Source organism: Actibacterium sp. D185-2, from assembly GCF_054954595.1.
This window is the reverse complement of the sequence record NZ_JBPWNX010000003.1, coordinates 227,505-283,512: the sequence shown is the minus strand read 5'-3', so window position 1 is coordinate 283,512 and position 56,008 is coordinate 227,505. Positions and strand designations below refer to the sequence as shown.

General features: G+C 64.8%; 57 protein-coding genes (2 of these 57 only partly in view). 25 read left to right on the top strand and 32 right to left on the bottom strand.

Features of this window, described 5'->3' with window-relative positions; all coding sequences use genetic code 11:
- Together ACSR1C_RS08025 and ptsP are read left to right on the top strand one after the other, a co-directional pair.
- Positions 1 to 1,078, top strand: partial view of an aspartate kinase gene (locus tag ACSR1C_RS08025; RefSeq protein WP_460258695.1) — the 3' portion only. The gene continues 161 nt to the left of window position 1, outside the view; only the last 1,078 of its 1,239 coding nucleotides appear in the window; its start codon lies off the left edge, out of view; its stop codon occupies positions 1,076 to 1,078.
- A 13-nt stretch (positions 1,079 to 1,091) separates the two neighbouring features.
- Complete coding sequence (ptsP, locus tag ACSR1C_RS08020; RefSeq protein ID WP_460258696.1) at positions 1,092 to 3,344, top strand: phosphoenolpyruvate--protein phosphotransferase; 2,253 nt, start codon at positions 1,092 to 1,094, stop codon at positions 3,342 to 3,344.
- 4 nt (positions 3,345 to 3,348) lie between these two features.
- Here the strand turns inward: ptsP and ACSR1C_RS08015 are convergent, their stop codons facing one another.
- Positions 3,349 to 4,143 carry an EcsC family protein gene (locus tag ACSR1C_RS08015; protein ID WP_460258697.1) on the bottom strand — a complete coding sequence of 265 codons (795 nt, stop codon included), beginning with the start codon at positions 4,141 to 4,143 and terminating at the stop codon, positions 3,349 to 3,351.
- A gap of 60 nt (positions 4,144 to 4,203) precedes the next feature.
- Positions 4,204 to 4,692 (bottom strand): GNAT family N-acetyltransferase, encoded by a 489-nt coding sequence (locus ACSR1C_RS08010; protein WP_460258698.1) that lies wholly within the window; start codon positions 4,690 to 4,692, stop codon positions 4,204 to 4,206.
- Between the two features lie 80 nt (positions 4,693 to 4,772).
- On the opposite strand from ACSR1C_RS08010, the gene ACSR1C_RS08005 reads away from it, so the two are divergent.
- Entirely contained in the window at positions 4,773 to 5,378 is a 606-nt protein-coding gene (locus ACSR1C_RS08005) for a flavin reductase family protein (protein WP_460258699.1), read from the top strand.
- A gap of 39 nt (positions 5,379 to 5,417) precedes the next feature.
- Here ACSR1C_RS08005 and ACSR1C_RS08000 read toward each other — a convergent pair whose 3' ends face one another.
- Both ACSR1C_RS08000 and ACSR1C_RS07995 read right to left on the bottom strand, forming a co-directional pair.
- Positions 5,418 to 6,191 carry a glycosyltransferase family 25 protein gene (locus ACSR1C_RS08000; protein ID WP_460258700.1) on the bottom strand — a complete coding sequence of 258 codons (774 nt, stop codon included), beginning with the start codon at positions 6,189 to 6,191 and terminating at the stop codon, positions 5,418 to 5,420.
- A gap of 195 nt (positions 6,192 to 6,386) precedes the next feature.
- Positions 6,387 to 7,922 (bottom strand): SulP family inorganic anion transporter, encoded by a 1,536-nt coding sequence (locus ACSR1C_RS07995; protein WP_460258942.1) that lies wholly within the window; start codon positions 7,920 to 7,922, stop codon positions 6,387 to 6,389.
- Positions 7,923 to 8,164: 242 nt separating this feature from the next.
- Here ACSR1C_RS07995 and ACSR1C_RS07990 point away from each other — a divergent pair, with 242 nt between their 5' ends.
- Together ACSR1C_RS07990 and ACSR1C_RS07985 are read left to right on the top strand one after the other, a co-directional pair.
- Positions 8,165 to 9,037 carry an S-methyl-5'-thioadenosine phosphorylase gene (locus ACSR1C_RS07990; protein WP_460258701.1) on the top strand — a complete coding sequence of 291 codons (873 nt, stop codon included), beginning with the start codon at positions 8,165 to 8,167 and terminating at the stop codon, positions 9,035 to 9,037.
- The gene (locus ACSR1C_RS07985) at positions 9,034 to 9,573 is read left to right on the top strand and encodes an adenine phosphoribosyltransferase (protein WP_460258702.1); all 540 of its coding nucleotides are present in this window, start codon (positions 9,034 to 9,036) and stop codon (positions 9,571 to 9,573) included. The genes ACSR1C_RS07990 and ACSR1C_RS07985 overlap by 4 nt, the downstream gene beginning before the upstream one ends.
- A 69-nt stretch (positions 9,574 to 9,642) precedes the next feature.
- Here the strand turns inward: ACSR1C_RS07985 and ACSR1C_RS07980 are convergent, their stop codons facing one another.
- The 12 genes from ACSR1C_RS07980 to coxB form a co-directional block, all read right to left on the bottom strand.
- The gene (locus ACSR1C_RS07980; RefSeq protein ID WP_460258943.1) at positions 9,643 to 11,061 is read right to left on the bottom strand and encodes an FAD-binding oxidoreductase; all 1,419 of its coding nucleotides are present in this window, start codon (positions 11,059 to 11,061) and stop codon (positions 9,643 to 9,645) included.
- A 43-nt stretch (positions 11,062 to 11,104) separates the two neighbouring features.
- Positions 11,105 to 11,644, bottom strand: a complete 540-nt coding sequence (locus ACSR1C_RS07975) for a DUF1697 domain-containing protein (RefSeq protein ID WP_460258703.1) — start codon at positions 11,642 to 11,644, stop codon at positions 11,105 to 11,107.
- On the bottom strand, positions 11,641 to 12,465 hold the full coding sequence (locus ACSR1C_RS07970; RefSeq protein WP_460258704.1) for an MBL fold metallo-hydrolase: 825 nt from the start codon (positions 12,463 to 12,465) through the stop codon (positions 11,641 to 11,643). The genes ACSR1C_RS07975 and ACSR1C_RS07970 overlap by 4 nt, the downstream gene beginning before the upstream one ends.
- Before the next feature lie 56 nt (positions 12,466 to 12,521).
- Entirely contained in the window at positions 12,522 to 13,106 is a 585-nt protein-coding gene (locus ACSR1C_RS07965) for a GNAT family N-acetyltransferase (protein ID WP_460258705.1), read from the bottom strand.
- On the bottom strand, positions 13,106 to 14,371 hold the full coding sequence (locus ACSR1C_RS07960; RefSeq protein WP_460258706.1) for a M16 family metallopeptidase: 1,266 nt from the start codon (positions 14,369 to 14,371) through the stop codon (positions 13,106 to 13,108). Before ACSR1C_RS07960 ends, ACSR1C_RS07965 begins: the two co-directional genes overlap by 1 nt.
- Complete coding sequence (gene thrC, locus ACSR1C_RS07955) at positions 14,368 to 15,759, bottom strand: threonine synthase (protein WP_460258707.1); 1,392 nt, start codon at positions 15,757 to 15,759, stop codon at positions 14,368 to 14,370. Before thrC ends, ACSR1C_RS07960 begins: the two co-directional genes overlap by 4 nt.
- A gap of 11 nt (positions 15,760 to 15,770) precedes the next feature.
- The gene (locus tag ACSR1C_RS07950; RefSeq protein WP_460258708.1) at positions 15,771 to 16,442 is read right to left on the bottom strand and encodes an SURF1 family protein; all 672 of its coding nucleotides are present in this window, start codon (positions 16,440 to 16,442) and stop codon (positions 15,771 to 15,773) included.
- Positions 16,443 to 16,531: 89 nt separating this feature from the next.
- A complete protein-coding gene (locus ACSR1C_RS07945) occupies positions 16,532 to 17,332 on the bottom strand; it encodes a cytochrome c oxidase subunit 3 (RefSeq protein ID WP_460258709.1) in 801 nt (266 codons plus the stop codon).
- A 30-nt stretch (positions 17,333 to 17,362) separates the two neighbouring features.
- Positions 17,363 to 17,953: a cytochrome c oxidase assembly protein gene (locus ACSR1C_RS07940; RefSeq protein ID WP_460258710.1), complete on the bottom strand. Its 591-nt coding sequence runs from the start codon at positions 17,951 to 17,953 to the stop codon at positions 17,363 to 17,365.
- A complete protein-coding gene (locus tag ACSR1C_RS07935; RefSeq protein ID WP_460258711.1) occupies positions 17,950 to 18,144 on the bottom strand; it encodes a hypothetical protein in 195 nt (64 codons plus the stop codon). The genes ACSR1C_RS07940 and ACSR1C_RS07935 overlap by 4 nt, the downstream gene beginning before the upstream one ends.
- On the bottom strand, positions 18,144 to 19,079 hold the full coding sequence (gene cyoE, locus ACSR1C_RS07930) for a heme o synthase (RefSeq protein WP_460258712.1): 936 nt from the start codon (positions 19,077 to 19,079) through the stop codon (positions 18,144 to 18,146). Before cyoE ends, ACSR1C_RS07935 begins: the two co-directional genes overlap by 1 nt.
- A 57-nt stretch (positions 19,080 to 19,136) precedes the next feature.
- Positions 19,137 to 20,036, bottom strand: coding sequence for a cytochrome c oxidase subunit II (gene coxB / locus ACSR1C_RS07925; protein WP_460258713.1), 900 nt, complete (start codon positions 20,034 to 20,036; stop codon positions 19,137 to 19,139).
- Positions 20,037 to 20,213: 177 nt separating this feature from the next.
- On the opposite strand from coxB, the gene tldD reads away from it, so the two are divergent.
- The 3 genes from tldD (at position 20,214) to dprA (ending at position 23,389) form a co-directional block, all read left to right on the top strand.
- Positions 20,214 to 21,635, top strand: coding sequence for a metalloprotease TldD (gene tldD / locus ACSR1C_RS07920; RefSeq protein WP_460258714.1), 1,422 nt, complete (start codon positions 20,214 to 20,216; stop codon positions 21,633 to 21,635).
- Positions 21,632 to 22,123: a GNAT family N-acetyltransferase gene (locus tag ACSR1C_RS07915; RefSeq protein WP_460258715.1), complete on the top strand. Its 492-nt coding sequence runs from the start codon at positions 21,632 to 21,634 to the stop codon at positions 22,121 to 22,123. The genes tldD and ACSR1C_RS07915 overlap by 4 nt, the downstream gene beginning before the upstream one ends.
- A gap of 105 nt (positions 22,124 to 22,228) precedes the next feature.
- Positions 22,229 to 23,389 (top strand): DNA-processing protein DprA, encoded by a 1,161-nt coding sequence (gene dprA / locus ACSR1C_RS07910; protein WP_460258716.1) that lies wholly within the window; start codon positions 22,229 to 22,231, stop codon positions 23,387 to 23,389.
- A gap of 20 nt (positions 23,390 to 23,409) precedes the next feature.
- On the opposite strand, the gene ACSR1C_RS07905 is transcribed toward dprA, so the two are convergent.
- Positions 23,410 to 23,847 (bottom strand): hypothetical protein, encoded by a 438-nt coding sequence (locus ACSR1C_RS07905; RefSeq protein WP_460258717.1) that lies wholly within the window; start codon positions 23,845 to 23,847, stop codon positions 23,410 to 23,412.
- A gap of 142 nt (positions 23,848 to 23,989) precedes the next feature.
- Here ACSR1C_RS07905 and topA point away from each other — a divergent pair, with 142 nt between their 5' ends.
- The 4 genes from topA to ACSR1C_RS07885 all read left to right on the top strand — a co-directional run bounded on the left by topA (position 23,990) and on the right by ACSR1C_RS07885 (position 28,181).
- Positions 23,990 to 26,500: a type I DNA topoisomerase gene (gene topA / locus ACSR1C_RS07900; protein ID WP_460258718.1), complete on the top strand. Its 2,511-nt coding sequence runs from the start codon at positions 23,990 to 23,992 to the stop codon at positions 26,498 to 26,500.
- A 95-nt stretch (positions 26,501 to 26,595) separates the two neighbouring features.
- The gene (locus ACSR1C_RS07895; RefSeq protein ID WP_460258719.1) at positions 26,596 to 27,294 is read left to right on the top strand and encodes a CoA transferase subunit A; all 699 of its coding nucleotides are present in this window, start codon (positions 26,596 to 26,598) and stop codon (positions 27,292 to 27,294) included.
- A gap of 1 nt (position 27,295) precedes the next feature.
- Positions 27,296 to 27,544 (top strand): hypothetical protein, encoded by a 249-nt coding sequence (locus ACSR1C_RS07890; protein WP_460258720.1) that lies wholly within the window; start codon positions 27,296 to 27,298, stop codon positions 27,542 to 27,544.
- A gap of 7 nt (positions 27,545 to 27,551) precedes the next feature.
- A complete protein-coding gene (locus tag ACSR1C_RS07885; protein WP_460258944.1) occupies positions 27,552 to 28,181 on the top strand; it encodes a 3-oxoacid CoA-transferase subunit B in 630 nt (209 codons plus the stop codon).
- A 73-nt stretch (positions 28,182 to 28,254) separates the two neighbouring features.
- Here ACSR1C_RS07885 and ACSR1C_RS07880 read toward each other — a convergent pair whose 3' ends face one another.
- Positions 28,255 to 28,662, bottom strand: a complete 408-nt coding sequence (locus tag ACSR1C_RS07880; protein ID WP_460258721.1) for a hypothetical protein — start codon at positions 28,660 to 28,662, stop codon at positions 28,255 to 28,257.
- Positions 28,663 to 28,841: 179 nt separating this feature from the next.
- A complete protein-coding gene (locus tag ACSR1C_RS07875; RefSeq protein WP_460258722.1) occupies positions 28,842 to 29,654 on the bottom strand; it encodes a lytic transglycosylase domain-containing protein in 813 nt (270 codons plus the stop codon).
- Between the two features lie 366 nt (positions 29,655 to 30,020).
- On the opposite strand from ACSR1C_RS07875, the gene ACSR1C_RS07870 reads away from it, so the two are divergent.
- The 13 genes from ACSR1C_RS07870 (at position 30,021) to ACSR1C_RS07810 (ending at position 42,243) form a co-directional block, all read left to right on the top strand.
- Positions 30,021 to 30,233, top strand: coding sequence for a pilus assembly protein (locus tag ACSR1C_RS07870; protein ID WP_460258723.1), 213 nt, complete (start codon positions 30,021 to 30,023; stop codon positions 30,231 to 30,233).
- 232 nt (positions 30,234 to 30,465) lie between these two features.
- The gene (locus ACSR1C_RS07865; RefSeq protein WP_460258724.1) at positions 30,466 to 30,654 is read left to right on the top strand and encodes a hypothetical protein; all 189 of its coding nucleotides are present in this window, start codon (positions 30,466 to 30,468) and stop codon (positions 30,652 to 30,654) included.
- A 164-nt stretch (positions 30,655 to 30,818) separates the two neighbouring features.
- Positions 30,819 to 31,670 carry a Flp pilus assembly protein CpaB gene (gene cpaB / locus ACSR1C_RS07860; RefSeq protein WP_460258725.1) on the top strand — a complete coding sequence of 284 codons (852 nt, stop codon included), beginning with the start codon at positions 30,819 to 30,821 and terminating at the stop codon, positions 31,668 to 31,670.
- A gap of 207 nt (positions 31,671 to 31,877) precedes the next feature.
- Positions 31,878 to 33,302: a type II and III secretion system protein family protein gene (locus ACSR1C_RS07855; RefSeq protein WP_460258726.1), complete on the top strand. Its 1,425-nt coding sequence runs from the start codon at positions 31,878 to 31,880 to the stop codon at positions 33,300 to 33,302.
- 4 nt (positions 33,303 to 33,306) lie between these two features.
- Positions 33,307 to 33,969 carry an OmpA family protein gene (locus ACSR1C_RS07850; RefSeq protein ID WP_460258727.1) on the top strand — a complete coding sequence of 221 codons (663 nt, stop codon included), beginning with the start codon at positions 33,307 to 33,309 and terminating at the stop codon, positions 33,967 to 33,969.
- Between the two features lie 230 nt (positions 33,970 to 34,199).
- A complete protein-coding gene (locus ACSR1C_RS07845; protein WP_460258728.1) occupies positions 34,200 to 35,465 on the top strand; it encodes an AAA family ATPase in 1,266 nt (421 codons plus the stop codon).
- Positions 35,466 to 35,493: 28 nt separating this feature from the next.
- A complete protein-coding gene (locus ACSR1C_RS07840; RefSeq protein WP_460258729.1) occupies positions 35,494 to 36,921 on the top strand; it encodes a CpaF family protein in 1,428 nt (475 codons plus the stop codon).
- Between the two features lie 6 nt (positions 36,922 to 36,927).
- A complete protein-coding gene (locus ACSR1C_RS07835) occupies positions 36,928 to 37,896 on the top strand; it encodes a type II secretion system F family protein (RefSeq protein WP_460258730.1) in 969 nt (322 codons plus the stop codon).
- Positions 37,897 to 37,909: 13 nt separating this feature from the next.
- Entirely contained in the window at positions 37,910 to 38,899 is a 990-nt protein-coding gene (locus tag ACSR1C_RS07830; RefSeq protein ID WP_460258731.1) for a type II secretion system F family protein, read from the top strand.
- Positions 38,900 to 38,912: 13 nt separating this feature from the next.
- Positions 38,913 to 39,473 carry a tetratricopeptide repeat protein gene (locus ACSR1C_RS07825; protein WP_460258945.1) on the top strand — a complete coding sequence of 187 codons (561 nt, stop codon included), beginning with the start codon at positions 38,913 to 38,915 and terminating at the stop codon, positions 39,471 to 39,473.
- Positions 39,474 to 39,500: 27 nt separating this feature from the next.
- The gene (locus ACSR1C_RS07820; RefSeq protein ID WP_460258732.1) at positions 39,501 to 40,361 is read left to right on the top strand and encodes a tetratricopeptide repeat protein; all 861 of its coding nucleotides are present in this window, start codon (positions 39,501 to 39,503) and stop codon (positions 40,359 to 40,361) included.
- Between the two features lie 7 nt (positions 40,362 to 40,368).
- Positions 40,369 to 40,854 (top strand): A24 family peptidase, encoded by a 486-nt coding sequence (locus ACSR1C_RS07815; protein ID WP_460258733.1) that lies wholly within the window; start codon positions 40,369 to 40,371, stop codon positions 40,852 to 40,854.
- Positions 40,855 to 40,932: 78 nt separating this feature from the next.
- Entirely contained in the window at positions 40,933 to 42,243 is a 1,311-nt protein-coding gene (locus ACSR1C_RS07810) for an ATPase (protein ID WP_460258734.1), read from the top strand.
- Positions 42,244 to 42,258: 15 nt separating this feature from the next.
- Here ACSR1C_RS07810 and ACSR1C_RS07805 read toward each other — a convergent pair whose 3' ends face one another.
- From ACSR1C_RS07805 to ACSR1C_RS07745, 13 genes are all read right to left on the bottom strand, one after another.
- Positions 42,259 to 43,209: a hypothetical protein gene (locus tag ACSR1C_RS07805; RefSeq protein ID WP_460258735.1), complete on the bottom strand. Its 951-nt coding sequence runs from the start codon at positions 43,207 to 43,209 to the stop codon at positions 42,259 to 42,261.
- 159 nt (positions 43,210 to 43,368) lie between these two features.
- The gene (locus tag ACSR1C_RS07800; RefSeq protein WP_460258736.1) at positions 43,369 to 44,112 is read right to left on the bottom strand and encodes a LytTR family DNA-binding domain-containing protein; all 744 of its coding nucleotides are present in this window, start codon (positions 44,110 to 44,112) and stop codon (positions 43,369 to 43,371) included.
- 247 nt (positions 44,113 to 44,359) lie between these two features.
- On the bottom strand, positions 44,360 to 45,262 hold the full coding sequence (folD, locus tag ACSR1C_RS07795; RefSeq protein ID WP_460258737.1) for a bifunctional methylenetetrahydrofolate dehydrogenase/methenyltetrahydrofolate cyclohydrolase FolD: 903 nt from the start codon (positions 45,260 to 45,262) through the stop codon (positions 44,360 to 44,362).
- The gene (locus tag ACSR1C_RS07790) at positions 45,259 to 45,585 is read right to left on the bottom strand and encodes a chorismate mutase (RefSeq protein WP_460258738.1); all 327 of its coding nucleotides are present in this window, start codon (positions 45,583 to 45,585) and stop codon (positions 45,259 to 45,261) included. Before ACSR1C_RS07790 ends, folD begins: the two co-directional genes overlap by 4 nt.
- 65 nt (positions 45,586 to 45,650) lie before the next feature.
- Positions 45,651 to 47,327 carry a formate--tetrahydrofolate ligase gene (locus tag ACSR1C_RS07785; protein WP_460258739.1) on the bottom strand — a complete coding sequence of 559 codons (1,677 nt, stop codon included), beginning with the start codon at positions 47,325 to 47,327 and terminating at the stop codon, positions 45,651 to 45,653.
- 253 nt (positions 47,328 to 47,580) lie between these two features.
- On the bottom strand, positions 47,581 to 48,180 hold the full coding sequence (locus tag ACSR1C_RS07780) for an MOSC domain-containing protein (protein WP_460258740.1): 600 nt from the start codon (positions 48,178 to 48,180) through the stop codon (positions 47,581 to 47,583).
- Positions 48,181 to 48,253: 73 nt separating this feature from the next.
- The gene (locus tag ACSR1C_RS07775) at positions 48,254 to 48,976 is read right to left on the bottom strand and encodes a methyltransferase domain-containing protein (protein WP_460258741.1); all 723 of its coding nucleotides are present in this window, start codon (positions 48,974 to 48,976) and stop codon (positions 48,254 to 48,256) included.
- 59 nt (positions 48,977 to 49,035) lie between these two features.
- Entirely contained in the window at positions 49,036 to 50,949 is a 1,914-nt protein-coding gene (gene ftsH, locus ACSR1C_RS07770; protein WP_460258742.1) for an ATP-dependent zinc metalloprotease FtsH, read from the bottom strand.
- A 72-nt stretch (positions 50,950 to 51,021) separates the two neighbouring features.
- On the bottom strand, positions 51,022 to 52,221 hold the full coding sequence (gene tilS / locus ACSR1C_RS07765) for a tRNA lysidine(34) synthetase TilS (protein WP_460258946.1): 1,200 nt from the start codon (positions 52,219 to 52,221) through the stop codon (positions 51,022 to 51,024).
- 50 nt (positions 52,222 to 52,271) lie between these two features.
- Positions 52,272 to 53,117 (bottom strand): tol-pal system protein YbgF, encoded by an 846-nt coding sequence (gene ybgF, locus ACSR1C_RS07760; protein ID WP_460258947.1) that lies wholly within the window; start codon positions 53,115 to 53,117, stop codon positions 52,272 to 52,274.
- Positions 53,118 to 53,133: 16 nt separating this feature from the next.
- A complete protein-coding gene (gene pal, locus ACSR1C_RS07755; protein ID WP_460258743.1) occupies positions 53,134 to 53,640 on the bottom strand; it encodes a peptidoglycan-associated lipoprotein Pal in 507 nt (168 codons plus the stop codon).
- A 77-nt stretch (positions 53,641 to 53,717) separates the two neighbouring features.
- On the bottom strand, positions 53,718 to 55,040 hold the full coding sequence (gene tolB, locus ACSR1C_RS07750; protein ID WP_460258948.1) for a Tol-Pal system beta propeller repeat protein TolB: 1,323 nt from the start codon (positions 55,038 to 55,040) through the stop codon (positions 53,718 to 53,720).
- Positions 55,040 to 56,008 carry the 3' portion of an energy transducer TonB gene (locus ACSR1C_RS07745; protein WP_460258744.1) on the bottom strand. Its footprint extends 198 nt past the window's final position, so the window shows 969 of its 1,167 coding nt (coding positions 199-1,167); its start codon lies beyond the right edge, outside the window; its stop codon occupies positions 55,040 to 55,042. Before ACSR1C_RS07745 ends, tolB begins: the two co-directional genes overlap by 1 nt.

Sequence of the window (56,008 nt, the reverse complement as noted above, 5' to 3'; positions counted from 1 at the left end):
CGAGCAGACCTCGCCGCTGTTCGACGCGCGCGAATATGACGCCGTGGTCAGCTCGGGCGAGAATGTGACCGCCGGGCTGATGGCGCTGACGCTGCAGGAAATGGACGTACCGGCGCGCAGTTGGCAGGGCTGGCAGGTGCCGCTGAAGACCACCAGCGCCCACTCCTCGGCCCGGATCGAGGAAATCCCGCGCGCCAATATCGACGCCAAATTCGCCGAAGGCATGCGCGTGGCCGTGGTTGCGGGCTTTCAGGGTATCAGCCCCGAGGGCCGGATCACCACGCTGGGCCGGGGCGGCAGCGATACCACCGCCGTGGCCTTTGCCGCCGCGTTCGGGGCGGAACGCTGCGACATCTATACCGATGTCGACGGCGTCTATACCACCGATCCCCGGATCGAGGACAAGGCCCGCAAGCTTGACAAGATCGCGTTCGAGGAAATGCTGGAACTGGCCAGCCTTGGCGCGAAGGTCCTGCAAACCCGTTCCGTCGAACTGGCGATGCGCTATAAGGTGCGCCTGCGGGTGCTGTCCAGTTTCGAGGAAAACACCGAAAATTCCGGTACACTTGTCTGCGACGAGGAAGAGATCATGGAAAAGAATGTCGTCTCCGGTATCGCCTATGTGCGTGACGAGGCCAAAATGACCCTGCTTTCGGTGGCCGACCGCCCCGGTATCGCCGCCGCCATTTTCGGCCCGCTGGCCGAGGCGGGGGTGAATGTGGACATGATCGTGCAGAACATCAGTGAAGAGGGGCGCACCGACATGACCTTTTCCTGCCCGGTCAATCAGGTCGCCCGCGCCGAGGCCGCGATGAACGCCGCCAAGGACCGGGGCGAAATCAACTTTCACAACCTGGTCGCCGATACCGACGTGGCGAAGGTTTCCGTGGTGGGCATCGGCATGCGCAGTCATGCCGGCGTGGCCAGCCAGATGTTCAACGCGCTCTCCTCCGAGGGGATCAACATCAAGGTCATCACAACCTCCGAGATCAAGATTTCGGTACTGATCGACCGGAAATATATGGAACTTGCGGTGCAAGCCCTCCATGATGCGTTCGGACTGGAAAACGCAGCCTGAATGACGGGGGCAAATGCCCGACCATAGCGAAAGCGAAAGCCGTAAACTGCTGCGCCGATTGCGCGACACCCTTGCCGAGCCCGGCAAGGGGCAGGAACGGCTGGACCGCATCACCCATATCATCGCGGATTCGATGCGCACCGAAGTGTGCTCTATCTATCTGTTCCGCGACCCCGAAACGCTGGAACTGTGCGCGACCGAAGGCCTGAAAGCCGAAGCTGTGCACATCACCCGGATGCGTATCGGCGAAGGCCTGGTCGGCCGCGTCGCCCGCACCGCAAGCCCGGTGAACACCGGCAACGCCCCGGCCGAAAAGGGCTTTCGCTATATGCCCGAAACCGGCGAGGAGATTTATTCCTCGTTCCTGGGGGTTCCGATTCAGCGGCTGGGCGAACGCCTGGGCGTTCTGGTCGTACAGTCCAAGACCGCGCGACAGTTTTCCGACGACGAGGTATACGCGCTGGAAGTGGTTGCCATGGTTCTGGCCGAGATGACCGAACTCGGCGCCTTCATCGGCGAAGAGGCCGCCATGTCGGCGCTGCACCAGCGGCCGGTCACCTTTCGCGGCGGCGTCGGGCAGGAAGGCGTGGCCGCGGGCCGGGTCTGGCTGCACGAACCGCGCGTGGTGGTGACCAACCCGGTGGCCGACGATCCGCAGTTCGAAAAAGAGCGGCTGGACGCCGCCGTGGATCAGTTGCGCCTGTCGGTCGACGATATGCTCAATCTGGCGGGGACCGGCGACAGCGAGCAGCTTCAGGTGCTCGAAGCCTACCGCATGTTTGCCAATTCGCGCGGCTGGAAGCGCCGGATGGAAGAGGATATCGACCGCGGCCTGTCGGCCGAGGCGGCGGTGGAAAAGGAACAGTCGGTCGCCCGCGCCCGGATGGAAACCGTGCCCGACGCCTATCTGCGCGAACGGCTGCAGGATCTGGACGATCTGTCGAACCGGCTGTTGCGGATCCTGACCGGACAAGGCCAGGAAACCGGGGCCGAGATGCCGCATGACCCGATCCTGGTGGCCCGCAACATCGGCCCGGGCGAGTTGCTGGCCTATGGCCGCAAGCTGAAGGGGATCGTGCTGGAGGAGGGTTCGGTCGGCAGTCATGCGGCGGTCGTGGCGCGCGCGCTGGCGATCCCGCTGGTCATCAATGCCGAACGCATCACCACCGAGGCGCTGAATCGCGACGCGATCCTGGTCGATGGCGGTCAGGGCGTGGCCCATCTGCGCCCCGAAGAAACGGTCGCCGCCGCCTTTCGCGACAAGATCGCGATGCAGGCCAAGGCGCTGGAACGCTACGATTCAATCCGCGACAAGCCCGCCGAAACCCTGTGCGGCACCCATATCGCGCTGCATATGAATGCCGGGCTGATGGCCGATCTGCCCTCGCTCGAAGGATCGGGGGCCGAAGGCGTGGGCCTGTTCCGAACCGAACTGCAATTCCTGATCCGCAGCAAGGTGCCGCGCCGGGGCGAGCTGGCGGCGCTGTATTCGCGGGTGCTGGATGCGGCCGGCGGGCGGCGCGTGGTGTTCCGCACCCTGGATATCGGGTCGGACAAGGTGCTGCCCTACATGAAGCCGCAGGACGAACCGAACCCGGCGCTTGGCTGGCGCGCGATACGGGTCGGGCTGGACAAGCCCGGCGTGATGCGGATGCAGTTGCAGGCGCTGATCCGCGCCGCCGCCGGACGCCCGCTGTCGGTGATGTTTCCCTTCGTCGCCCAGATGGAGGAATTCACCGAAGCGCGCGACCATCTGATGCGGGTGCTGGAGCAGGAGGCCCTGCTGGGCCGCCCCGTGCCCGAAAAGGTCGAGGTGGGCGCAATGCTGGAAACCCCCAGCCTGGCCTTTGCCCCCCGCAAATTCTTTGAAATGGCCGATTTCATCTCGATCGGCGGCAACGACCTGAAGCAGTTCTTCTTTGCCGCCGACCGTGAGAACGAGCGCGTGCGCCGCCGCTATGACACGCTGAATGTCAGCTTCCTGACCTTTCTGGAACAGATCGTTGCCCGCTGCGCGGAAACCGGCACGCCGCTGTCGTTCTGCGGCGAGGATGCCGGCCGCCCGATCGAGGCGCTGTGCTTTGCCGCCATCGGGCTGCGCATCCTGTCGATGCGCCCGGCCTCGGTCGGGCCGGTCAAGCATGTACTGCGCAAGACCGATCTGGACGAGGCCCGCGCGGTGATCGAAGCGGCCCGCGACAGCGGTGCGCAATCGGTGCGCCCGGCGATCCTGGACTGGATGCGCAGCCGCGACTGGGCCGTATAGGTTCCTAGCGCAGCCGCCCGGACCGCGTCATCCGCGCGCGCAGCTCGCCCACCAGCAATGCCTCGTCCACGCCGCTGTCGCGGCTCAGTTGTTTCAGCCCGAACCGCACATGGGCGATTTCCTGATAATAGCGGCTGAAGGCGAAATTGATCCCCGCCCCGGCCACCGCGCCGACCACCGGCACGGTCTGCGCCGCCAGTTTCTGGCCCATCGCCACGGCCAGCCGGGGGGCGACCTTGGCGATCAGCCCGTGAACCGATGCGCCGGTCAGCGTGACCCGCGCCGCCAGAAAGCCCAGATCGGCACCGTCATCATCGGCCAGCGGCCCCGCCGCCGCGAAGACCTGAATACAGGCCGCCCGGATCTGCGGATCGTTGGTGTCGAACCCATAGCTTTCGGCGATGCTCTGAATCGCGCGCAACAGCACCGTGGTGGTCGCCGGCAGCTCGGCCAGCGCCGTCGGCAGCCCGCCAAAGCCCCCCGCCGCCCCCATCACCGTGGTCACGGCGGTGTTGGCCCAGGCGCCGCCATCGGGCAGCGCCCCGCCGCGCGAGCGCCCGGCCGCCTTCGCGGCCACCTCAAGCGCGCGCAGGGTGGCGCCGTCCAGTCGGTCCTTGACCGGATCGGGCAACCGTTCCAGCAGGTTTTCCGCCCGCCCGCCGATCAAGGTCAGCACATGCATGCCGATTCCGCCCGCCGCGCGATAGCGCCGCGCCAGCGCGTCAAGCGCCACCGCGGTTTCGGGCGTCGGGATCAGAACGGCGTTGTCGGTTACGGTATCGGTCACGGCTTCGGTCACGGGGCAACTCCCTCATCTGCCTGGCAAAGATGGGGGCGCGGCGGGGTCTGTGCAAGCGGTTCAGGGCGCGGCACGCTCGACCGGGCCGGTCACGCCCGCCCAGGCACCATCCTGCAGCGCGATGCCCAGCACCCGGTCGGGATTGGTCGGCGGCGGCATCTCGACCCCGTCCAGCCGGGTGAATCCGAACCGGCCGTAATAGGGCGCGTCGCCTACCAGAATCACCCGGGCCCAGCCCATGGCCGTGGCGCGCTGCAGCGCCTCTTGGATCAACAGCGCGCCCAACCCTTCGCCCTGATGGGTCGGGTGCACCGCGACCGGCCCCAGCAGCAACGCCGCGTGGCCGCCCACGCGCACCGGCCAGAACCGGATCGCGCCAGCCACGATATTGTCAGGGTCGCGCGCCACAAGGCACAGCCCCGCCACCGGCGCCACCCCGTCGCGCAGACGGTAGGACGACAGCGCCTCGCGCCCCGGCGCGAAACACAGATCATAAAGCGCCTCGACCTCCCACCAGTCGGCGGCCTGCTCTTCTTCCAGACGGATCACGCCCTGCCCCTCGAATTCCTGCTGGAAACGCCCCTAGCACGGGGCTAGGTCTGGGGCAAACCCGAGCAAAGGAAGCGCCCATGTTCTATCGCCCCGAAGATGGCCACGGTCTGCCGCACAACCCGTTCAACGCCATCGTCACCCCGCGCCCGATCGGCTGGGTTTCCAGCCGCAGCGCGGACGGGCAGGACAATCTGGCACCCTATTCGTTTTTCAACGCCGTGGCCTATGTACCGCCACAGGTGATGTTCGCCTCGACCTCGGCCAAGCCGGACCGGGGCGACACCAAGGACAGCGTCGCCAATATCCGCGACACCGGCGTGTTTTGCGTCAATATCGTCGAATATGCGATGCGCGACGTGATGAATCAGACCTCAGGCCCGTGGCCGCGCGAGGTGGACGAGTTCGGCAAGGCCGGGATCGAGAAGGCCGCCTGCGAAACCATCGCCTGTTCGCGCGTCGCCGGGGCGCCGGCCAGTCTGGAATGCAAACTGACCCAGATCGTGCAATTGCCCGGCGCTGCGAATTTCGCGGTGTTCGGCGAGGTCACCGGCGTGCATATGCGCGACGATTGTCTGGTCGCGGGCGCCTTCGACGTGACCCGGTTTCAGCCGCTCGCGCGGCTGGGCTATCGCGATTACGCGCGGGTGACCGAAGTGTTCACGCTGAAACGGCCCGGCGAATAAGACGGCCCGCAAGCCCATTCCACCGCAGTGCGGGGCCGGTCAGGATGTGCCGACCGGCCTGAACCGCGACTTGTTGCGCAGGGCGGTGAACTTGTATTTCTGGTGCTGCAACTTGCGGGCGATATGCTTGCGCCATTGCCTGCGCCGATCCTGTTTGTGCGCCTTGGCCAGCGCATAATCTATGGTGCTTTCGGCCCCGGTAGTGGAAATCGGCGGCACGTCGAAGGCCAGGCCGCGATCCGACCGGGTGCACCGATTGCGCAAGAACTGATCGATCGGCGCATAGATTACCGCAGTGTCGCGCAGGAACCATTCGGCCCCCTCACGCGACCACAGGATCGCCGTGCAGGTCAGAGGAAAGATATGCGCCGCGCAAAGCTGCGTCTCGCCGCCCGAAAAAGTCATCCGCTCCAGCGGGGTCAGGACCTTGCGCGCCGCCGCGCCGAAATTCACCGCGTCCCAGCGCCCGGCATAATGCGCCGCCAGCCAGTCCAGCGTGTGATCCAGTACCGAGGCGAAGTCGGCTGGCATGACCAGATCGTCCTCCAGCGCCAGCGCGTAATCGGCATCCGAGTCCAGAAACATCTGCGCGCATTTGCGGTGGCTCAGAAAGCAGCCGATCTCGCTGGCGGCCAGATCCCGCCCGTACCACCGGCGCGCCAGCGCTGCGTCATATTCCGGGCGCGCGGTCAGATCGGTCTTGTGCCCATCGACCGCATCGACGCGCTGTGCCGCGAGCCCGGCCGCGTCAAGAAAGCCGGTTGCACTGTGCAGCCGGTCAACACTGTCAGCTAGATTGATCAATAGTATCATCGGCGGCTGCCGGGGTATCTGTTCAGCGGTCATGACAGAACCAAAAGTCCCTTTTTGTGGGAGATATCATACGAACCGGGCAACAGGGCGACCGCCTGTTTCACCTGCCCGCATCGGCGGGGGTCGTAGCAGGAGGCACCCATGTTGTAAATCGCTGGGCCAAAGGCCACGCCGAAAACCGCTTACAAAGCCTGCTCAGTGCCCGCCGCCCAGGACCCCGGTGCGCACCGAATAGTTGGTCGCGACCTGATAATCGGGGTCGTCATCGGAATCGACCATCAACTGGCCCGCCTTCGTCAGCAACTGGTGACAGTCGCGCGACAGATGGCGCAGCTGGATCGTCTTGCCGGCGGTCTCGTATTTCGCGGCCACCGTTTCAATCGCGGTCAGCGCCGACTGATCCGCCACCCGGCTGTCGGCAAAGTCGATCACCACGCGCGACGGGTCGGTTTCGGGGCTGAACAGCTCTGAAAACCCTGCGGCCGATCCGAAAAACAGCGGCCCCTGAATCTGATAGACCTTGGCCCCTTCGGGCGTCTCATAGGTCTTGGCGTGGATCCGGCTGGCATTGGCCCAGGCATATTCCAGCGCCGAGACGATGACCCCGACCACAACCGCAATCGCCAGATCATAGGCCACGGTCGTGACCGTCACCAGCACGATCACCAGCGCATCGGCCTTGGGCACCTTGCGCATGATCTTGAAGGATTGCCAGGCGAAGGTGCCGATCACCACCATGAACATCACGCCCACAAGGGCGGCCAGCGGGATCTGCTCGATCAGCGGGCTGGCGACCACGATGAAGACCAGCAGGAACAGCGCCGCGGAAATCCCCGACAGCCGCATCCGCCCGCCCGATTTCACATTGATCATAGACTGGCCGATCATCGCGCAGCCGCCCATGCCGCCGAAAAAGCCGGTGACCACGTTGGCCGTGCCCTGGGCCACGCATTCCTGACTGGCGCCGCCACGCTCGCCGGTGATTTCGCCCACCAGGTTCAGGGTCAGCAGACTTTCGATCAGCCCGATTGCGGCCAGGATCAGCGCATAGGGAAAGATGATCTGCAGCGTGTCCAGGTTCAGCGGCACGCCCGGCAGGTGGAACACCGGCAACCCGCCCTCGATCGAGGCCAGATCGCCGACCCGCGGCACGTCGATCCCGAACGCGATGACCAGACCGGCGACAATGCCGATCCCGGCCAGCGGCGCGGGGATCGCCCGGGTCAGCCTTGGCATCACCCAGATGATCGCCATGGTCGCGGCCACCAGCGCCAGCATCGTCACCAGCGGCCAGCCGGTCATCCATGCGCCGTCCACCTTGAACTGCGTCAGCTGCGCCAGGAAAATCACGATCGCCAGCCCGTTCACGAAGCCCAGCATCACCGGATGCGGCACCAGCCGGATGAACTTGCCCAGCCGGAAGATCCCCGCGAGGATCTGCAGGATCCCCATCAGCACCACGGTAGCGAACAGATATTCCACCCCATGTTCGGCCACCAGGCTGACCATCACCACCGCCAGCGCGCCGGTTGCGCCCGAAATCATGCCCGGCCGCCCGCCGATCAGCGCGGTGATCAGCCCGACGATGAAGGCGGCATAAAGCCCGACCAGCGGATGCACCCCCGCGACGAAGGCAAAGGCCACCGCCTCGGGAACCAGCGCCAGCGCCACGGTCAGGCCGGCCAGGATTTCGGTCTTCACCCGTGCCGGCGTCAGGCCGCGGGGCGACATCGAAAGATTGGCGGGCGAATAACGCTCCGCAAAGGCGGCAAGAAGGGATCGGGCCAAAGGGTCTGTCCTGCAATTCGGGATCGGGTGTTCGCGTCGGTGCATACCGGAAGCGGCCCGCGGTGGAAACCTTTGCGTGAACGAATAACCGGTATGCCCTATGCACATAACCGCGTCAGGGCGGTTTCCCCCGCCGCGCCGCCGCCGTAAAACGGATTCGACAGCATAAAACGGGGTGAGTCTGAATGACACGGATGATCGGGGTAATCGGCGGCTCGGGCGTGTATGAGATCGACGGGCTGGAAAACGCGCGCTGGCAGGCGGTGGAAACGCCGTGGGGCGATCCGTCGGACGCGGTGCTGACCGGCACGCTGAACGGGGTCGCGATGGCATTTCTGCCGCGTCACGGGCGCGGCCATGTCCATGCGCCCTCGACCGTGCCCTACCGCGCCAATATCGATGCGCTGAAACGGATCGGCGTCACAGATGTGGTGTCGGTCTCGGCCTGCGGGTCGTTCCGTGAAGACATGGCGCCGGGCGATTTCGTGGTGGTCGATCAGTTCATCGACCGCACCTTCGCACGCGAGAAGTCGTTCTTCGGCACCGGCTGTGTGGCGCATGTGTCGGTCGCTCATCCGACCTGCCCGCGTCTGTCGGCGGCCTGCCTGAACGCCGGGCGCGACGCGGGCATCACCATGCATGACGGCGGCACCTATCTGGCGATGGAAGGGGCGCAGTTTTCCAGCCTTGCGGAATCGAGGTTGTACCGCGAGGTCTGGCACTGCGACGTAATCGGCATGACCAACATGCCCGAGGCCAAGCTCGCCCGCGAGGCCGAGCTGTGCTATGCAAGCGTCGCCATGATCACCGACTACGACAGTTGGCACCCCGATCACGGCGCGGTCCAGATCACCGACATCATCGCCACCCTGCACGGCAATGCCGACAAGGCCCGCGCGCTGGTGTCGCGCCTGCCCGCCCTGCTGGGCGCGCCCGCGCCCTGCGCCGACCGCTGCGACCGGGCGCTGGAACACGCGATCATGACCGCCCCCGAAAAGCGCGACCCGGACTTGCTGGCAAAGCTGGATGTGGTGGCGGGCCGGGTGCTGAACCGATGACCCCGATGAAAACCGTCAAGGACTATATCCGCACCATCGTCGATTTCCCGCATGAGGGGATCATGTTTCGCGACGTGACCACCCTGTTTGCCGATCCGCGCGGGTTTCGCATGGCGATCGACCAGATGCTGCACCCTTATGCCGGTCAGCCCATCGACAAGGTCGTGGGGCTGGAGGCGCGCGGCTTTATCCTTGGCGGCGCCATCGCGCATCAATTGACGCTGGGTTTCGTGCCGATCCGCAAGAAGGGCAAACTGCCCGGCACCGTGATCAGCCAAGATTACACCTTGGAATATGGCGAGGCGATCGTGGAAATCCACGACGACGCGATTCAGCCGGGCGAGCGGGTGCTGCTGGTCGATGACTTGCTGGCCACCGGCGGCACCGCCGAGGCCGGGATCAGGCTGATCGAACGGCTGGGCGGTGAAATCGTCGGCTGCGCCTTCGTGGTCGACCTGCCCGAATTGGGCGGGCGCAGGCGGCTGGAAGAGATGGGCATGGACGTGCACGCGCTTTGCGCGTTCGAGGGGGCGTAAGGAAGAATTTTCACGAAAATTCTTCGGCTTGAAAAATCTTCGTGAAGATTTTTCCGCGTACCCAGGCCTTTATCCCTGCCGCACGATCACGCCGGGATTCATGATCCCCAGCGGATCCAGCGCGCCCTTGATCGCCCGGATCGCCGTCAGCTTGGCCGGGTCGGCGTAGCGTTCCAGATCCTCGACCTTCAGCCGCCCGATCCCGTGCTCGGCGCTGACCGAGCCGCCCATTTCATGCACCAGATCATGCACGCAGGTTTTCACCGCGCCGCGCAGGGGCTCGTAATCGGCGCGTGTCTTTCCGGGTGCCGGAAAGGCGTTGTAATGCAGATTTCCGTCGCCCAGATGGCCGAAACAGTTGACCCGGAAATCGCCGATCTTCGCCAGCGCGGGGCCGCCGCGCGCGATGAACGCGGGGATCAGACCCAGCGGCAGCGCGATGTCATGCGACGACACCGCACCGATACGCCGGTTGGCCAGCGGGATGGTTTCGCGCAGTTGCCAGAACTGGGCGCGCTGCGCTTGCGACTGGGCGATCACCCCGTCACGGACCAGCCCGGCCTCGGCCGCCTCGGCGAACAACCCTTCCAGCGCGGTGGCCGGATCCTGGCCCCCGTCCAGGCCAAGATCGATCAGCACCATCCAGTCCGGCTTGTCGGCGAAGGGCTGGCGCACATCGGGCATCGTCTCTGCCAGAAATTCCAGCCCCATGCGCCCGATCAGTTCGAACGCCGATACGCCGCCACCGATGCGCCGCCCCGCCAGCGCCAGCAGCTCCAGCGCGGCGGCGGGGCTGTCGACCACCATCAGCGCGGCACCCTCGGCCGCCGGGCGCGGATACAGCTTCAGCGCGGCGGCGGTGATGATGCCAAGCGACCCCTCGGCCCCGATCAGCAGGTGCCGCAGGTCATAGCCGGTATTGTCCTTGCGCAGCCGGGTCAGCCCGTTGAACACCGAGCCGTCGGGCAGCACCGCCTCCAGCCCCAGGCACAGATCGCGCGCATTGCCGTATCGCAGCACATTCACCCCGCCCGCATTGGTGGACAGGCACCCGCCGATCCGCGCCGACCCTTCGGACGCCAGTGATAGCGGAAACAGCCGGTCCACGCCTTCGGCCGCCGCCTGCACCTCGGCCAGAAGGACGCCGGCCTCGGCCACCAGCACGTTTTCAGCGGCGAAGACACCGCGCAGACCGCGCATCCGTTCCAGCGACACGATCACCGGCGCCGGGCCTTCGGGCATCACCTGCCCCCCCACCAGCCCGGTGCCGCCGCCATAGGGCACGATTCCCACCCGCGCCCGCGCGCAGGCGCGCACCACTGTGGCGACCTCTGCGGTGCTGCCGGGTGCCACCAGCAGCCCGCCCTGCCCGCGATAGCGGCCGCGGGGTTCCTCCAGATAGGTGTCGGTCAGCGGGCGGAACGCGGCCTCGGGCAGACTGGCGCGCAGGCTGGCCGCGAAGGCGTCGTTTGCGGGGTTCAGTGTCATCATCCCTCTTCCCTGCCCCGCGCGGCGCGGGCGCGCAAGCCCCTCAGCCCACGGCGCGGGCCAGTTCCGCGATCTGACGGCATGAGCGCAGATTGCGCGCTGTGGTCGTGACCCCCTTGGCGGGCTGCGACAACAGCCGCTGTGCCAGTTTCGACCGGCCGAACCCGTTCGGCGTCTGCAGGTAAAGCACCCCGCCATGTTGCTCCAGGCGCTTACCCGGGGCCGCCACGGCGGTAAAGGGGGACAGATCCAGCGGCATGGGCGGGTCAAGGAAAAGCAGATGGAGCCGGGCCGGGTCGGCCTCGGGGAAGGGCGCGTTCGTCAGCGCGTGCTCCAGCGCGGCGGCGTGCAACACCACAACCTGGGGGCGAAAACCGAAACCGGCCTCGACGACCGCCCCGATCCGCGCCGCCAACGCCCCGGCGGTGGTGTCGCCCGCGGTGAAGACCAGATTGCCCGACTGGATATAGCTGGCCACATCGCCAAAGCCCTGCGCCGTCAGCAGCGCGCGCAATTCAGGCATCGGCAGTTTATGCGCACCGCCGACATTCACCCCGCGCAACAGGGCCACCCAAACCGTCATTCGGGATCGGTCAGATAGGCGGGTTCCAGCACCACCACGGTGGGGCGGCGCGGCAGGCCGCGCAACGAGATCTCGTAGAAGGGTACGCCGGGGCGCTCGACCGCGAACTCGCCGCCGATATCGGCCAGGAACCGTTCCAGCGTATGGTTGGAAAACCAGTGCATCGGCAGCACCACCGACGCGCGCAGCCGCGTCAGCACCCGGATCATCGCGGGCAGGTCCAGCGTGCGCCCCCCGTCGACCGGCGCCATGACCACATCCAGCCGCCCCAGCGCCGCATATTGCGCCGCGTCGGGTTCGTGATGCAGATGACCCAGATGACCGATGCACAGGCCCGCCACCTCGAACACGAAAATCGAATTGCCGTTGGCGCGCACCCCGCCATCGCCGAAACCGCGCGTATCGGTGGGCACGTTGCGCACCAGCATTTCGCCCAGATCCAGATGATGCTCGGCAGCCACGCCGCCCCTGGCCCAACCTTGCAGCACATGCGGAATGGCAGGATCGGGGAAGGCGGTGAAATGGGTGTCATGCGCGTTGTTCATCGTCACCACATCGGGGATCAGCGCGGTGGTCCCCAGAAAGCCGGTGAAATCGGTGGCCGCGGTCAGCCCGCCGGGCGTCTCGATCACGAAGGTGGAATGATCCACATAGTTGATCCGCACCGTATGCTCGGCCAGCGGCGCGCCGAACGCGGCCAGCTGAACATATTCCAGCCCCGGCGCGGCCTCGGCCAGCGCGATGCAATGGCTGGGGCGGCGATCCTGCGCCTGGGCGGCGGTGGTCAGCGTGGCAAGGAAGAACAGGGCAAAGCGGAACATCATCGCACCTCCTGCCCGGCAAGATAGCACGATTCTGCGCCGGTCCAGCGACCCGTCTAACCGATTTCCGTGCGCCCGCGCCGGTCGCTGCGCAGATTGGAATAAAGCACATGATTGCGCCAGCGCCCGTTGATCTGCAGATAGCTTTGCGCCACGCCTTCGTATTTGAACCCGGATTTTTCCAGCACCCCGCGCGAGGCGGCGTTTTCGGGCAGGCAGGCGGCCTCGATCCGGCTGAGGCCAAGCTGGATGAAGGCGTGATGCACCACTGCCTCGATCGCCTCGCGCATATAGCCCTGCCGCGCATAGGGCTGACCGACCCAATAGCCCAGCGTCCCGGATTGTGCCGGGCCGCGGCGGATATTGTCCAGCGTGATCGCCCCCAGCAGCACCTCACCCTCGCGCCGGATCAGGAACAGCGGCATCGCGGTGCCGCCCGACAGCGCCCGCTGCGCCCAATAGACCCGGTTGGTGAACGCCTTGCGCGACAGGTGATCGTCGGCCCAGGTCGGCTCCCACGGGGTCAGGAACGCGCGGCTGGCGCGGCGCAGGCTGGTCCAGGGGGTGAAATCGGTATGGTGCGGCGGGCGCAGCGTCATGCGCTCGGTCTCGATCCTGACCTTTCGCCGCCGTGCCAGCATCAGGCGGCGAGCCTGCCTTGCAGCGCCGCCAGATCGGGCGCGTTGGCGACAGGACCGTACAGCGCCAGCGCCGCCTGCCCGCCCCCGGCCACCAGCCCGGCACCGAAATCCTTGACGTCGCCGGTGGTCACCGCGTCGATCCGGGCGATGGTTTCTTCCAGTTCCGGCACACGGTCCCAGATTGCCACCAGCCGGGCCAGCCGTTCGGCCCGCGACGACGGGCTTTCCAGCCCCATCAGCAAACCCGCCTTCATCTGCGCGCGGGCGCGGCTGACCTCGGCCGGGGTCATGTCATCGGCGGCGCGGCCCAGCTCGGCCATGGTCAGATCGGTCAGCTCGGCGATCTGACCTTCCGAGGTGCCAGCATAGACGGTGATCATGCCGGTATCGGCATAGGCCCCCGACTGGGCGAAGATCGAATAGCACAACCCGCGCTTTTCACGGATTTCCTGAAACAGGCGCGACGACATGCCGCCGCCCATCGCGCTGGCATAGATCTGCGCCGCATAGACGCCGGGATCGCGATAGCCGGGGCTTTCGAACGCCAGCGCGAAATGCACCTGCTCCAGCGGTTTCACCTCGCGCCGCTCGCCGCCGGCGAACCGGGCCGGGCTGGCATCGGTGTGCCCGGCGGGCTTCAGATGACCGAACAGGGCCTCGGCCAGGCGCACGATCTCGTCGTGATCCACCGCACCGGCGGCCGACAGGATCATCTGATCGGGCGCGTAATGCTCCTGCACAAAGCCGAACAGATCGTCGCGTGAAAAGCTGCTGACCCGCTCGGACGGGCCCAGAATGGTACGGCCCAGCGCCTGCCCCGGAAAGGCGGCCTCCTGCAGCCAGTCGAACACCACATCGTCGGGTGTATCCATCACCTGGCCGATTTCCTGCAAGATCACGCCGCGCTCGACCTCGATCTCGCTTGGGTCGAACACCGGGTTCAGCACGATATCGGCGATCACGTCCAGCGCCAGCGGCACGTCGGCCTCCAGAACGCGGGCGTAATAGGCGGTCACCTCGCGCGAGGTATAGGCATTGATATACCCGCCCACATCCTCGATCTCTTCGGCGATCTGCAGCGATGTGCGCCGCCTGGTGCCCTTGAAGGCCATATGCTCCAGAAAATGGGCGATGCCGTTTTGCTCGGGCCGCTCGTGGCGACCGCCGGCGGTGACCCAGATGCCAAGGGCCGCGGATTTCAGCCCCGGCATCGACTCGGTGACGATGCGGAACCCGTTGGACAGCCGGTGCAGTTCTACGCTCAAGCGGTGCGCCTTTCCTTAATCAGCGTCTCGATCGCGGCCAAGTCGTTGGCGACGCGGGACAAACGCTCTGACCGCTCATACAGGTCCGCCATCCGATTGGGAAGAGGCGGGCGCACCCCGGTCGCAGCCTCGACCGCGTCGGGAAATTTCGCCGGATGCGCCGTGGCCAGGGTGATCATCGGCGTGGCCCCCGACAGGTGTTCCCCGGCCACTTTCACGCCAACGGCGGAATGCGGGCACAGAACCTCGCCGGTGGCGGCGTATGTGGCGCGGATCGTGGCGCTGGTCTCCTCCTCCGACACGCGGCCCGAGGCGAAGGTATCCTGCAGGCGCTGCAACGCGCCCTGACTGATCTGGAAGCCACCCTTTTCCTTCAGCTCGCCCATCAGCTGCGCCACCGCGCCACCGTCCCGGTCATAGACGTCGAACAGCGCGCGTTCAAAATTCGAACTGACCTGAATATCCATCGACGGGCTGATCGTGGGCGTCACCCCATGGGTGACATAGCCACCGGTGCTGAGCGCGCGATGCAAGATGTCGTTCTGGTTGGTGGCAACCACCAGTTGCTCGATCGGCAGCCCCATCCGCCGGGCGATGTAGCCCGCGAAAATGTCACCGAAATTGCCGGTGGGCACGGTGAAGCTGACCGGCCGGTGCGGCGCGCCAAGCGACACGGCGGAGGTGAAATAGTAAACCACCTGCGCCAGAACCCGCGCCCAGTTGATGCTGTTGACCCCGGCAAGCCCGACGCTGTCGCGGAAATCGAAATCGTTGAACATGTCCTTCACGGCGGCCTGGCAATCGTCGAAATCGCCATCCACCGCCAGCGCATGCACATTCGCCTCATCCGGTGTGGTCATCTGGCGGCGCTGCACCTCGGACACCCGGCCATGCGGGAACAGGATGAACACATCGACATTGTCCAGGCCCCGGAACGCCTCGATCGCCGCCGATCCGGTGTCGCCGCTGGTCGCGCCGACAATGGTCACCCGGTCGCCCGAACGTTCCAGCGCCGCCTGAAACAGCTGGCCGATCAGCTGCATCGCGAAATCCTTGAAGGCCAGCGTCGGGCCGTGGAACAGCTCCAGCAGGAAATGATTGGCACCCAGTTGAACCAGGGGCGCCCGGGCGGCATGGCCGAAGCCCGCATAGGCGCGGGCGATGATCGCGCGGAATTCCGCATCGGTAAAGGTGTCACCGATGAACGGGCGCATGATGCGATACGCCGCATCCTCATAGCTTACCCCCGCCAGCGCGGCGATCTCTTCGGCCGGCATCGTGGGGATGGTTTCGGGCACATACAGCCCGCCGTCGCGGGCTAGCCCGGTCAGCATCGCCTGTTCAAAGCTCAGAACGGGGGCCTGCCCCCTGGTGGAAACGTAACGCATCTGCCCTGCCTTCAGTCGGTTCCCCGCCTGATACGCCACAGAAGCAACGCTGTCATCCCCAGCCAGACCACAGTCAGCGAAAACCAGGTGATCGCGTATTGCAGATGGTCGTTGGGGATGCCCGAACTGTCCACCGGCATCGGCAGGATGGCGGGGCTGGGCGGGGTGATCCGGCGCGCGACGATCAGCACCGGCTCGGTCTGCAATGCCGCGGCCATCGCGGCCACGTCGCGGGCGAACCACAGGTTTTTATCCAGATCCGGCGCCGGGGTGAAACTGTCGACCTCATCGGGCCAGTGCAGGTTGCCGACCACCGTGACCGCACCGCCGGGCACCGCGCCCGGATCGGCCTCCAGCGGCAGGAAGCCGCGATCGACCAGAACCCGGCGGCCATCGGTGTCCAGCACGTCGATCACCCGGTACCCCGCGCCCACCTGCTTGACGCTGGCCAGCACCCGCAGCCCCGGCATCAAAGCGCCCGTCGCCGCCACCGGCAGATAGCGGTCGACCTGCGGATCGGGCGTGGCGGGCAGCGGCACGGCGGCGGCGGAAATACGGTTGTCAATCTCAGCCAGCACCGCCTCTTTCCACGCCAGCCGCTGCAATTGCCACACGCCCAGCCAAATCAGCACCGCGGCCCCGGCCAGACCGAACAACAGCGGCCAGATCATCCGTCGTGTCATCACACTTCCCCCAGCACAAAGGCGCGGGAAATCTTCCCCCGCGCCCTTCTTCTTGGTTCAAATACTCTCGCCGAAGGCAAGAAGGTTTTTCAGCCGCCCCAGATATAGATCGACGCGAACAGGAACAACCAGACCACATCGACGAAGTGCCAGTACCAGGCCGCCGCCTCGAAGCCGACATGCTGCTCGGGGGTGAAATCACCCTTCATCAGCCGCACCAGACAGACGAACAGGAAGATCGTGCCGATGATCACATGCGCGCCATGGAACCCGGTCGCCATGAAGAAGTTCGCGCCATAGATATTGCCCGAAAAACCAAAGGCCGCATGGCTATATTCGTAGGCCTGGAAGAAGGTGAACAGGCCACCCAGCAGGATCGCCAGGATCAGGCCGTTGCGCATGTCGCGGCGGTTGTTGTCATGCACCAGCGCGTGGTGCGCCCAGGTCGCCGCCGCGCCCGAGCACAGCAGGATCAGCGTGTTGATCAGCGGCAGATGCCAGGGATCGAATGTCTCGATCCCCGCCGGCGGCCAGACCCCGTCGACGGCGGGCGATTGCGGCCCCATCGGGTAAAGCGCGTGCTTGAAGAAGCTCCAGAACCAGGCGACGAAGAACATCACCTCGGACATGATGAACAGGATGAAGCCATAGCGCAGCCCCAGCCGTACCACCGGGGTGTGATCGCCTGCGCGGCCTTCGGCCACCGTGTCGGACCACCAGCCATACATCACATAGGCAACCATCGCGGCGCCGATCGCGAACATCCAGGGGCCCCGGTCGTGGAACATCATGACCGCGCCGTAGAGCATGACAAACGCGCCCACCGCGGCCAGAAGCGGCCAGATGGACGGGTTTATGATATGGTAATCGTGGTTCTTTTCATGCGCCATTCGTCTTACGCTCCCTCGTCCTGACGATCGTCATTGGTGAACGGTGCCGGTCGTTCCCGTGACCAGCGCCGCCTGTGTCTGTTCCGCGTCCTCCGGCAATTCGGACTCGTGGAACGTATAGCTCAAAGTGATGGTATGCACGTATTTCGCTTCGCGGTCACCGATGATTTCGGGGTCCACGTAAAAGGTCACCGGCATCATCACCCGTTCGCCCGGCTGCAACACCTGCTCGGTAAAGCAGAAACAGTCGATCTTGGTGAAATAACCGCCCGCCGAATAGGGCGTGACGTTATAGCTTGCCGATCCGGCGATCACCCGATCGGTCGGATTGTAGGCCTCGTAAAAGGCCAGCCCGGTTTCGCCGATGCGCAGCTTCATTTCGCGCTGGACCGGCTTGAATTCCCACGGGAAGTCGCGCTCTTTCGAGGCGTCGAACCGGATCGTGATGGTCTCGTCCAAGATCATGTCGGACCCGGTTTCGGCCACCCCGGTGACCCCGCCAAAGCCGGTAACGCGGCAAAACAGGTTGTACATCGGCACCGCGGCCCAGGCCAGCGCGCCCATTACCAGCACGACACTGACCAGTTGCACAACCGTCTTGGTCTTGTCGTCCAGCCTCATTCGCTGCCCTCCGGCACGGTGATCGAGGGGCGCACGGCATGATCGTAGGCTTCCATCTTGCCGCCTTCCGAGACCTTGACGATGGTCAGGCCGAAGACCAGCGCGACAAAGGCCGACAGCACCGCCAGCAAGCCCATGTTGCGGCCGAAGCGACGCTTGTGCAGTTCGTGATCCGGATGAAATCCAGCCATTACCAGCCCCCCAGCCCGAAGGGCGCAAGCCCCGCCTGCGCCATCAGCGCCACGAAATGCAAAAACAGATAGGACAACGAAAAGCGGAAAAACTTCTTTTCGGTCCGGTAGTCGTCGGCTTCGGCCTGCGCCTCGTCCCGGCGCCAGATCAGAATGGCGCCGCGGATGAACAGCGCGTTCAGCACCAGCGAGGTCGCCAGATAGACCGGCCCGCCGATCGAGGTGGCAGCGATCGCCAGCGCCATCGGCGCCAGCAGCAAGGTATAGACCAGAATATGCGCGCGGGTGGCGCGGCGGCCGTGGGTCACGGTCAGCATCGGCACCCCGGCCTTGGAATAGTCATCCTTCATGAACAGCGCCAAGGCCCAGAAATGCGGCGGCGTCCACATGAAGATCAACACGAACATCAGCACCGATTCCAGGCTGACGCCCCCGGTCGCCACGGCCCAGCCGATCATCGGCGGAAACGCCCCCGCCGCGCCACCGATCACAATGTTCTGCGGGGTCGAGCGTTTCAGCCACATCGTATAGACGACAGCGTAAAAGAAGATGGTGAAGGCCAGCAGCCCCGCCGCCGCCCAGTTCGCCGCCAGCCCCAGCATCAGCACGGCAAAGCCCGACAGCGCCAGCCCCAGCGCCAGTGCCTCATCCCGGCCGACCCGGCCCGAGGGTACCGGGCGGTTCTGGGTGCGGCGCATGATCAGGTCGATATCGGAATCCCACCACATGTTCAGCGCGCCCGACGCGCCGCCGCCGATGGCGATGAACAGGATCGACGCGAAGGCGATCAGCGGGTGTACGTGAACCGGCGCTACGACCAGACCGGCGAGCGCGGTAAAGACAACCAGCGACATCACACGCGGCTTCAACAGCGCGATATAATCGCCGAATTGCGCCTCTTGGGGCTGTTCGAAGACAGTGGTAGCGTCAGTCATGTTCTTCTCCGGTCAGGGTCGGGCCGCAGCGGAACGCGCGGCCCGTATCCCTGACGATCAGTCGGCCGAGGCGACGGTCAGCGCGCGCGGCTTGCCGGCATATTCCTCGATCGCACCGTCCAGCCATTTCTCGTAATCAGCCTGGCTGACGGCTTTCACGGTGATCGGCATATAGGCGTGGGACTGGCCGCACAGTTCGGAACATTGCCCGAAATAGATGCCTTCCATGCCCTCATCCACCTTGAACCACATCTCGGCCAGACGGCCGGGCACGGCATCCTGTTTCACGCCGAAGGCCGGCATCGCCCAGGAATGGATCACATCGGCGCCGGTCACCTGGATCACGACGGTCTTGCCCGTGGGCACGACCATGGCGGTGTCGGTCGCCAGCAGGAATTCGTCCTTGCTATAGCCAGCCTCGATCAGTTCGGCCTCGACCTCGGGCGTCAGGGTATTGTCACCCGCGCCGATCATGTAGCTGTCGAAGGCGAATTCGTGATCGGGATATTCATAGCCCCAGTACCACTGATAGCCGGTGATCTTCACGGTCACGTCGGCCTCGGGCACCTCAAGCTGCTTGAACAGCACCGGCAGCGAAAACGCGCCGATGACGACCAGGATCACGATCGGTACCACGGTCCACGCAACTTCGAGCGGCGAGTTGTGGGTGAAGGTGGCCGGCTTGGGGTTCATGCGGCTGTTGTAGCGCACGATCACGATCAGCAGCAGCACGGTAACCAGAAGGGTGATCGCGGAAATGATATAGACCAGCATGTTGTCGAGACCCTGCAGGTCGCGCGCCAGTTCGGTCGCCGCCGGCTGAAAGCCCATGGCGCCCGGCGTCGGCTTGCCGATGATCTTCAGCCCGTCGATCCCGTCCTGGGCCCGGGCCGCCGTGGCGGCGATGGTCATGGCACCTGCGGCCCACAGGCCGGAAAGCAATTTCGAAATCCGCATGTTCATTCCCTGTTCGTAGTGCGGTCCTCCTCAGACCGCAGAACGGTCCCGCCAAAAAATGGAAGGCCGTTGTGTTCCCAGCCCCAAAAACCATATTAGGTCGGGTGAAACAAGCCATACTGTTGCGGCATAGGGCCGCGAATTGATCCAAGTCAAAGACACATCCTGGAAGCATCTATGCAGCACGCGCAATTCAACCCGTTTACCGACAATCTGGACCGGGACCGGGCCCTGGCCACCCTGCGACAAGCCACCGCAGGGGCCGAGGATGGCGAATTGTTCCTGGAACGCCGCCGGTCCGAAGCGCTGGTCTTCGACGACGGCCGAATCAAGACCGCCAGCTATGACGCCTCCGAAGGGTTCGGGCTGCGGGCGGTGAAGGGCGAAACCGCCGGCTATGCCCATTCCACCGAAATCAGCGATGCCGCGCTGACCCGCGCCGCCGAAACCGCGCGGCTGGCGGTGGGCGATGGTGGCGGCGTGCTGGCCGAGGGGCCGCAGCCCACCAACCGGCGGCTTTACAGCGATGCCGACCCGATGGACGATGCGGCCTTTCCGGTGAAGATCGAGACATTGCGCGAAATCGACGCCTTCGCCCGCGATCTGGACAGCCGCGTGGTGCAGGTCTCGGCCACGCTGGCCGCGTCATTGCAGGAGGTGTACATCCTGCGCCCCGACGGCGCGCTGCTGCATGACACCCGCCCGATGACCCGGCTGAACGTGTCGGTCATCGTCGAGGAAAACGGCCGGCGCGAGTCGGGCGGCCATGGCGGCGGCGGGCGCACCGGCCTGACCGGGCTGATCGCGCCCGCCGCCTGGCAGGCCACCGCGCGCGAGGCGTTGCGCATCGCGCTGGTCAACCTGTCGGCCGTCCCCGCCCCGGCGGGAATGATGGATGTGGCGCTTGGCGCGGGCTGGCCCGGCGTGCTGCTGCACGAGGCCGTGGGCCACGGGCTGGAGGGTGATTTCAACCGCAAGGGCAGTTCCGCCTTTGCCGGGCTGATGGGTCAGCAGGTGGCCGCCAAGGGTGTGACCGTGCTGGATGACGGCTCGATCCCCGACAGGCGCGGCTCGATCACCTTCGACGACGAGGGCACGCCCAGTTCGCGCACCACGCTGATCGAGGACGGCGTGTTGGTCGGCTATATGCAGGACCGTCAGAATGCCCGGCTGATGGGGATGGCCCCCACTGGCAACGGGCGGCGCGAAAGCTATGCCCATATCCCGATGCCGCGGATGACCAACACCTACATGATGGGCGGCGACGCCGACCCGGGCGATATCGTCGCCGGGGTGAAGGACGGGATTTATGCGGTGGGCTTTGGCGGCGGTCAGGTCGATATCACCAACGGCAAGTTCGTGTTCAGCTGCACCGAGGCCTACCGCGTACAGAACGGCAAGATCGGCGCGCCGGTCAAGGGCGCCACGCTGATCGGTGACGGCCCCGCCGCGATGAAGCAGATCCGCGCCATCGGCAACGACATGGCGCTTGATCCGGGCATCGGCAACTGCGGCAAGGCGGGTCAATGGGTGCCGGTGGGCGTCGGTCAACCCACGCTGATGATCGGCGGGCTGACGGTCGGCGGTTCGGCGGCGTGACCCCGCAGCCCCGCCCCGTCACCGAAGCCGATTTCGCCCCGCTTGCCCAGTTGTGGCATGACGGTTGGCACCGGGCGCATGCTGCCCACGTACCAGCCGATCTGACAAAGCTGCGCACAATCGCGGATTTCGAAGCCCGCGTACCGCCGCTCGCCGACGCGCTGCGGGTCATCGGCGCGCCCGGGGCACCCGATGGGCTCTGCGCGGTGCGCGCGGACGAGCTTTACCAGATCTATGTCACCCAAAGCGCCCAGGGCACTGGCATCGCCAATGCTCTGCTGCGGGATGGTGAAGAGCGAATCGCGGCGGCAGGCCATCAAACCGCATGGCTGATTGTCGTTCCTGAAAACACTCGGGCGCGGGCCTTTTACTCCCGAAGGGGTTGGGACGAGGCCGGTTTGACCGACGCCACGCTGGACGCGGCCACAGAGACTTACGACATTTCACTTCTGAAAATGACGAAATCCCTGAACCCTCAGAACGGGTGAGTTTCGTTTTCAGCGAAACTGCCGAGAATTTTCATCACCGCACTTTTTCGTTCACCTGCCGTTAACCCTCTTGCTCCAAGACTGGCCCCACGAATGAGCGGAGCGATGCAGCCAGTGGACACATATTCTTCCACCCACCCCCTCGCACCACCCACCCAGGAAGAGGACCTGGTGGCGTGGCTCCGTCTCATTCGGTCGCGCCGCGTTGGCGCGACCACCTTTTTCCGGCTGATGGCCGAACATGGCAGCGCCCAGGCCGCACTGGCCGCCCTGCCCGATGTCGCGCGCGGCGCCGGCGTGGCGCGCTATGACCCCAGCCCGGCCGAGGCCGCCTTGCGCGAACTTGACGCCGGCCGCGCCGCCGGTGCCCGGCTGATCGCCCATGGCAGCCCCGATTATCCGCAGGCCCTGACCGATCTGGCCGATGCGCCGCCGCTCCTGTGGGCGCGTGGCGACACGGCGCTGCTGCAACGCCCGATGGTGGCGCTGGTGGGCGCGCGCAACGCGTCGTCGCTGGGCACGCGAATGGCGCGCAAACTGGCCGAAGAGCTGGGTGTCGCAGGCATGGTCACCGTGTCGGGATTGGCGCGCGGGGTCGATACGGCGGCGCATCTGGCCGCGCTCGACAGTGGTACCATCGCGGTGATGGCCGGCGGCGTCGATGTGATTTATCCCACCGACAACAGCACCCTGGCAGAACAGATCGCCGACACCGGCCTGCTGCTGAGCGAACAGCCCATAGGCCTTTACCCGCAGGCGCGGCATTTTCCGCAGCGCAACCGCATCATTTCAGGTCTGGCGCGGGCGGTGATCGTGGTCGAGGCCGCGGCGCGGTCGGGCAGCCTGATCACCGCAAGGAACGCGCTGGATCAGGGCCGCGACGTGCTGGCGGTGCCGGGCCACCCGTTCGATGCGCGCGCGGCGGGCTGCAACATGCTGATCCGCGACGGCGCCACCCTGGTGCGCAACGCCCCCGACGTGCTTGAGGCGCTCGGCCCGCTCGCCCCCTCCGCCGCTCTGCCCACGCAGCCTGCGCTGTTCCCCGACATTCCGGCCGGCCCGCCACCACGCGCCCGCCGCGCCGCCGACATCCCCGCACTGCACGCGCGGATCCTGTCGCGGCTCGGCCCCTCGCCCGTGGCCGAGGATCAGTTGATCCGCGATCTGGCCCTGCCCGCCGGTCGCGTCACGCCCGAACTGCTGAACCTGGAACTGGACGGGCAGATCACCCGGCAGGCGGGCGGGCTGCTGTCGCTGAAATCCTGACGGCTCCGGCGCGGGTGCGGTCAGCCGACGCAGACCTCGGGGATCACCGACCAGAAGACCGCGCAAAGCTCGGGCGCGGCGTACCATACATCCGTGGCGCCGACCGCCCAGTGCAGCGCCACCCAGACGGAACCGGATTTCACATAAAGCACCTGCATCGCGACCCCGCCCATGAACTCCGGCTCCCAGCCGTCGCGCTGCACCATCGGGGTCCGCGCGGGGTCGATGGGCACACCGCCAGGGCGCTGCGGCGACAGCGCGGCAAAGGCCACGCCGTCCCCCACCCGCAGGTCATCCACGACAAACTGAACCGGCGCGCCCAACATCCATTCCGCATGGGGCCGGGCCGCATCCATCAACGCCCGCCGCTCGACGCTGCCGCGCGCCGGCGTGTGCCAGTTTTGGGCCTGCGCTGCGGCACCCCACAGTATCGCCACGATCCCGATCAGCCGCCACATGTCCCGTCCCTTCGCCAATTTCCCGCGATTTTCCGCCCCATAGGGGCGTCGGTCAAGCCATGAGACCACGCATTGACAATCCCGCGTCAAGCAACACATCTTGCGCCGCCAAGGGCCCCCTGCCCGACTCGAAAGGAAATCCATGCCAGTTGTCGTTGTTGAGTCCCCAGCCAAAGCCAAGACAATCAACAAATATCTGGGCTCCGACTACACGGTCCTTGCGTCTTACGGCCATGTCCGCGACCTGCCCCCGAAGGATGGGTCGGTCGACACCGAGCATGATTTCGAGATGAAGTGGGAAGTGGCCAGCGACAGCAAGAAACACGTCAAGGCGATCGCCGACGCGCTGAAAGACGACAACGTCCTGATCCTCGCCACCGACCCCGACCGCGAGGGCGAGGCGATCAGCTGGCATCTTGAGGAAACCCTGCGCAAGCGCAAGGCGATCAAGAAGGACACCGCCGTCAGCCGCGTGGTGTTCAACGCGATCACCAAATCCGCCGTCACCGAGGCGATGAAGAACCCCCGCCAGGTCGACGAACCGCTGGTCCATGCCTATCTGGCGCGCCGCGCGCTGGATTATCTGGTGGGTTTCAACCTGTCGCCCGTTCTGTGGCGCAAGCTGCCCGGCGCGAAATCGGCAGGCCGGGTGCAATCGGTCTGCCTGCGCCTGATCGTCGAGCGCGAGATGGAGATCGAGGCGTTCCGCGCCCGCGAATACTGGACCGTCAAGGCGATCCTGACCACCCCGCGCGGCCAGACCTATGAGGCCCGGCTGACGGTTCTGGGCGGTCAGAAGCTCGATAAATTCGACCTGGCCAATGAAACCGCAGCCGAGCTGGCGGTGCAGGCGATCAACAGCCGCGATCTGACGGTGAAATCGGTCGAGGCGAAACCGGCCAGCCGCAACCCCAGCGCCCCTTTCATGACCTCGACCCTGCAGCAGGAGGCCAGCCGCAAGTTCGGCTTCGGCGCGCGCCAGACCATGAGCACCGCGCAGCGGCTGTATGAGGCCGGCCACATCACTTATATGCGGACCGACGGCATCGACATGGCGCCCGAGGCGGTGATGGCCGCGCGCGACGCGATCAAGGATCGCTATGGCGAGGATTACGTGCCGAAAAGCCCGCGCATGTACAAGAACAAGGCCAAGAACGCGCAGGAAGCGCATGAATGTATCCGCCCCACCGACATGACCCGCGACGCGGCCAGCCTGAAAGTGTCGGAGCCCGACCAGCGCAAGCTTTACGATCTGATCTGGAAACGCACGCTGGCCAGCCAGATGGCCGCCGCCCGGATGGAGCGCACCACGGTCGACGTGGCCAGCGCCGACGGCCAGGTCGAGCTGCGCGCCACCGGTCAGGTCGTGCTGTTCGACGGGTTCATGAAGGTCTACGAGGAAGGCCGCGACGATGTGGTCGTCGACGATGACGACAAGCGCCTGCCGCAGATCGCGCAAGGCGAACCCGCGGCCAAGCAAAGCGTGACACCCGAGCAGCATTTCACCCAGCCGCCGCCGCGCTATACCGAGGCGACGCTGGTCAAGCGGATGGAAGAGCTGGGCATCGGGCGCCCCTCCACCTATGCGTCGATCGTGACCACGATCCAGGACCGTGGCTATGTTCAAAAGGACGGCAACCGCCTGATCCCAGAGGATAAGGGCCGGTTGGTCACCGCGTTTCTGAGCAATTATTTCCGCAAATATGTGGGCTATGATTTCACCGCCGATCTGGAATCCGAACTGGATGACATTTCCGCAGGAGAGCGCGATTACCACGAGGTGCTGGCGCGGTTCTGGCGCGATTTTTCGGCCGCGATCGCCGAAACCGCCGATCTGCGCATTACCGAGGTTCTGGACAAGATCGACGAGGTGCTGGCGCCGCATCTGTTCCCGCCCAACGAGGATGGCACCGACCCGCGGCTCTGCCCCAAATGCGGCGCCGGGCGGCTGAACCTGAAAACCGCGCGTTCGGGCGGGGCGTTCATCGGCTGCTCGAACTATCCTGAATGCCGCTTTACCCGGCCTCTGTCGGCCCCCAACGGCGACGACGGCAGCGCCGAGTTGGACGGCAAGGTTCTGGGCCATGACGGCGAAGAGGAAATCACCCTGCGCATGGGCCGCTTCGGCCCTTATGTGCAGCGCGGCGAGCCGACCGAAGAGGCGCCCAAACCGCCCCGCGCCAGCCTGCCCAAAGGCTGGGAACCCGCAGAGATCGACCTTGAAAAGGCGCTGTTGCTTCTGAGCCTCCCGCGCGAGATCGGCCCCCATCCCGAAGACAGCGAACCGGTCGAGGCCGGGATCGGGCGCTATGGCCCCTATGTCAAGCATGGGCGCATCTATGCCAATCTGCCTGAGGTGGACGAGGTTTTTACCGTCGGCATGAACCGCGCGGTCGAACTGCTGGCCCAGAAGGCCGCCAAGACAGGGCGCGGCCGGGCCACGGCCAAGCCGCTGAAAGAGCTGGGCGAGCATCCCGAGCAAGGCGGCCCGGTCAATGTGATGGACGGACGCTATGGCCCTTACGTGAAATGGGCAAAGGTCAACGCGACCCTGCCCAAGGGCACAGAACCCGATGATGTGACCATGGAAATGGCGGTTCAACTGATCGCCGAGAAAGGCGCCAAGAAGGGCACGCGGAAGAAAGCCAAATAATCCGTGCCCGGACCGCATGCTGCAGCGCGGCCCTGCGTTGACTTTGCGTCCGGTGCGGGCCACAACGGCGCGCAATTGTGGTCTGGAGGAACAGCATGAGCATTAAGATTTACGGCTCGGCCTCGGAAGCTCTTGAAGGTCTTGTATTTGACGGGATGTTCATCGCGGCCGGCGGCTTTGGGCTTTGTGGCATTCCCGAGCTTTTGATCGAGGCGCTGCGCGATGCCGGAACCAAGGATATCACGGTCGCCTCGAACAACTGCGGCGTCGACGATTTCGGCCTCGGGATCCTGCTGCAAACCAAGCAGATCAAAAAGATGATCAGCTCTTACGTGGGTGAAAACGCCGAATTCATGCGCCAGTATCTGTCGGGCGAGCTGGAGCTGGAATTCAACCCCCAGGGCACCCTGGCCGAACGGATGCGCGCCGGCGGCGCCGGCATCCCCGGGTTCTATACCAAGACCGGCGTCGGCACCGTGATCGCCGAGGGCAAGGAGCACAAGGATTTCGACGGCCAGACCTATATCCTGGAACGCGGGATCGTCGCCGACCTGTCGATCGTCAAGGCCTGGAAGGCGGACGAGACCGGCAACCTGGTGTTCCGCAAGACCGCGCGCAACTTCAACCCGCCGGCGGCGACCTGCGGCAAGATCTGCGTGGCCGAGGTCGAGGAAATCGTGCCCGTGGGCAGCCTGGACCCCGACAGCATCCACCTGCCCGGCATCTATGTGCACCGGATCATTCAGGGCACGCACGAAAAACGCATCGAACAGCGCACGACAAGGAGCGTTTGATATGCCAGCCGACAAACTCCAAACTGTTGACGATTTTATTCGAGAACTTAACGAACATTCTGACGCGTCTTTTAGTGAACTCGCCAACCATTTTGATGTCTGGGCAACTCAATCGGATAGCACTAGAAAACAACTAATCGAATACGTTGCCAAAAAAACCGGGCGCGATTTTGAAGAAAGAATGGACTCTCAACCGATTTCGAGCGGGGATTTCGTAGATTTTCCGGTTGTCATTTTTTCACCAAGATAAGGAGCGTATCATGTGGGACCGCAATCAAATGGCCGCCCGCGCGGCGCAGGAACTGCAGGACGGCTGGTATGTGAACCTCGGCATCGGCATTCCGACGCTGGTGGCGAACTACATCCCCGAAGGCGTGCATGTAACGCTGCAATCGGAAAACGGGATGCTGGGCATCGGCCCCTTCCCGATCGAGGGGGAAGAAGACCCCGACCTGATCAACGCCGGCAAGCAGACGATCACCGAACTGCCGCATTCGGCCTATTTCGACAGCGCGCAAAGCTTCGCGATGATCCGTGGCGGCAAGATCGCGATGGCGATCCTGGGCGCGATGGAGGTCGATGAAAAGGGCGATCTGGCCAACTGGATGATCCCCGGCAAGCTGGTCAAGGGCATGGGCGGCGCGATGGATCTGGTGGCCGGTGTCGGCCGTGTGGTGGTGGTCATGGACCACACCAACAAGCACGGCGACAGCAAGCTGCTGAAGGAATGCACCCTGCCGCTGACCGGCCAGGGCGTGGTGGACCGGATCATCACCAATCTGGGCGTGCTGGATGTGGTCGAGGGCGGGCTGAAGATCGTCGAGACCGCCGAGGGCGTGACCGAGGAAGACCTGCGCGCCGCGACCGAGGCGACCATCGTCGGCTGATCGCACCCACCACAGCACGAAATGTGAACGGGGGCCATGTGGCCCCCGTTGTTGTTTCTGACGGTGCGCGGGATCAGCCGTTCGCGCCGTCGTGTTTGCCGGCCTCGGCCAGCTCGTTGGCGATGTCGATCACCTCTTTGTTCACACCGGACCGGCCGCCGGCAAAGGTGATACCCCGGTCGGTTGCACCTGCGTTCAGGCGATCGTTCCCGTCGTCCGAAGCGGCCGCCAGTTCCGCGAAGGTCGCACGGACCGACGCATTGGCATAGAGGGAGCCGGACCGCGCGACGCTCTCGGCGGGATCGCCGAAATAGACGCGGGCATCGTTGCCAGTCTGATCGGCGGCACTGGCAAGGGCAACCAGCTGCGTGGCGGTATAGACGCCGGGTTCCACGCCCAGAAGGCGCTCCAGTTGGGTATCGGCAAAAGCCGGGGCCGACAGGCCAAGGGCGATCGCGCTGGTCAGAATAAAGGTTTTCATCGGGTCCTTCCTTTCAAATCTTTTGGTTCAGGCGGGACCATCCCGCCGCCATGATCTGAAATTGAGAACGAATGCGCCTCACTTCAACGCACAGGATCGTGAGTATGGCGAATTTAATGTTCGTATATGCACAGTGAGTGTGACCGGCGGGATGTCACATCTTTGTGCCGGGGGCTTGATCAGCCGGAACGCCCCACCGCGAACACGCAGCCATCGGTGATCAGTTCCGGCGGGGTCAGGCACAGGCCCCGCGCGACCGTCCAGGCGGCCAGAACCTTGGGCACATAGGCGCGGGTTTCGGCATAGGGCGGCACGCCGCCATGTTCCGCCACCGCGTTTTCCCCCGCATTATAGCCAGCCAGAACCAGCACCGGGTCGCGGTCGAACCGGCCCATCAGCCAGTCCAGATAGGCCACGCCGCCGCGGATGTTCTGCACCGGGTCGGTGCTGTCGGCGACGCCGAACCGCTCTGCCGTCGCGGGCATCAGCTGCATCAGCCCGGTCGCCCCCTTGACGCTGACCGCGGCGGGGCGGCCGCCGCTTTCGACCCCCATCACCGCCAGAACCAAAGCAGGTGAAACCCGGGTGCCCACCGTCGCCTTCAGGATCTCGATCCCGTAGTCCTGCGCCAGCCCCTGCATCGCCTGCAGCCGCGGCGCCGGCACCTGCGCGCCGTCCGGCCCCTTGCCCAGCGCGGCAACCGCCGGGTTCAACCGCCCCGGCCCGCTGTCGTCCAAAGCGGGGGAAACCGCCTGCCAATACCAGTCATAGGGCGACGGGATGCCGGGCACCGCATCGGGCGCGTCATCGGTCGCGGCGGGCGGCACGACCCCCGGCCGTGGTGCGATCTGCACGGTGATGCGCCTGGCCACATCGCCCGCAGGCGGCTTGACGCGCTTGAAGGTGAACTCGGGATAGGGCGGCGGCTCTGCGATTGCGGGCAGAGCCGCCAGTCCGCAGGCCAGCAGCCCGGCCAAACCGATGCGTTTCATGCGAAGGGGTCCTGCTCTGCCCTGTTTTATGAAACCGAGTCTCGCAAAAAAACCGGTTTGAAACCATCGAAATCCGAAAAAGCCCTGTGGATTTCACCGCGAAGCCCGAAGGCCGGATGCGCGAAAAACGAATTGCCTCCATAAAAATTTTTAATATTTATATTAAATTTCAAATGGTTATGAGTTTATTCAAAACTTTCTAAAACCTTTCCAAAATTGCCTCAGAGCCGCCCAACTGCTGCCCCAATCAAACAGCAAATTTACACCCATGCCGAGGCGGTGATCGGGCCAACACAGAGGCGGCCCACACAAAGAACCGACCCGGTGAGTGAATGAGCAACATACACCCAGAGAGAGGGACCTGAAATGAAACTGTTTGAAATGATCCAGAACTTCCACAATGACGAATCCGGTGCCGTGACCGTTGACTGGGTGGTTCTGACCGCCGCAGTCGTGGGTCTGGGCCTGGTCGTGGTTTCCGCCGCTGACGATGGCATGAGCACCCTGGCCGGCCGGATTTCGAGCGAAGTGGGCGGCATGAGCGTCAATGGCAACGACGGCACCACCCCGTCCCAGTAATTATCGCTTCGCCTGACGACACAAAACCTCAACGCCGCGCCCATCTGGGCGCGGCGTCATTTTATCGAAGGTTCCAAACAGATTTCAGATGAAACTGTTTTTCCCTTGTTCCGCCACTGTTTGGCCCCAATGCCCCGGCAAGGTTACCGCAGGCTGCGCGAGTTCGCAGATATCCGCGGCGATGATCCCGACGCGCCTATGTGGTCGTAGCTATTAACGCAAGGAGTGCTCAATGCGCCGTATGCTTATCGATTTCGCCGCAGACGAGCGTGGCGCCGTAACCGTAGACTGGGTCGTGCTGACCGCCGCCGTTGTCGGCCTGGGCCTGGCGACAATCCTCGTCTTCGCGGATGGCACCCACACCATCGCCGACAACGTCAGCGCGACGATCGCGGATATCGAGCCCGACACCGGGGGCTGACCCCCCGTGACCGGGACCTTTGGCACCAAAGCGAAAAATCCCCGGTTTAGACATTGCCCGTCCCATTTTTCGCCGCATTCCGGCGGCAGTGTCGGGATCAGGTCAAAACCGCGCGGCGCATTCCCCGCTGGAAAACCGCTGTGCACGCGAAGAAAGGAAACGTCATGAGAATGGTGTTCGGAGTCGTCCTGCTGATCGGCCTGGGGCTTGCCGGGTTCGCCGTCTACATGGCGCAAGGCTATATCTCGCAATATCAGGTCGCCCTCGCGCAGGAGCGCGCCTCGCGTGAAAAGCAGATCAAGCTGACCGAGATTTATATCGCGGATAAACCGCTGCGGTATGGCGAGCAACTGACGGTCGAGAATGCGCGCAAGGTTGCATGGCCCCAGGACACCGTACCCGAAGGGGCATTCCACGCCGAGGAGGAGTTGTTCCCGGTCGGGGCCGCCGAATTCCGCACGGTTCTGCGCGCAATGGAAAAGAACGAGCCGCTGCTGGCGGTCAAGCTGACCGAGCCGGGCGAAGATGCCGGCATCACCTCGCGCCTGGCGCAGGGAATGCGGGCCTTTGCCATCAATGTCGATGTCAGTTCGGGCGTGTCCGGCTTTCTGCGGCCGGGCGATCGGGTGGATGTCTACTGGACCGGCGTCGCGGGGCAGGCCCGTGAAAAGCGTCAGGTTACCCAGCTGATCCAGGCGAACATGCGCCTGATCGCGGTGGACCAGACCGCCGACGAAGACCGCTATAGCCCGGTCATCGCCCGCACCGTGACGGTCGAGGCCGACCCGACCCAGGTGGCCGGCCTGGCCCAGGCCCAGTCCACCGGCAAGCTGTCGCTGTCGCTGGTCGGTGCCCAGGACGAAACCATCGCCACCGGGGTTCAGGTCGACCAAAACCAGCTTTTGGGCATCGTCGCCGAGGCCGCAATCATCGAGGCCCCGAAAGAGGAGGTCTGCACAATTCGGACCCGAAAGGGCTCGGACGTGGTCGAGATACAGATTCCCTGCACGAATTAATCGCGCGATTTCAGTGTGCTGGCGCGGGCAGACCACCGGTTTGCCCGCGCGTCGCGTTCCCCCGGAGCACCGCATCTGTTGCGGCTTATCCACATAAGTTCCCCGGTCCAAAGGCTTGATTCTTGCAAATAAATGCAAATTGACGCATCTTCGGGCAAAATGGGCACAAAGACCCGACCCGAAGCGTGATCGGAGAGGCAGGATCACATGAGTATCAAGAAGCTTATCAAGGCGGCTTTCATCGGCGCAGCCGTTGTGACGTGTTGTGTTTCCGGCGCCAGCGCCGAAACCCTGCGCGTCATGGAAGGCGCGACATCAAGCTCGCTGAATATCCCGCTGAACCGCGCGGTGGTGATCGAAAGTGATGTTATCTTTGCCGAGCTGTCCATCGCCAACCCGCAGATCGCCGATATTTCCACCCTGTCGGACCGCACCATCTATGTGCTGGGCAAACAGCCGGGGCGCACCACGCTGACCCTGCTGGGCCCCGACGGGCGGCTGATCACCAATGTCGAAGTCCGGGTAACCGCCGATGTCAGCGAGTTGAAAGAACGCCTGCGCGAGGTGCTGCCGGGCGAAAATATCGAGGTTCGCCCCGCCAATGACGGGCTGGTGCTGTCGGGCACGGTATCGTCGGGCGCGGCCATCGACCGGGCGCTGGATCTGGCCAACCGCTATGCGCCCGAACGGATTTCCAACCTGATGGTGGTCGGCGGCAGCCAGCAGGTGATGCTGAAGGTCCGCTTTGCCGAAATGAACCGCTCGGTGCGCAAGAGCCTGTCCTCCAGCATGGCGATAAGCGATGTGTCGGGCGATGTCGCCGTCATCGGCGGCAACGGCACCTATATTCAGGGTGATAATCTGGGTAATCTGTTCGACGGCGACCCGGCCACCGGCACCACGCGCAGCGGCGAAAGCGCCGGGGTCTTCTCGCTGGGGCTCAGCGCTGGCAACCTGCAATTCGCGGTCCTGCTGGAAGCCCTTGAAACAAAGGGGTTTGTCCGCACCCTGGCCGAACCGAACCTGACCGCCCTGTCGGGACAGAACGCCGAATTCCTGGCCGGCGGGGAATACCCGGTGCCGGTCGTGGACGACAATGGCAAGACCTCGGTCGAATTCAAAGATTTCGGCATCAAGCTGGATTTCACCCCGCTTGTCGTCGGCAAGAACATCAACCTGCACCTGATGGCAGAGGTCAGCAGCATCGACCCCACCGTTTCCTATTCCGATGGCGGGCTGTCGATCTCGGGCTTCTCGACCCGCTCGACCGCGACCACGGTCGAGATGCACGATGGCGAAAGCTTTGCCATCGCGGGCCTGCTGAAGGACGATTTCACCTCGCAGAACAGTCAGGTTCCCTGGCTGGGCGATGTGCCGATTCTGGGCGCGCTGTTCCGCAGTTCGGAATATCAGCGCCAGCAAAGCGAACTGGTGATCATCATCACTGCCCATCTGGTCACCCCCACCAGAGGCGAGGCGCTGGCCCTTCCGACCGACCGGGTACGCGCCCCGACCGAGAATGAGCTGTTCCTGCAGGGCAAGGTCGCTGCGACGAAACGGCCGAAATCCGGTGCCGCCGGCGAAGTGGCCCGGCAGGATTTTTCCGGCTCTTACGGCTATGTGATGGAGTGACGACATGATGCGGACCCCGATCGCCCTGCTTTCGGTCACGGCCTTTCTTGGCCTCGGCGCCTGCACCCCCAGCAGCGTCGCCGATTTCTATTCCCCGGCCGGGGCGTCGATCGACGACGGCGATTTCGGCAACGCCACCATGAACAACCAGCAGGTGATGACCGGCGAACGCACCGCCATCGTCAACCTGTCGCGCCGCTTTGCCGCCGATGTGCCCAGCACCGTCAACTTTGCCTTCAACAGCACCGCACTGGACGCCACAGCCCAGGACGCGCTGCGCAAACAGGCGGGCTGGATCGCCCAGTATCCGCAGGTCCGGTTCCGGGTTTACGGCCATACCGACAAGGTCGGCTCGGACGCTTATAACAAGTCGCTCGGCCTGCGCCGGGCGCAGACCGTGGTCAGCTTCCTTGTGTCGCAGGGTATTTCGCGCAACCGGCTTGAGGCCGTCGTTTCCTTCGGCGAGACCCAGCCGCTGATCGTGACCGAAGGCCGTGAACGCGCCAACCGCCGCACCGTGACCGAGGTTTCGGGCTTCCTTAAGACGCGCGAACAGGCATTGGACGGCAAATATGCACTGTTCGTCTACGACCAGTATGTCAGAAGCGCCTATGAGGATAACGGCCCGGTCGAGCGCGACCCGGAAGCCGCTGCAGAAGAACGGTAATTTCCACCGGAGGGTGTGGGCGGCCAGCGCCCTGCCCGTTCCTCAAAATCCAAACAATTACGGAAATTCAGCCGTAATGTTGCCCAGATTGATCGCCATCGTCGCCGTGAGGTAGCAGCAGGCATGGCGACGAGTCGTGCCGGGGCACCCCGGCAAGAAAAGTGGGCTTTACAGGATATTAGCACCCCTTCACGCCGTGGTCGCCCTGCAATGGAAGGATGTTTGGAACAATGACGAGTAGTGCAGCATTGCAGCCCGAGCCGACGCCGATCGTTGCTTGCACAGTATCGCGCGATGTTCAGAATTTCGATCTGCTGATCGAGGATATGGAAGCGGAACTGGGTGAAAGCTGGGGCGATCTGTCGTTCGAAGATGCGGCTGTCTTCTTTCAGCAACCCGACGCGGCGGAACTGGAATTCGTCGCGATCGCCGTCGATGACCGGGACGAGGAACACCTGCCCGGAATCGGCGAACTGATCCGCACCGCAAAGGAAAACCGTGTCCGCGTCATCCTGATCGCCGAAGAGGTCAGCCCGATGGCGCTGCACCAGCTTTTGCGCCTGGGCGCGGACGATTTCGTGCCCTATCCGCTGCCCGAAGGCGCGCTGCACGAGGCGATCGAGCGTCTGCGCCAGCCGCAGGCCGTGGCCGCCGCGCCGGTGGTGGTGGTGGCCGAACCCCAATCGACCGCGCTGCAGACCACAGGCCAGTCCGGTCCCCGCGACGGGGTGGTGCTGCCGGTGCACGGGCTTGCAGGTGGGGTCGGTGCCACGACCTTCGCGGTGAACCTGGCATGGGAACTGGCCACAGTGAAAAAGGGCAACCCGCCCCGGGTCTGCCTGCTGGATTTCGACCTGCAATTCGGCTCTGCCTCGACCTATCTCGACCTGCCCCGCCGCGAAGCGGTGTACGAATTGCTGGCCGACACCGCGTCGATGGACAGCGAAAGCTTTTCCCAGGCGCTGCAGGTCTATGGCGACAAACTGCACGTGCTGACCGCACCGTCGGATATGCTGCCGCTGGATCTGCTGACCTCGGACGACATCAACACGATCATCGCCACCGCCCGCCGCAACTTCGATTTCGTCGTGATCGACATGCCCAAGACGCTGGTGCAATGGACAGAGACGGTGCTGAACCAGGCCCATGTCTATTTCGCGCTGATGGAGCTGGACATGCGGTCGGCCCAGAACACGCTGCGCATGATCCGCGCCCTGAAAAGCGAGGACCTGCCCTTTGAAAAGCTGCGCTATGTGATGAACCGGGCGCCGAAATTCACCGACCTGTCCGGCAAGAGCCGGGTCAAGCGGATGGCCGAAAACCTGGATATCGACATCGAGGTGATGCTGCCCGATGGCGGCAAACCCGTGATGCAGGCCAACGATCACGGCATTCCACTGGGTGAAACCGCCGCGAAGAACCCGTTGCGCAAGGAAATTTCCAAGCTTGCCGCCTCCCTCCATGCCCATGCGCAGGACGAGGCCATAGCCCGGTAACCGGTAAAATCAGCCAAAGGCGTTCCCCATGTTTTCGCGTTACAACAAGAAACAGACCCCCGCAGATGGCAGCGCCCCCACCGCCGGTGCCGCCCCTGCGCCCGCAGCGCAGCCGACGCAGAAACGCGCCGCCCCCGCCAGCAGACCCGCCGCCAAGCCCACCCCGGTGGACAAGGAGCGCAAGCGCAAGGAACGGTTTTCCGAGTTGAAGGTAGAGTTGCACAAGCGGCTGCTGGAAGACCTGAACCTTTCCGCGCTGGAACATGCCAGCGAGGTCGATCTGAAATCCGAAATCCAGGCGATCTCGAGCGAAGCGCTGCAGGAGATGAGCGTCGTCCTGAACAAGGAGGAACGCGCCACTCTGCACCAGGATCTGTTCGACGAGGTGATGGGCCTGGGCCCGCTGGAACCGCTGCTCAAGGACGATTCCGTCAACGACATTCTGGTCAACGGGCCGCAGCAGATTTTTGTCGAACGCGCGGGCAAGCTGCAACTGACCGACATTACCTTCAAGGATGAAAAGCATCTGCTGCGGATCATCGACAAGATCGTGACCGCCGTGGGCCGCCGCGTGGACGAATCCAACCCGTATGTCGACGCCCGCCTGGCCGATGGCTCGCGTTTCAACGCGATGGTGCCGCCGATTGCGGTGGACGGCTCGCTTGTGTCCATCCGTAAGTTCAAGAAGGACAAGCTGGCGATCAGCGATCTGGTGAATTTCGGTGCCTTCACCGATGAAATGGCCGTCTACCTTCAGGCTGCGGTCGCCTGCCGGCTGAACGTGATCGTCTCGGGCGGGACCGGCTCGGGCAAGACCACCACGCTGAACGCGCTGTCCTCGTTCATCGACGATTCCGAGCGCATCCTGACGATCGAGGATACCGCCGAACTTCAGCTGCAACAGACCCATGTCGGCCGGATGGAAAGCCGCCCCGCCAACGTCGAGGGCAAAGGCGCGGTCAGTCAGCGCGACTGTCTGCGCAACGCGCTGCGGATGCGCCCCGACCGCATCATCGTGGGTGAGACGCGCGGCGAAGAGGTGATCGACATGCTGCAGGCCATGAACACCGGCCATGACGGGTCGATGACCACGATCCACGCCAACAGCGCCCGCGATGGCGTCAGCCGCCTGGAAAACATGATCGCCATGGCCGGGATCGAGATGCCACTGAAGGCGGTGCGCAGCCAGATTGCCAGCGCCGTGAACCTGATCGTGCAGGCCAGCCGCCTGCAGGACGGGTCGCGCCGGATGGTATCGATCACCGAAATCACCGGCATGGAGGGCGACGTGATCTCGATGCAGGAGGTGTTCCGCTATGAACGTCTGGGGCTGGCCCCCGACGGCAAGATCATCGGGCGCTTCAACGCCACCGGCGTTCGGTCGCATTATTCACAACGGTTCAAGCAGTGGGGCTATGACCTGCCCGCCAGCCTGTTCGAGCCGATCACGGGGTAACGTCAGATGCAACTCAGCGCAGAACCAATCATCTATATCCTGATCTTCGTCGGCGTTCTGGCGCTGGTCGAAGGCTTGTACCTGACCGTCTTCGGCAAATCGATCAGCTTGAACAGCCGCGTCAACCGCCGCTTGGACATGTTGGAAAAGGGCGCCGACCGCGAAGAGGTTCTGGAACAGCTCCGCAAGGAGATGAGCCAGCACCTCAGCGCGCGCGGCATCCCGCTGTATTCGCTGCTGGCGGACAAGGCGCAAAAGGCCCATATCGCCTTTTCGCCCAAGCAGTTGATCATGGTGATGGGGTTGCTGACCGTGATGGCCTTCATGGGCATGACCATGGGCACCTCGGCGGCTCTGCCCGTGCGCGCGCTGGTCGCGGTGGTGATGGGCGTGGGCGGAGTGTTCTTCTGGGTCTCGAGCAAGGCCAAGAAACGCCTGGGGCTGATCGAGGAACAACTGCCCGAAGCGGTGGAACTGATGGTCCGCAGCCTGCGCGTGGGGCATCCCTTCGCCTCTGCCGTCAATATCGTGGCCCGCGAAGTCGCCGATCCGCTGGGCACCGAATTCGGCATGATCGCGGACGAAGCCGCCTATGGCCGCGACATTTCCGAAAGCCTGAAAGATCTGGCCGAACGCATGGACATGCAGGATTTGCGCTTCCTTGCGGTCGCCGTGACCATCCAGCAGCAATCGGGCGGCAATCTGGCCGAAATTCTGGAAGGTCTGGCCAAGGTGATCCGCTCGCGGTTCAAGCTGTTCCGCCGGGTCAAGGCGATCACGGCGGAATCGAAATGGTCGGGCATGTTCCTGTCCGCCTTCCCGATCCTCGCCATCATCATGATCAGCGTGATGAAACCGGACTATTACGACGACGTCAAAGAGACCGCCGCCTTCATCCCCGCCGCAATCGCCGTCGGCGTGTTCCTGGCCGTGAATGTGGTTTTCATGCGGATAATGGTGAACATCAAGGTCTAAGGAGAGCTGTGTGATGAGCTTTATCGAACAGATCAGCGACATGCTGATCTCGAAATTCGGGCCCTTGGGGCCGCTCTATGCGGTCGGGCTGCTGGGCGTGCTGTTCATCGTCGGAACCCTGCCGGTTCTGCTGAACCGCAAGGTCGACCCGCTTGACAGGCTCAAGCAGGAAAGCGGAACCGCGCGGGCGCCAAAACCGGACGACCGGGAACGCGCGCTGCGGCAAAGCTCGAAATCCGCTGAAAAGCTCGACAAGTTCGCCGATTTTCTGGAACCCCAGAACGAAGAGGATTTCTCGGCCGCGCGGTTGAAGCTGACGCGCGCGGGCTATCGCTCGAAAGGCTCTGTGCGGACCTTTCATTTCGCGCAATTCGCGCTTGGGCTGATCTTTCTGTTCGGCGGCGTGGTCTATGCGATTATCTCTTCCTCCGATGGCGGCATGTCGACCCGGGGCCTGGTCCTGTCGATCGTCATTCCCGGCGGAATCGGATATTATCTGCCGAAATACTGGGTCGAGCGCCGGGTGCAGGCCCGTCAGGAAGAGATCATCAACGGCTTTCCCGACAGCTTGGACATGATGCTGGTCTGCGTCGAGGCGGGCCAGTCGCTGGATCAGTCCATTGTCCGGGTCGCCAAGGAAATCCGCGCCGGTTTTCCGGCGCTGGCCGAGGAATATGAAATCGTCAGCCACGAGATGAAGGCCGGCAAGGACAAGGTGAATGTTCTGAAAGACATGGGCGAGCGCTGCGGCGTCAACGATGTTTCGTCTTTCGTGACGGTTTTGGTGCAATCGTCCACGTTCGGCACCTCGATCGCCGACGCGCTGCGCGTCTATGCTGCGGAAATGCGCGACAAACGGGTGATGCGCGCCGAAGAAAAAGCGAATAAGTTGCCCACGAAGCTTACTCTTGGCACCATGCTGTTCACGGTTCCGCCCCTGCTGATCATCCTGATCGGTCCGTCGGTCTATCGCGTGTCCCAGATGGGGGAGATAATGAAATAGGGACGCAATGACGCTGAAACGAGGCGCTCTCTTCGCTGCGATCTGGTTATTGGCCGCCTGTCAGTCGACAGGCGGCTTTGCTCCGTTGAACGAGGGGCCGCCGCCGCCGCCCGGCACCCCCGAAGTGACCGAGGCCGTGGACGGGTTGCTTGTCGGGCATCGGCTGATGGCGGCAGGCGAATACGAACTGGCGCTGAAAGCCTACCTGCGCGCCGCGGGCGAGCAGGGCCTGACCGTCGATGTGCTGTCGGCGCTGGGGTCCGCCAATTTGCGGCTGGGCCGCCTGGGCCAGGCCGAGGCCCTGCTGCGCGAAGCGACCAAGAAGGACGAAACCTTCGTGCCGGCCTGGAACAATCTGGGCGTCGTGCTGATGGAACAGGGCCAGACCGGCGAGGCGCGGCAGGTTTTCAAGGTCGCCTTCGCGCTGGACAGCGGCAACTCCGAACAAATCCGCGAAAATCTGCGCTTGGCTATCGCAAAATCGGAAAATCCTGCGTATCATGCCGCAGATAATAATAATTTCGAATTGGTGCGGCGGGGCGACGGGCGTTATCTTCTTCTCTCCACACCGTGAGGACCGAGTAGTACAAAGGACGCACAAATGCGCCACCTTTTCCTTGTATCGCTGTGCCTGAGCGGCGTGGTAGCGCTTTCGGCATGCACGACCCGTCAGTCCGAAGAAGAGGTCGAACGGGCCATTCAGGACGTCATCAATTCCGATGAAAGCAGCCTGAACGACATCATGCTGACCGTGGCCGACCCGAACGAGGCCATCGCCTATTTCAAGGGCGCCGTCGCTGAACAGCCCGACCGGATCGACCTGCAGCGCGGGCTGGCGCGTTCGCTGATCCGGGGCAAGCACAACACCGAAGGCGCCACCACCTGGGCCAAGGTCGCCGCCCACCCCGAAGCCACCAATGACGACCATGTGGATTACGCCGACGCGCTGATCCGGGCCGGCGACTGGGACAAGGCCGAAAAGGTGCTGAACGATGTTCCGCCCACCTTTGAAACCTACAAGCGCTACCGCCTGGAAGCGATGATCGCCGATAGCAATCATGAATGGAAAAAGGCCGACAGTTTCTATGAAACCGCCGTTGGCCTGACCACCCGTCCCTCGGGCGTGCTGAACAACTGGGGCTATTCCAAACTGACCCGTGGCGATTTCAAAGAGGCCGAGCGCCTGTTTGTCGAGGCGATCGGCTATGACAGCACCCTGTTCACCGCCAAGAACAACCTCGTTCTGGCCCGCGGCGCCCAGCGCAACTATCAGATGCCAGTGATCGAGGCGACCCAGGTCGAGCGGGCGCAACTGCTGTACACGCTGGCGCTGAGCGCGGTCAAACAGGGTGATGTGGCCATCGGCCACGGCCTGCTGGAAGACGCCATCGACACCCACCCGCAACATTTCGAGGCCGCGGTGCGATCGCTGCGCGCCCTCGACGCCAACGTCACGAACTGAGCCGCCCATGATCCCGACAACCAACCCCGCCCTGTGGTTTCTGATCTGCGCCGCACCCATCTGTCTGTGGGTCGCCTGGAGCGACATGAAAACCATGCTGATCCCCAACAAGGCGGTGTACACACTGGTCGCGGTCTTTGCCGTGGTCGGTCTGCTGGTGCTGCCGCTGGACACCTACATGTGGCGCTGGAGCCACCTGGCCGTGGTGCTGGTCATCGGCTTTGCGATGAATATGGTCGGAATGATCGGCGCGGGCGACGCCAAATTCGCCGCCGCCATGGCGCCCTTCGTTGCGCTGGCCGATCTGGGCGGGTTCGCCATACTGTTTTCCGTGGTCCTGTTGTCGGCCTTCCTGTTGCACCGGGTCGCGCGCCGGATACCGGCCCTGCGCCGCGCCGCGCCGGGCTGGGAATCCTGGGATCGCAAGGATTTCCCGATGGGTCTGGCGCTGGGGTCCGTGCTGCTGCTGTATCTGGCGATGCGCATGTCCTGACACCACCCTGCCCACGCCCAATTCTTGCCATACCGCCCCTGTAAAACAGGAAAAGGACAAGCGGATTGAGGCCTTTACATGAACATGCAGACATCCACGGTCATGGCCCCTCCGGCGCCGCGTTCCCTTGCGGAAATGCAGCTGCCAATGGTGATGATGCGCGACATCCTTCTGAAAACGATCTTTCGCCAGAATATCGAGATCGTGACGGAAATCGCCAAGTCGATCTGCCTGCCGGTCCCCGTAACGCAAGAACTGGTCGATCTGGCCCGGGGCCAGAAACTGGTCGAGGCCACGGGCACCCTGCACGCCAATTCGGGCGGCGAGATGGGCTATCAGTTGACCGATGCCGGCAAGTCGCGCGCGCTGGATGCGCTCAGCCAGTCGGAATATTACGGCGCGATGCCAGTGCCGCTGACGGTTTATCAAGACCAGGTCAAACGCCAGTCGATCAAGAATATCCAGATCACCCGCGAACAACTGACCGGCGCCATGGGCCATCTGATCCTGCCCAGTGAATTGCTGGATCATCTGGGCCCCGCAGTTTCCGCCGGCCGCTCGATCCTGATGTATGGCCCGCCGGGCAACGGTAAATCCTCGATCTCGAACGGGATCCGCGACGCACTGGGCGACAAGATCTATATCCCGCGCGCGATCGAATATACCGGCCAGGTGATCACGGTTTACGATCCGATCGTGCATTCCTCGGCCGAGGAACAGATGGACGACCCGCGCGCGCTGCGCCGCACCTCGGGGCGCTATGACACACGCTATGTGCTGTGCGACCGGCCCACGGTGGTCACTGGCGGCGAGCTATCGCTGTCGATGCTCGATCTGGTCTACAACCCCACCGCGCGCACCTATCAGGCGCCGCTACAGCTGAAATCCACCGGCGGCGTGTTCATCGTCGACGACCTTGGCCGTCAGGCCGAACCGCCGCAGGCGCTGGTCAACCGCTGGATCGTCCCGCTGGAGGAAAGCCGTGACATCCTTGCCCTGCAATCGGGCGAGAAATTCGAGGTGCCGTTCGACACGCTGGTGATCTTTTCCACCAACTTTCACCCGAACGAGATTTTCGACAAGGCCGCGCTGCGCCGGATCTTCTTCAAGATCAAGATCGACGGCCCCAGTCAGGAGGATTTCCTGAAAATCTTTGCCCTGGTCGCCCGCAAGAAAAAGATGCCGCTGGACGAGCGTACGCTGATCTATCTTTTGAAGGAAAAATACCCGCTGATCGAAAACGTCTATGCCAACTATCAGCCGGTGTTTCTGATCGACCAGATGATCGCCATCTGCGAGTTCGAGGGGATCCCCTATCAGATGTCGCCCGACCTGATCGACCGCGCCTGGGCCAACATGTTCGTGCGCGAGGAAGCCATCATTCACTAAGGCCGGGGCGCGGCCTCAGCCGAGCGCGTGCAGGCGCAGCGGCGCGCGGCCGATATCCATTGCCTCGTCCAGAATGGCACCCAGTTCGCCCGCCACATAGGTGGGCGACGACCGCCGGGCCACGTCGCGCATCACCTCCAGCCCATAGCGCCATTCGGGGCCGCCAAAGCTTTCCCTCGCAAAGGCCAGACCGTCAAGAATGCTGTTCAGCGACGCGTCGGCCACGAAATAGGGGTAATCGGCGCCCAGATACTCCACCGCGTCATGCACATCCGGTTGCAGCAGGATGTTCGAGCGGCAGGCCGCCGCCGTGAACCCCTTGGTGAAGGGTTTGAAATTGTCGTCCTTCTCCTGCGTGTCGGCCCGAACGTTGTAATGCAGGTTGAACTCCGGCAACCGGGGCAGAAACGCCGCAAAGCCCGCGTTTTCCGTCACCTGCGCCATGGTGATCTGATCCGCCAGTTCGGGGTGGTCGGGGATGTTGCCGACATGACCCAGATAGACCGGCGACAGGCGCTCCAGATCACCGAATTCGAACCAGCCAAGCCGGGGGTCGGCATGATGGGTCAGCAGCCGCATCCGCATATCGGGCCTGCGGGCGGCGGCATCACGGGCAAAGGCCATCGACGCCGCGATGTGAATGTCGAACCCTGACAGATGCCGCGACCGCAGCCCGCGGTCGATCCAGTCCGCCAGCATAGCGCGGTTCTGCGCCTTGAGCAGGTCGAACGCGTCACGTTCCAGGTTATGCACCATGCTTTTCGACAGGATCACCAGCCCGTCCTTCAGATCGGCGCAGGCCTCGATATGCGGCTGGAGCTTGGCCCGCGGCATGGCGCGCAGACGGAATTCATACCGGTCGGACAGGTGCGCCTCGGCGATTTGCGACAGTTGCAGGCACCGCATCATCACGGAACCGCGAAAGGCATGCCCTTCGGCATAGAGGATATAGACCGGCGTTCTCATCACTCTGCTCTCAATATGCCGCGAAAATCCGCAGCTTGCCTGTGTCGGGCATAGCCCCCATGGCTTGCCCACAATGATGCCGGGCCGGGACCCGTTGCGCAATCCGGCGGGGCACACTCCCCCAGCCCACTGTGGCGGCAAAGCCGCGTTGCGCGCCCCCTAGATCAGCCCCCGCGCGGCAACCACGGCGCGGAAATTGCGGCTGACTGGCACGGTGCTGCCATCCTCCAGCGTCAGGAACAGCCGCCCATTGTCATAAAGATGCCCGATCACCGCAGGCACCGCCACCCAATGCGAGCGATGCACCTGCAGCCCGTCCGCACCGTCCAGTTCGGCCATCGCATCCGAAAACCGCATCAGCAGCCGCGCCTCGCCCTTGTCGGTATACACGGCGACATAGTGATCCCCCGCCGAGCAGCGGATCAGCCGCCCCCGCAGCCCCGGATCGACCCGCTCCATCAGGCGCGGTGTGGCCACCGGCGGCAGGGACGACGCCCCGGACACCAATGACCGGAAGGCCGTAACGCCCACGCCCACGATAAAGATCAGAAACATCATCTCGGGCACCGTGGGCACCCGGTTCGACGTATCGGCCGAGATATAGTCAGTGAACATCACCAAAGGCACCGCCAGCAGAACCGACATCACCCCCGACGTTACCAGCGACACCCCCCAATAGCCCGAATCGCGCATCACCCGCCGTACCGCCATCCGCACGGTCTGACCGCACAGAATCGACAGGCCGACCACGGTCGCCCAATAGAACACCCGCTTGAGCAGCGGCAGCCCTTCATATGTGCCGAACGGCCCGGAATAGGACACCAAAACCGTGACCAGAACCCAGGACAGCACCGGCCCGGGCGCCCAGAGCGCGGCCTTCAACTCACGTAAGAACGAGGTCATGAACCTCCTCCGAAACCAACAAAACCACCAACCACGCGCAGCAACTGTTTCAGGCAGACGTCGCCAGTCGTCGCGCGACGACAAACACCTGGACCGTCCTTATGCCATGCGCGGGCGACATGCGAAAGCAAGCCAAACCTCACCCGGCGCGGCAATACAACGACATATAAGAGCTTGCCCCAAAAGGGTCAGGAATTCCTTACCGCAATATGGAAAACCGTCCACGCCCGCCCGGCGCCCGCCAGGGTCAGGCGGTCAGACCGACCGGCTCGGGCAATCCGTTGGCCCGGCAACAGGCGGTCACCGTGTTGGCCAGAAGGCATGCGATGGTCATCGGCCCCACCCCCCCCGGCACCGGCGTGATCGCGCCTGCCACGCTGGCGGCGCTGGCAAAATCGACATCGCCCACCAGGCGCGTCTTACCCGCGCCCTTTTCGGGGGCCGGTATCCGGTTGATCCCCACGTCGATCACCGTGGCGCCGGGCTTGACCCAGTTGCCGGTGATCATCCCGGGCCGCCCCACCGCGGCCACCAGAATATCCGCCTGACGGCACAGCGCCTCGATCTCGCGGGTGCGCGAATGGGCGATGGTCACGGTGCAACTGTCGCGCAGCAGAAGCTGGGCCATCGGCTTGCCCACGATATTCGAGCGCCCGACCACAACCGCATGCAGGCCCGACAGGCTGCCATGCCGGTCGCGCAGCATCATCAGACAGCCCAACGGGGTGCAGGGCACCATGGCCTTCTGCCCGGTTGCCAGCAGCCCGACATTCGAAATATGAAAGCCATCCACATCCTTGGCCGGATCGATCCGGTTGATCACCAGCCCCTCATCCAGATGAGGCGGCAGCGGCAACTGCACGAGAATCCCGTGAATTTTCGGATCGGCATTCAACCGGTCAAGCAGCGCCAGCAAATCCTGTTCGGACGTGTCCGCAGGCAGCTTATGTTCGAAAGAGGCCATTCCGACCTCGACCGTCTGCTTGCCCTTGTTGCGCACATAGACCTGGCTGGCCGGATCCTCGCCCAGCAGAACCACCGCCAGGCCGGGGGTCAGCCCATGCACTTCTTTCAGCCGGGCGACATGGCCCGCGACCTTGTCGCGCAACCCGGCCGCGAAGGCCTTGCCGTCGATAATCTGGGCTGTCACGGCTTGCTATCCTTTTCCTCGGTCCCGGCGGATGGGCCCAGCACGCGCTCTTCGCGGGCGATCGACCATTCAACCAAGGCGCGCCACAGCGTCTCGGCCAGATCGGGGTCCAGCCCGGCGGCATCCGCGTTGCGGCGGGCGTTGGCGACCACCTCTTCGACCCGCGCGTCGATCCGCGCGGCCATGCCTTCGGCCGGTTTCAGCACCGCCGCCCGGTCGATATAGCCGGCCCGGCGGGCAAGCAGGGCAATCAGGTCCCGGTCCAGCAGATCGATCTGCTGGCGCAATTGCTGCATTGTGGCGCAGTCCTGGGGGGGGATCATTCCGGTGCTCCGATCAGTTTCGGCAGCTCTCTCTTAGGTCAGCCGGGGCCAAGCCTCAAGTCCAGTCAGAACAGCCCCTCGATCTGGCCCAGATCGTTCAGGCCGATCGCCTCGGCCGCGGGGTGGCGGGGCAGGCCCGGCATGGTCATGATCTCGCCGCAGATCGCCACGACGAAACCGGCCCCCGCGCTCAGCCGCACCTCGCGCACCGGCACGATAAAGCCGTCTGGCGCGCCGCGCTGCGTGGGGTCGGTGGTAAAGGAATACTGCGTTTTGGCCATGCAGACCGGCAGCGTCCCGTAACCCGCCTGTTCCCACTCGCGCAGCTGCGTCCGGATCGCCGGCCCCGCCACCACGCCATCGGCGCGATAGATGCGTTTGCCGATGGTTTCGATCTTGTCAAAGAGCGCCATATCGTCGGGATAGAGCGGCGCGAAATTACCCGTATCCGCATCCGCGATCATGGCCACATGGCGGGCCAGTTCCTCGGCCCCGGCGCCGCCCTCGGCCCAGTGGCGGCACAGGATCGCCTCGGTTCCCTGCGCGGCGGCATAGTCCCGCACGGCGGCGATCTCGGCCTCGGTGTCGGCCGCGAAATGGTTGATCGCCACGACCACGGGCACCCCGAACTGTTTGATATTCTCGATGTGGCGGCCCAGATTGGCGCAGCCCGCTGTCACCGCCGCCACATCCTCGGCCCCCAGATCGGCCCGCGCCACGCCGCCGTTCATCTTCAGCGCCCGTACCGTGGCCACCAGCACCACCGCCGCCGGCGCCAGCCCGGCCTTGCGGCATTTGATGTTCATGAACTTCTCGGCCCCCAGATCGGCGCCGAACCCGGCCTCGGTCACCACGTAATCGGCCAGTTTCAGCGCCGTAGTGGTGGCCACAACCGAATTGCAGCCATGCGCGATATTGGCGAACGGGCCGCCATGCACGAAGGCCGGGGTGTGTTCCAGCGTCTGCACCAGATTGGGCTGCATCGCCTCTTTCAGCAGCACGGTCATCGCGCCGTCGGCCTTCAGGTCGCGGCAGCGGATCGGCGCGCGGTCACGGGTGTAGCCCACGATGATATCGCCCAGCCGGCGCTGCAGATCATCCAGATCGCGCGCCAGACACAGGATCGCCATCACCTCGGACGCCACGGTGATGTCGAACCCGGTCTGGCGCGGAAAGCCGTTGGCGACGCCGCCCAGGCTGGTCACCACGTCGCGCAGCGCGCGATCGTTCATGTCCAGCACCCGGCGCCAGACCACCCGGCGCTGATCGATCTCCAGCGCATTGCCCCAATAGATGTGGTTGTCGATCATCGCGGCCAGCAAGTTGTGCGCGGCCGTGATGGCATGGAAATCGCCGGTGAAATGCAGGTTCATCGCCTCCATCGGCACGACCTGGGCAAAGCCGCCGCCCGCCGCCCCGCCCTTCATCCCGAAACAGGGGCCAAGGCTGGCCTCGCGGATGCAGATCGCGGCACGCTTGCCGATCCGGTTCAGTGCGTCCCCCAGCCCGACGGTGGTGGTGGTCTTGCCTTCACCCGCGGGCGTCGGGTTGATCGCGGTGACCAGGATCAGCCGGCCATTGGGGCGGCCCGCAAGCGACGCGATAAAGCCCGCGTCCAGCTTGGCCTTGTCATGACCGTAGGGGGCCAGATGCGCGGGCGGGATGCCCAGCTTTGCGCCGATTTCCTGTATCGGCAACTTTTGCGCGGCGCGCGCGATCTCGATATCGGTCTTATGTGCCATTCCGACCCTTTCCTGACATTCCGGCCCCGTCCCGTCGGTCATACGCCGACCCGCGCGCCGGGGGCACCGCATTTCCGACCTTCGCCCGAGGATAAGCGCCGTGCGGCGACGGAACCGGGGCACCGCCGCGCGCGTTGACCCGGCAAGACAGGAAAGGAACCGCCATGAAATCCGCTGCCATCCTCATTCATCTGGCCTTCGCCACCGGGCTTGCCGCCGGCGCCACGCTGTTGCTGGCGATCTGAGGCCCCGGTCACGCCCCGCGCGCGGCGTCCAGATGCGGCCAGACCGGCTGATCCGGGATATGCAGGGTCAGGCGGTCGCCCCGGCGCAGCACGCCTTCGCGCTCGACCCAGGCGGTGACGCCACGCCGGCCCGCCGCCGCCGGTTTGAACGTACGCCCGGCGCCGGGCAACATACCTTCGATCACCTTCGCGGGCAGCAGGCAGGGCCGGTTTTCCATATCCACCACAAGGGTCGTGCCGGTTTCGGACTGAAGCCGGGCCGAGGGCGGAACATGGCTGAAATCGGGAATGCCCGCGATCACCATCGACGCGCCCAGCCAGGCCGGATCCAGCCGCGCCACGCCCATCTTTTCCGCGATCGCGGCCAGTTCCTCGGCCGACAGGATCGAGAATTGCCGCACATTGCGGATTTCCGTGCCGCGCGGATGTTGCGACACCACGCGCGAACAGGCAGGCCGCGTCAGCCCGGCATGGGCCTCGCCCGCGACCCCGGCAAATGTGGCGTGCACCTCGTCCAGCGGCGTGGCGGTCAAGCTGGCGTCGCGGTCGGCGACCCTGCCCAGCCAGATGATTTCGGCGCTGAAGGCGGTGGGCTTGAGGGCGGGCATCGGCAATCTCCGGGCTGTGACCGGGTCAGAATGCGTCAGCCACGCCCGCGCTTCAAACCAAAGCTGGCCGAGATCAGCACGTTAGCGTGAAAAACAGTCGCCGGAAGGGGAACAGAACGCCGCCATCGGGCGCAGACGGATAGGCGGTGGCCAGCGCCGCCTCATATTCCGCGACAAAGCGCGCCAGTTCCGGCGTGCTCATCCGGGCCGCGAACGGGCGCAGGGCGGTGGATTCGGTGAACCGGCGCACCGGGTGGCCGGTCTCGACCGGGGCCAGCGGCTGCACATAGTCGGTTTCCCAGACCGACACCGCGCCCAAAGGCACCAGCATCCGGTGATAGGTTGCGGGCGGCGCGACCGGCGCGGTCCAGCCGCTGAAATCAAACCGGTCGGGAAACAGGCGCTGCGCGGTCTCGCGCATCAGGGTATGCGAAGGCGCGCCGAATTGCCTGGGCATCTGCACCGCCAATGTACCGCCCGGCGCCAGCATCCCGGCCAACCGGGCGAACAGCGCCGGGTGATCGGGCAGCCACTGGCACAGCGCGTTGGAAAAGATCAGCGCGGGCGGCGCATCGGGCATCCAGACGGCTGCATCGGCCCGGGCCAGCGCGGTGTAGTCGCCGGTCTGCGCCGCCGTCGCCAGCATTGCGGGCGAGGCATCGACCCCGATCAGCGCCGCCCCGGCAAAGCGCTGCCGCAGCGCCGCACCCACCGCCCCGGTCCCGCATCCCAGATCGACCACATCGCCTGCGGGAAGCGGCGGCACCTGCGCCAGCAGATCCAGCGCCGGACGCAAACGAAAACCCCGAAACCTGGCATAGGTTTCGGGGTTCCAGTCGTTTTGTGCGGTCCGGCTCAGACCGACGGCTCCGGCTCCAACCCGCTGTCGGGCTTTGGTTTGGTGGTTTTCGGGATCGCCGTGACCGACGGCGCGCTGCCGCTGTCGGGCGGTGTGTCTTCATCATCGCCCCGCTTCAGCGCCTCGCCGGCGATCACGCGGGTGATCTCGTTACCGGTCAGCGTCTCATATTCCAGCAGGCCCTGCGCAAGGCGATGCAGTTCCTCGCTCTTTTCGGTCAGGATCCGCTTGGCGGTCTCATAGCCCGCATCGACGATCTTGCGGACCTCTTCGTCGATCTTCTCCTGGGTTTCGGGCGAGGCGTTGGCCTGACCCTGGTAATTTCCAAGATAGGACTGCTGCTCGTTGGCATAGTCGATATTGCCCAGCGTTTCGGACATGCCGAACTGCGTCACCATCGCGCGGGCGATACGGGTCACCTGCTGAATGTCGGACGCCGCGCCCGAGGTCACGTTCTCTTTGCCGAAGATCAGCTCTTCGGCCACCTTGCCACCCATCGCCATCGCGATCTTGGAGGTGTACTTGGTGTAGGTCACGCTCAACTGATCGCGCTCGGGCAGCGACAGCACAAGGCCAAGTGCCCGACCGCGCGGGATGATCGTCGCCTTGTGGATCGGGTCATGCTGCGGCACGTTCAGGCCGACGATGGCATGGCCGGCCTCGTGATAGGCGGTCAGTTTCTTTTCGTCCTCGGACATCACCATGCTGCGGCGCTCGGCCCCCATCATGACCTTGTCCTTGGCGCTTTCGAAATCTTCCATCGTCACGAAACGGCGGCCGATACGGGCGGCCATCAGCGCGGCCTCGTTCACCAGGTTGGCCAGATCGGCACCCGAAAAGCCCGGCGTGCCGCGCGCGATGATGCGCAGATCGACATCGGGGCCCAGCGGCACCTTGCGCGCATGAACGCCAAGGATCTTCTCGCGGCCCTTGATGTCGGGGTTGGGCACCTGAATCTGGCGGTCGAACCGGCCCGGACGCAGCAGCGCGGGGTCCAGCACGTCGGGGCGGTTGGTGGCCGCGACGATGATGATGCCCTCGTTTGCCTCGAACCCGTCCATTTCGACCAGAAGCTGGTTCAGCGTCTGTTCGCGCTCGTCATTGCCGCCGCCATAGCCGACGCCACGCGACCGGCCCACGGCGTCGATCTCATCAATAAAGACGATGCAGGGCGCGTTCTTCTTGGCCTGCTCGAACATGTCGCGCACGCGGCTTGCGCCCACACCGACGAACATTTCAACGAAGTCGGAGCCCGAGATGGTGAAGAAGGGCACGCCCGCCTCGCCCGCGATCGCGCGCGCCAGCAGCGTCTTACCGGTGCCCGGAGGGCCGACCAGAAGCGCGCCTTTCGGGATCTTGCCGCCCAGACGGCTGAATTTCTGCGGGTTGCGCAGGAATTCGACGATCTCTTCCAGCTCTTCCTTGGCCTCGTCGATGCCGGCGACGTCGTCGAACGTCACCCGGCCATGCTTTTCGGTCAGCAGCTTGGCGCGCGACTTGCCAAAGCCCATCGCGCCGCCCTTGCCGCCGCCCTGCATGCGGTTCATCAGGAAAATCCAGATACCGATCAACACAAGGAACGGCAGCAGCGTACCGACATAGGCCAGCAGCCCGTTGCGTTCCTGCGGTTCGGCGGTCACGTCCACGTTCTTGGCAACCAGACGGTCGGTCAGGTCCACGCCCTGCGGGATGATCGCAGTCGAAGTCGACCCGTCATTGCCACGGATCAGCGCCTTTTCCCCATCCAGCCTGACGGCGGACACCTCGCCCGCGTCGACGCTGTCCAGAAATTCGGTATAGCTGATGGTCTGCGACGACATCGTCGTCTGACCGCCACTGAACAGGTTGAACAAAGCCAGGATCAGTAGGAACAGAACGACCCAAAAGGCGATGTTTCTCGCGTTGCCCACGGCATACTCCTTGAACTCAAGGGCCGGCGGCAGGCCGACCATCCCTCTAAAATAGAGATAAGCGGCTCAGGTTCAATGCGATATCAGCGTTTCGGCAAAGCTCTGGGTGCCCTGCGCCAATTCGGCGCGCCAGCCGTTTGCCAGACCGGCCAGCGGGGCGGCGACCAATTCATCGCCGCGCCAGACCGCCGGCGTGGCCAAAAGCGACGCGCGCGGCAGCCCGGTGCCGCGCCAGGCGGGACAGACGCGCAGCCCCGCCTGCCCCAGCGCGCGCAGCTCTAACCCCTTGTCCGGCGGGCCGGAAAGCCGCCAGCGGCGATCCCACAGCACATCCGGCGCACAGGTGGTATCGCGGACCGCGCTGTATTCGCGGGTGATGCGGATCTGCCCGTGCGACGGGATCATCAGACAGCCATGCAGGCTGCGCGACGCGCCCGCCAGAACCTGCGCATAATTTTCGGTCAGGGCGCCCAGACGCGGGCGGTATTCAGCCGAGGCCACCCAGCACAGCGCGTGGGCCACAAGCCGCAGCTGCGTCTCGCGCGGGGCGTTCAGCAACGCGCCGCACTGCAATACGACATCACCGCGATCCGTCGCGGCCGCCGCCTGCGCCACGTCGCGGGCCAGTCTTTCAAGGGCTTCGCGGGCCAGTGACAGGCGCATGCAGGTGTCGGCCAGACCGTCCGCCGTGATCCCCAGACCGTCCAGAACCGCCAGCGCCCGGCGCGCCCTGACCCGGTCATAGGCCGGATCCTCGTTCGACGGATCGTCGATCCAGCGCTGCCCGATTCCGGTCAGATAACTGCGCAACACGCCCCGGCGCTGGCCCAGCAGGGGCCGCAGCCAGCGCACCCCGTGCGCATGGTGGTCCCCTGCCATCCCCGACAACCCGTCAACGCCCGACCCGCGCGCCAGCCGCATCACAAAGGTTTCGGCCTGATCATCGGCGGTGTGGCCCAGCGCGACGGCGTCGATCCCGCGCGCGCGCGCCCAATCGGTCATCAGCGCATAGCGCGCCCGGCGGGCCTGATCCTGCAGGTTGCCCTGCCCCTTCCAGTCCGACCATTTCAAGATGTCATGCGGCACACCCAGCCGCGCGCAGGTTCCGGCGACGAAAGCGGCCTCTTGCGCCGCGTCGGGGCGCAGCCCGTGATCGACCGTGACCGCAGCCACTGGCACCCCCGCACCCGCCGCCCAGTCGCGCACCAGATGCAACAGCGCCAGCGAATCACCCCCGCCGGACACCGCCACGCCAAGCCGCGCGGGCGGCATCGGGTCCAGACAGGCCGCAAGGGCCGCGGACAAGGCCGGATTGGCCGGGCTCAATGACACCCGAACGTGTTGCGCGCGGCGGTGGCGTCGAACGTGATCGCCGCATCGGGGAACCGGGTGCCGACCTCGCCCAGCGTCACACAGGCTTCGCGGGTCTGGCCCAGCCCCTGCAGCGCCATACCCAGTCGGTACAGCGCGTCGGGGGCTTTCGGGCCGTTCGGCGCGCCCGAAAAGCTTTCGAGAAAGGCGCGCGCCGCGTCGGCGGTCTGGCCGGTCTGGCTCAGTGCCTCGCCGCGATAGAAATGCGCGTCCCCGCTCAGCGGTCCGCCCGGATAGGTCTGGGTAAAGGCCGCAAACTGCGTTGCAGCCCCTTGAAAGTCACCGGAATCGAGCGCCGCCTTCGCCCGGTCGAAATCCGCCTGCTCGCCCACGGCCAGTTCGGTGCCGCCGGGGGGGGCGGGGGGGGCGGGCTGGGCGATCGGCGTCGCCGGGGCGCTGGCCTGCCCCGCGCCGCCCAGCGTGGTGGTTTCGCCCAGCGTGCCGATATCGCAGGCGGTTTCCAGCTCGCACAGGCGAAATTCCAGATCGCCGATCCGGTTGGTGCCGTCGCTGACCACCTGATTGATCCGGTATTCCAACTCTTCGGTCTTGGCGGTCAGGCGCTGCATTTCCTGCTCGATCGCATCGACCCGTTGCAGGGTCGAGCCGCCGGCCGTGCCGCCCGCGACCCCGCCGGTGGTGGACAATTCGCGCTTCAGGTGCTGCACGTCCACATAAAGCACCGAAAGCTGCTGACGGATGTCGGCCAGCGTTTCGTCGCGCGACTGCGCGGCGGCGGGCAGCCCCCCCGCGCCGAATGCCAAAATCAGTGAAACGAGTAATGCCGAAAGGCGCATCATGTCAGCCGTCCCCTCAGCTTCCCAGACCAGCGGTCACCACCGTCACCGCGCGGCGGTTCTGGGCATAGCACGCCTCTTGCGAGCAAATCTCGATCGGGCGCTCCTTGCCATAGCTCACGGTGCGCACCCGGTTCGGCGACACCCCGCGCGAGACTAGGTATTCTTCGACCGCGCTGGCCCGGCGCCCGCCCAGCGCAAGGTTGTATTCGCGCGTGCCCTGCTCGTCGGCATGGCCCTCGACGATGGCGCTGTAATCGGTGTTCTGGTTCAGCCAGGTCGCCTGCGCACTCAGCGTGGCGATGGCGGCGTCCGACAGCGTGTGCTGATCGACGGCGAACCAGACGCGGTCGCCCACGGTTTGGTTGAAATAGGCCACCGAGGTGGGGTCGCTGGCGCTGCCCGCGTCAAAGCCCGCGGTGCCCGTGCCGGTGCCACCGGCGGTGTTGAACCGGTCAGGGCTGGAACAGGCCGCCAGGCCCAGCATCGCGACGGCCAGAATGGATTTGGAGAAGGTGTTCATGAACATGTCCTTGTTGTCGTTCTTGGCCCGATTGCGGTGATCTTACCATCCGAGCCAGTGTTTGAAAACGCACGGCGTCAGGGCAACAGCGGCGACCAGGCCGGGTCGGACGCACCGCCCTGCACCGGCACCCGGCGCAGATTGCGGCCCGATATATCCACCGAATACAGCGCCGAGGTTCCCCCCGCCCCCGAGGTTTCGCGGCTGAACATGATCACGCGGCCATTGGGGGCCCAGGTAGGCCCCTCGTCAAGGAACGAGGCGGTGAGCAACCGTTCCTCGGACCCGTCCGTGCGCATCACACCAATATGGAACCGGCCCTGATTCTGCTTGGTAAAGGCGATCATGTCGCCGCGCGGCGACCAGACCGGGGTGGAATAGCGCCCCTGTCCGAAGCTGATCCGCTTCGGCTCGCCCCCGGTTGCCGGCATCACATAAAGCTGTGGCGTGCCCGAACGGTCAGAGGTGAAGACGATGCTGCGCCCGTCGGGCGAATAGCTGGGGCCGGTCTCGATCGACGGGGCCGAGGTCAACTGGGTGCGCTGGCCAGTACTCAGATTCAGCGCATAGATATCGGTGTTGCCGCTGCGCGACAGCGAAAACACCACGGTGCGCCCATCGGGGGCAAAGCGCGGCGCGAAGGTCATCGTGCCCGCCTGATCGTCCAGCACCCGACGTGCCACGCTGGCCACATCCATCAGATAGATCCGCGGAAACCCGGATTCGTAGCTGGTATAAAGCACCCGGTCGCCGGTGGGCGAAAACCGCGGCGCCAGCACCAGCGCGCTGCTTTCGGTCAGGTACTTCAGATTGGCGCCGTCGTAATCCATGATGCCCAGCCGCTTGCGCCGATCGTTCTTGGGCCCGCTTTCGGACACATAGACCACGCGACTGTCGAAATAGCCGCCCTCGCCGGTGATCCGGCTATAGACCTGATCGGCCACCTTGTGCGCCACGCGCCGCCAGGCGTCGGTGGTACCGCCGAATTGCAGCCCCTCGCCCAGCGGGGCCTGGGCGTATACGTCGAACAGCCGGAACTTGACGGTCAGCCGCCCGCCCGCGTCCATCCCGACCGATCCGGTAACCAGCGCCTGCGCGTTGATCGCCTTCCAGTCAGCATATTGCACCGGGCTGTCGAAACTGGTGATCCGGGCGATGAACGCCTCTTGCGGGATTTCGCGGAACAGGCCGGTGCCCGCCAGATCGGCGGCAATGACCCGGCTGATGTTGCGCGCATATTCCGCCGCCTGCGGGGTCTCGGCGACGAAATCGGGCACCGCGAACGGCAACGGTTCGATCACGCCCTCGTCGATGACGATCCGAAGCGGGCCATCCTGCGCACAGGCGGGCGCGGCGGCAAGGCCGGTCAGGGCAAGCAGGAGGGTCAGAACTCGATACATCATTTGATCCTCATTTTCTCCGGATTGAATGTCATTTCAATGTCGCGCCACTGGGTATATTTCGCGGCCGGCAATTCAAAACCGCTCGCGCCACAACGAATGATCGCGCGGCGTGCGGATTCGTAGGTCTGTTTCGCCGCCGTCTCGGACCCGCCCGAGAACGAGATCATCCTGATCGTTTCAGTTTTCGGCTTGCCGTCTTCGGCCATCGACACCCCCACCACGACAGATGTTTTCATCGCCTCGCTCGACAGCGACCCCACGTTCCAGCATTTTCCGACCGCAACCCGCAGCGCGTCGGTTTCGCCCTGGGTCAACGGCGGACCCACCGGCGCGGTTCCACTGCCGGTGGTGTTGGTGGCCCCGCTGGTCAGCGCCTCGGCCAGGGCCGCAGCAATCGGATCGGCGGCAGGGCTGGCGGGTGTGGCCGGCGCCGGGGCGGATGTTTGCGCCGGTTGCGCCGACGGTTTCGCCGCCACCGGGGCGGTGGGGGGCGCCGCGCGGTCGGGCCGGGCGCGCGGCCGGATCGAGGCGGTCACAGCCGTGTCGGGCGCATCGCTTTCCTCGGCCTCGGTCACGATTTCGGTCGCGGCCTCTTCGGGGGCGGTCGATTCCTCGACCGGCGGGGCCGTAAGCTCGGCCTGCTGCGCGGGCTTCGTGGCCTTGACCACCGTATCGTCCACCTTGGCATCGGGCGCGGGCGGCGCGGCAGGCAGCGGCGCCACGCGCGGCACGGGACGCGGGCGTGCGTTTTCCGGCAGCAGCGTCGCGCCGTCATCGGCACTGGGCGGCGCGGGCTGAACCGGCGCCTGATCGGCCACCTCGGTCTCGGGCAGCGGCGCCAGCGCGCTGACATCCGGCGCGGCCTCGGGCGCTGGCGGCGCGGGTTCGGACGGGCGAGGCGTTTCGGGCACGGTATCAGGGATGGGCGTCTGCGCCGGGCGCTCGGGGGCGGACGGGGGCACCGG

Excerpts from the sequence above, each read along its gene's own strand:
- ACSR1C_RS07990 (WP_460258701.1), top strand. The coding sequence starts at position 8,165 with ATGACACGGATGATCGGGGTAATCGGCGGCTCGGGCGTGTATGAGATC.
- ACSR1C_RS07780 (WP_460258740.1), bottom strand. The coding sequence starts at position 48,180 with ATGCCCGCCCTCAAGCCCACCGCCTTCAGCGCCGAAATCATCTGGCTG.
- ACSR1C_RS07805 (WP_460258735.1), bottom strand. The coding sequence starts at position 43,209 with ATGAGAACGCCGGTCTATATCCTCTATGCCGAAGGGCATGCCTTTCGC.
- ACSR1C_RS07855 (WP_460258726.1), top strand. The coding sequence starts at position 31,878 with ATGAGTATCAAGAAGCTTATCAAGGCGGCTTTCATCGGCGCAGCCGTT.
- ACSR1C_RS08005 (WP_460258699.1), top strand. The coding sequence starts at position 4,773 with ATGTTCTATCGCCCCGAAGATGGCCACGGTCTGCCGCACAACCCGTTC.
- ACSR1C_RS07935 (WP_460258711.1), bottom strand. The coding sequence starts at position 18,144 with ATGGCTGGATTTCATCCGGATCACGAACTGCACAAGCGTCGCTTCGGC.
- ACSR1C_RS07820 (WP_460258732.1), top strand. The coding sequence starts at position 39,501 with ATGCGCCACCTTTTCCTTGTATCGCTGTGCCTGAGCGGCGTGGTAGCG.
- ACSR1C_RS07890 (WP_460258720.1), top strand. The coding sequence starts at position 27,296 with ATGCCAGCCGACAAACTCCAAACTGTTGACGATTTTATTCGAGAACTT.
- ACSR1C_RS07980 (WP_460258943.1), bottom strand. The coding sequence starts at position 11,061 with ATGACACTGAACCCCGCAAACGACGCCTTCGCGGCCAGCCTGCGCGCC.
- pal (WP_460258743.1), bottom strand. The coding sequence starts at position 53,640 with ATGAACACCTTCTCCAAATCCATTCTGGCCGTCGCGATGCTGGGCCTG.
- ACSR1C_RS07790 (WP_460258738.1), bottom strand. The coding sequence starts at position 45,585 with ATGATCCCCCCCCAGGACTGCGCCACAATGCAGCAATTGCGCCAGCAG.
- ACSR1C_RS08000 (WP_460258700.1), bottom strand. The coding sequence starts at position 6,191 with ATGATACTATTGATCAATCTAGCTGACAGTGTTGACCGGCTGCACAGT.
- ACSR1C_RS07975 (WP_460258703.1), bottom strand. The coding sequence starts at position 11,644 with ATGACGGTTTGGGTGGCCCTGTTGCGCGGGGTGAATGTCGGCGGTGCG.
- ptsP (WP_460258696.1), top strand. The coding sequence starts at position 1,092 with ATGCCCGACCATAGCGAAAGCGAAAGCCGTAAACTGCTGCGCCGATTG.
- cpaB (WP_460258725.1), top strand. The coding sequence starts at position 30,819 with ATGAGAATGGTGTTCGGAGTCGTCCTGCTGATCGGCCTGGGGCTTGCC.
- tolB (WP_460258948.1), bottom strand. The coding sequence starts at position 55,040 with ATGTATCGAGTTCTGACCCTCCTGCTTGCCCTGACCGGCCTTGCCGCC.
- ACSR1C_RS07850 (WP_460258727.1), top strand. The coding sequence starts at position 33,307 with ATGATGCGGACCCCGATCGCCCTGCTTTCGGTCACGGCCTTTCTTGGC.
- ACSR1C_RS07970 (WP_460258704.1), bottom strand. The coding sequence starts at position 12,465 with ATGTTCCGCTTTGCCCTGTTCTTCCTTGCCACGCTGACCACCGCCGCC.
- tldD (WP_460258714.1), top strand. The coding sequence starts at position 20,214 with ATGCAGCACGCGCAATTCAACCCGTTTACCGACAATCTGGACCGGGAC.
- ybgF (WP_460258947.1), bottom strand. The coding sequence starts at position 53,117 with ATGCGCCTTTCGGCATTACTCGTTTCACTGATTTTGGCATTCGGCGCG.
- ACSR1C_RS07985 (WP_460258702.1), top strand. The coding sequence starts at position 9,034 with ATGACCCCGATGAAAACCGTCAAGGACTATATCCGCACCATCGTCGAT.
- ACSR1C_RS07865 (WP_460258724.1), top strand. The coding sequence starts at position 30,466 with ATGCGCCGTATGCTTATCGATTTCGCCGCAGACGAGCGTGGCGCCGTA.
- ACSR1C_RS07870 (WP_460258723.1), top strand. The coding sequence starts at position 30,021 with ATGAAACTGTTTGAAATGATCCAGAACTTCCACAATGACGAATCCGGT.
- dprA (WP_460258716.1), top strand. The coding sequence starts at position 22,229 with ATGCAGCCAGTGGACACATATTCTTCCACCCACCCCCTCGCACCACCC.
- ACSR1C_RS07905 (WP_460258717.1), bottom strand. The coding sequence starts at position 23,847 with ATGTGGCGGCTGATCGGGATCGTGGCGATACTGTGGGGTGCCGCAGCG.
- ACSR1C_RS07785 (WP_460258739.1), bottom strand. The coding sequence starts at position 47,327 with ATGGCACATAAGACCGATATCGAGATCGCGCGCGCCGCGCAAAAGTTG.
- ACSR1C_RS07940 (WP_460258710.1), bottom strand. The coding sequence starts at position 17,953 with ATGAGGCTGGACGACAAGACCAAGACGGTTGTGCAACTGGTCAGTGTC.
- ACSR1C_RS07950 (WP_460258708.1), bottom strand. The coding sequence starts at position 16,442 with ATGACACGACGGATGATCTGGCCGCTGTTGTTCGGTCTGGCCGGGGCC.
- ACSR1C_RS07830 (WP_460258731.1), top strand. The coding sequence starts at position 37,910 with ATGAGCTTTATCGAACAGATCAGCGACATGCTGATCTCGAAATTCGGG.
- coxB (WP_460258713.1), bottom strand. The coding sequence starts at position 20,036 with ATGCGGATTTCGAAATTGCTTTCCGGCCTGTGGGCCGCAGGTGCCATG.
- ACSR1C_RS07845 (WP_460258728.1), top strand. The coding sequence starts at position 34,200 with ATGACGAGTAGTGCAGCATTGCAGCCCGAGCCGACGCCGATCGTTGCT.
- ACSR1C_RS07835 (WP_460258730.1), top strand. The coding sequence starts at position 36,928 with ATGCAACTCAGCGCAGAACCAATCATCTATATCCTGATCTTCGTCGGC.
- ACSR1C_RS07875 (WP_460258722.1), bottom strand. The coding sequence starts at position 29,654 with ATGAAACGCATCGGTTTGGCCGGGCTGCTGGCCTGCGGACTGGCGGCT.
- ACSR1C_RS07995 (WP_460258942.1), bottom strand. The coding sequence starts at position 7,922 with ATGTCGCCCCGCGGCCTGACGCCGGCACGGGTGAAGACCGAAATCCTG.
- ACSR1C_RS07895 (WP_460258719.1), top strand. The coding sequence starts at position 26,596 with ATGAGCATTAAGATTTACGGCTCGGCCTCGGAAGCTCTTGAAGGTCTT.
- ACSR1C_RS07840 (WP_460258729.1), top strand. The coding sequence starts at position 35,494 with ATGTTTTCGCGTTACAACAAGAAACAGACCCCCGCAGATGGCAGCGCC.
- ACSR1C_RS07880 (WP_460258721.1), bottom strand. The coding sequence starts at position 28,662 with ATGAAAACCTTTATTCTGACCAGCGCGATCGCCCTTGGCCTGTCGGCC.
- cyoE (WP_460258712.1), bottom strand. The coding sequence starts at position 19,079 with ATGACTGACGCTACCACTGTCTTCGAACAGCCCCAAGAGGCGCAATTC.
- tilS (WP_460258946.1), bottom strand. The coding sequence starts at position 52,221 with ATGCCGCCCGCGCGGCTTGGCGTGGCGGTGTCCGGCGGGGGTGATTCG.
- ACSR1C_RS07945 (WP_460258709.1), bottom strand. The coding sequence starts at position 17,332 with ATGGCGCATGAAAAGAACCACGATTACCATATCATAAACCCGTCCATC.
- thrC (WP_460258707.1), bottom strand. The coding sequence starts at position 15,759 with ATGCGTTACGTTTCCACCAGGGGGCAGGCCCCCGTTCTGAGCTTTGAA.
- ACSR1C_RS07965 (WP_460258705.1), bottom strand. The coding sequence starts at position 13,106 with ATGCTGGCACGGCGGCGAAAGGTCAGGATCGAGACCGAGCGCATGACG.
- ACSR1C_RS07800 (WP_460258736.1), bottom strand. The coding sequence starts at position 44,112 with ATGACCTCGTTCTTACGTGAGTTGAAGGCCGCGCTCTGGGCGCCCGGG.
- topA (WP_460258718.1), top strand. The coding sequence starts at position 23,990 with ATGCCAGTTGTCGTTGTTGAGTCCCCAGCCAAAGCCAAGACAATCAAC.
- ACSR1C_RS07815 (WP_460258733.1), top strand. The coding sequence starts at position 40,369 with ATGATCCCGACAACCAACCCCGCCCTGTGGTTTCTGATCTGCGCCGCA.
- ACSR1C_RS07810 (WP_460258734.1), top strand. The coding sequence starts at position 40,933 with ATGAACATGCAGACATCCACGGTCATGGCCCCTCCGGCGCCGCGTTCC.